Here is a 40,923-nt window from a genome sequence, read left to right on the forward strand (position 1 = left end):
GCCGTCCGCTAGCTTATCGCTCGTTATGCTGTCCGTCGCTAGATGCTCCGCCTTCACGGCTCCTTCCGCCAGCGCCTCACTGCCTACGCTCGCAAAAGCCAGCTTCGACGCTGTTATGCTCGCTTCGCCCAGCTTTTCCGTTGTGACACTGCTATTCACCAGCTTCTCGCTCGTTACGCTCTCCGTCGCCAAATGCTCGGCGGCAACAGCACCATACGTGATTTTGTCGCTCGTTATGCTGTCCGTCGCTAGATGCTCCGCCTTCACGGCTCCTTCCGCCAGTGCCTTACTGCTTACGCTCGCAAAGGCCAGCTTCGATGCCGTTATGCTCGCTTTGCCCAGCTTTTCCGTTGTGACGCAGCCATCCGCTAGCTTATCACTCGTTACGCTCTCTGCCGTCAGATGCTCGGTGATCACGGCCCCTTCCGCCAGCGCTTCACTGCTCACGCTCGCAAAGGCCAGCTTCGATGCCGTTATGCTCGCTTCGCTCAGCTTTTCCGTCGTGACACTGCCATTCGCCAGCTTCTCGCTCGTTACGCTCTCTGCCGACAGATGCTCGGCAATCACGGCTCCTTCCGCCAGTGCCTCAATACCTACGCTCGCAAAGGCCAGCTTCGACGACGTTATGCTCGCTTCGCTCAGCTTTTCCGTCGTGACGCAGCCATCCGCCAGCTTATCGCTCGTTATGCTCTCTGCCGTCAGATGCTCAGCTTTCACGGCTCCTTCCGCCAGCGCCTTACTGCTTACGCTCGCAAAGGCCAGCTTCGATGCCGTTATGCTCGCTTTGCCCAGCTTTTCCGTCGTGACGCTACCATCCGCCAGCTTATCGCTCGTTACGCTCTCTGCCGTCAGATGCTCGGCGATCACGACTCCTTCCGCCAGCGCCTCACTGCTTACGCTCGCAAAGGCCAGCTTCGACGACGTTACGCTCGCTTCGCCCAGCTTTTCCGTCGTGACGCATCCATCCGCTAGCTTATCGCTCGTTACGCTCTCTGCCGTCAGATGCTCGGCGATCACGGCTCCTTCCGCCAGCGCTTCACTGCTTACGCTCGCAAAGGCCAGCTTCGATGCCGTTACACTCGCTTCGCCCAGCTTTTTCGTCGTGACGCTACCATCCGCCAGCTTATCGCTCGTTACGCTCTCTGCTGTCAGATGCTCAGCTTTCACGGCTCCTTCCGCCAACGCTTCACTTTTTACGCTCGCAAAGGCCAGCTTCGACGACGTTATGCTCGCTTTTCCCAGCTTTTCCGTTGTGACGCAGCCATCCGCCAGCTTATCACTCGTTACGCTCTCTGCCGTCAGATGCTCGGCGATCACGGCTCCTTCCGCCAGCGCTTCACTGCTTACGCTCGCAAAGGCCAGCTTCGACGACGTTACACTCGCTTCACCCAGCTTTTCCGTCGTGACGCTACCATCCGCCAGCTTCTCGGCTCGGATTGAACCATTTTTCAGCTTGCTTCCAAAAATGCTCTCATCCTCAGCCCGGTCAACCGTAATAATATCGGCTGCGAGATGCGCTAAAGACAGCGAGTTTTTACGAATATGATAGCCCTGCACCGTTTCGGCACGAAGATGCTTGCCGGCTATCGTCTCCAGCTGCAAATGCTCGCCAGACACGGAATCCTTGCCAAGCTTCACCTCTGTCACACTTCCGTCCTGCAAATTAGCACTAGCAACACTGTTTATAGCCAAATGCTCCTCGCCGATGCAATACAGCTGAATATGCTTTTCTCCTATGGAAAGCGGGGCCAGCTGTTCAGCAGTTACCGCTTGACTTTGCAAATGCTCCGTACTGATAATACGCGGCTGGAGCGCTGCACTGCCGATTGCCGCCTCCTGAATATGCTCGCTTGCAACGCTTGCTTCCGCCAGATTCGTCGCCGTCACAGCACCTTCCGCTAAATGAACATCGCGGATGCTGCCTTCCTGTACATGAATGCCCAGCACCGACCCATTGGATAAATGACGGCTGTGAATCGCTTCTCCCGCAATATGCTTCGGCTGTATAGCATCCAGCGCTAATTTAGCAGAGTGAATCGCCAAGTCAGCAACCTGCTCACTTCCAACCGCTCCAGGCTGCAAATGGGAGACCTCAATAATCCCGCTTTGCAGATGCTCTTTCTTAAGCGAGCCTAGCTGAATGTGCGTGCCTTCAATAGCGGCTGGCGCAATGTGCTCGCCTTGAACAGTTCCTGGGGCAAGCTTAGTTCCCGTCACACTTGCTTCAGCAAGCTTTGCTCCCGTTACACTGTAATCCGCGAGCTTATCCGACGTCACCGCTTCCGGGGAAAGCTTGAGTGAATTGACACTGTGATCTGCCAAATGATGGGAAGATACAACGCCAGGCGCAATATATCTTTCTGTCACAGCTTCATAAGCAAGCTTTGCGCTCGTCACGGCGCCATCTTGGAGCGTTCGAGTTGTAATCGCACCATCCGCCACATGCTTCTCATGAATAATATGCGGCTGCAAATGATTAGCAGTTATCGCTTCAGGCGACACGGCCTCTCCCGTAACAGCTCCATTTGCAAAATGGTACGCCCGCAGCGCTTCCGGCGCAATTTTGTGAAACGTAATCGCTTCATCGCGCAATTGCCTCGTATCTACTGAATTATCTGCAAGATGCGCAGCAGATACGGATCCTGCAGCCAGTTTTGCCGAGGTGACGCTTTGTTCTGCAAGCTGCCTGCTGCCAACAGCCGCATCCGTCAGATGCTGCACCCGAATCGCTCCCGGCGCAATTTTCTCTTCTGTGACAGAGCTGTTGCGCAAATGCTCCGTACCAACCGCCTCTTCCCGCAGCTGGACGCCGGATACGGTATTTACCGCCAAATGACGATTGTGTATTTGTCCGTCCGCAACTTTCTCAGATGTTATGCTGAGACGGCTCAAATGACGGGATTGCACCGCATCATCGGCGAGCTTTGCCGCGGTTACACTTTGCTCCGAAAGCTTGGAAACGGTAACCGCATGATCAACCAGCTTGATTGTCGATACGGACTGATCCATCAGCTTGGAGGCTGTTACCGCTTGATCAACGAGATGTCCGCTTTCGATTTGGCGCGGTGAGATGTTCGGCCCCAGAACGGCCCCCGCCTGCAAATGCGCGGTGGACACCGCTCCGCTTGCTAGACGCTCGGCGTCTACTGCGTTCGGCTGCAATTCCCTTGCTCCGACCGCGCCGGCTTCTAGATGCTGGGCGCTTATTTCGCCTGGGGCCAAATGCTTTCCCGATATTACTCCGACGGCAACATGCTCGGAAAGCAACGCCCCAGGTTTAATATGCACGGAATCGACGGACTCTGGGGCTAGCTTCTCCGTATGCACAGAGCCATCGCGCAGCTTGGAGCGGGTTACAGCTCCATCGGCGAGCTTGGAATTGTTTACTGCATCATTCGAAAGGTGCTCAGGACGGACGGCTCCGCTTTTGATTTTGCTAGCGGTGACGGACTGCTGTCCAAGCAATTCTTCCGTTACTAACATCCGTTTCAAATGCCTCGCTTCAATCGATCCATCGGCAAATTTGTCGGAACCGATCGTACGATCTGCGAGCTTCTCGGAAGTAACGCTGTTATTTTGCAGCTTCTCTCCCGTTACGGAGCCATCTGCCAGCTTCGCTCCTGCGATAGCATTGTTTGCCAGATGTTCCGATATTATCGCTTCTGGTGCGATTTTGGTGCCGGATACAGCTCCCTTAGCAATGTGAATGGCTTCAATCGCATAATCCTGCACAGCTGTTCCATCGACGCTTCCCGCACATAGCTTTGCGGAATCAATAGAAGCTGGCGCAATTTTGTCGCCGGTAACCGAACCATCCACTAAATCGTCGGTATAAATAAACGGATTCGGCCCGCCAAGCTCAGGATTTTGTTTCTCCGCTACCAACGCCAGCTTCTCTTCATGGCTCAGTCCGGCATCCTCTTCATGGCTCAGTTCAGCATTCTCTTCATGGCTCAGTTCGGCCTTCACTTCATTGTCACTGGCAAATGCAAGCTCAAATGGCTGGCCTACGTCCGGCAGCAGTTCCTCCTGCACATTCTGCGATGGCGCCTCTTGCTTAAATGTTTGCGACGATCCTTGCTTCTCATCCAATTGAATACTTTGCGTTTCTGTCTTAGCCTCGTTTGACAGCAGCTGTCCTTCTTCAGCTTGCAGTTGGTCGATGCTGGACGACGCTTCCGGCGCCGCAATCGCATTAATGCTAACCGTCTTCGCCTGCCCTGCATCTGCTTGCTTTGATTCTGCCAGCTTCTGGGCTGCTCGGGCTTGCGCCTTTTTGCTATTTAATTCATCGAGCCATTTCAATTCAGAAGCATTCGGATTATCAACGTAAAAAAGCGGCCTTTTTCTTCTCGAGCTTCCTGTTTTTCTGCTTTTCGCCATTGCCCTCTCCTTCTTCCACCTGATTTGTCTTAGGCAATATATGCACAAACCTATAGGCTCGTTACTTGAACTTGCAGGCTGACAGGCAGAAGCATGACGGACGAACGATCACTGTAAGGTAAAAGACTTGGGCAAGAGCCCAAAAACACAAAAGGACGTTCCCGTCCTCCTGGAATAGTGCCTATTTCACTCCCATATAAATAAAGGCCTTCCGAAAACGCATAGCGCTTTGAAAGGCCTGAAAAAACGATTATAAATGGTGCTGTAACAGCTTATTTGGAACGGGACAGCAAGTAAAGGAAATACGGAGCGCCAATGACGGCGATTACGATACCCGTCGGAATTTCCGAAGGCTGGAACGCCCAGCGAGCCAGCGTATCGGACACAATGACGAGCAATGCTCCCGCCAGCGCGGAAGCCGGAACGAGAATTTGATGCGTCGGTCCGACAAGACGACGAGCCAAATGCGGACCAATCAGCCCGACAAAGGAAATGCCGCCGCCAACGGCCACACATGTTGCAGCCAGACCTACCGCTGCTGCAAGCAGCTTCATCCGATCCTTCTCAACCGGCGACCCCAGTCCCGTTGCCATCTGTTCGCCAAGGTTCAAAATATTCATCGAACGCGACTTGTACATAACGTAAGGAATCAATAATAAAATCCATGGCAGAGCAGCAAGCACAAACTTCCAGTTTGTTCCCCAGATGTTGCCTGCAAGCCAAATTTGAACGAATTGAAAGTCATTCGGATCAAGCGCTAGGCTGAGTACAATAACAAGCGCACTAATCCCGGCTTGCACCGCAACGCCGACCAGAATCATTCGCGTAGGCAGCAGCCCGTGGTAACGTTTATAAGATAACGTATAAATTAGCAAAGCAGTAAGCGCAGCCCCGCCGAATGCCAGCATCGGCATAAAAAATGGCGATGCCATCTGATTGTCACGGAAAAAGGAAATATACAAAATAACCATCAGCCCTGCTCCAGCATTAATGCCGAGCAAGCCTGGATCGGCCAGCGGATTGCGGAACAAACCCTGCATCACACAGCCGGAAACGGCAAATCCTGCGCCAATCAATACGGAAATGACGATACGAGGCAGCCGGAAATCAAATAAAATGAGCTCCTGCTTCGCCGTTCCGTATCCGAATAACGTTTTAAATACATCAAGCGGAGTCAGTTTAATAAAACCTGTATTCATACTAATGACAAAAGCTGTAATAATGAGCGCGCCCATAATGGTCATGACTATTATGGCTCGTCTCGTTCTGCGCTGCTCGCTTTTTGAAATTAAAGTAACGGTGCTCATAACTATAAACTCCCCCTTTGCTTAATCGCAAGATAAAGGAAGAACGGAACACCGATAATAGCAATCAGAGCGCCAACCGGCGTCTCATATGGACTATTAATCGTACGTGCTACAATATCAGCTACGATGAGCAGGAGCGCACCAAGCACGGCGGAACAAGGAATGATCCAGCGGTAGTCCACGCCTACCAAATAGCGAGCTACATGGGGAACGATTAGTCCGATAAAGCCGACCGCTCCGACAACGGATACAGATGCACCAGCCAAAATGAGCGTGACAATGATGCCGATCGTCTTCGTCAGCTTCGTACGCTGACCAAGGGACACCGCAACATCATCGCCTAGGCTGAGCAAGGATATGGAGCGTGAAATCGCAATGGCTGCCAAAATGCCGCCGATAATCCAAGGGGCAACAATGCCAATTTGCGACCATTTTGTACCGGCAATGCCGCCCGCATACCAGAAAGCAATATCTTGTCCAATTTGAAAGTGAATTTGAATCCCTTCAGACAGGCTCATGAACAATGTGCTAATAGCTGCGCCCGCAAGCGTCAGCCGGACAGGCGTCAAGCCGCCCTTGGCGAGCGAGCCGATACCGTAAACGATACCTGCGGCAAGCGCCGCTCCAAAGAAACAAATAATCATAATTTCCAAATGAGACATGCCACGGAAAAAAGCAAAGCAAAGCGCCAGCGCAAAACCTGCGCCCGCATTAAGCCCGAGCAAGCTCGGATCAGCCAGTGGGTTGCGGGTCATTCCCTGCATAACGGAGCCTGATACCGCGAAGGCAGCCCCAATAAGTGCTGCTGCAAGCGCCCTTGGCATTCTCAGCTCTTGAATAATCTGATGCTGGGTAATATCCGGATTAAAATAAAAAACGGCAGTCCAAACCGTGGATAAGCTAATTTTAGCCGCTCCGACTGAAATAGATAACGCAAGGCCAAATAATACAGCAGCTGTGCCAACGATAAGAATGATGCTCGCTACTAGCGGCCTTGAACGCTGCCTCATCTGCTTCAATTCCTGTTTTTGCTCCTGTTTCAACGACATGATGCAGCTACCTTTCCCTTCGCAAACAAATTGGTATCATGATAACGATTCTCGTTTTCAAATATACCAAAGTTTGTTTGTTTATTCAATGAAAGAATCGTGTCCTTCTAAAAATCCATTCCTCCTGCTTTTATTGTCGCTTGCTTTTTAGTTAGTGTTCACTTACAATACGATTATGAATAAAAAATCGCATATCGATAGTAAAAAAAAGGATATTTTGCAGGCGGCGATGCTGCTATTTGCGACGAAGGGTGTTGACGGCGTTTCCGTCAAAGAAATTGGGCAGGCTGCCGGGGTTACTGATGCGGCGATTTACAAGCATTTTAAAAGCAAGGATGCTGTTGCCTTGGAAATCTTTGAGCAGGATTGTGCCAGCTACACCGCTTTAATCGATTATTATGTGCAGCAGGATGGGAGCAGCGCTAGCCGGTTTCGGCAATTAATCGACGAGGTGCTGCACATGCACGATGAGGACCAGTACGGACTGCTGCTGCTTTCCCAGCAGCATGAGCTGTTTTATACAGCGAGAATGGAAGGGCAGCTCAGACAGCCCCTTGATGCATTAATTGATTTTATAGAGCAAGGCATTAAGCGCGGCGAGCTTCCGAAGCAAAATGCTCGCCTATCAGCCGTCATGGTGATTGGCATAATAACTCAGCTTGCCGTATCCAGCATGCATGGCGATCTGCCTGCACAGCTTACGCCGGAAGCCGAGCAAATTAAGCTGCATCTATTAGCTTTAATAGGTCATTCGTGACCTTTTCTTTTTGATTTATTGGTTAGTGTTTATTAACTAAAATTAGAGGAGTGTTTCAAAACGATGAACAAAATTTTAATTATTCAAAGCAATCCCGCTGAAGGAAGCTACAGCGAGGCGCTGGCTGCCGCTTATGCTGAAGGAGCCGCGGACGCTGAGGTCCGTACCATTCATTTGTCCCAGCTCGACTTCAATCCCGTCCTGACCGGAGGCTATAACAACCTAGCTCCGCTGGAGAAAGATTTACAGGACGCGCAAGCGCATATTAAATGGGCCGATCATCTTGTTTTTGTATATCCAACCTGGTGGGGCGGGCCTCCTGCTTTGCTCAAAGGCTTCATTGACCGCGTCTTTCTGCCCGGCTTTGCTTATAAATATGTGAAAGGAAAGGCGCTTCCCGAGCAGCTGCTCAAAGGAAAAACAGCCCGGATCATCGTCACGATGGACGCACCGGGCTGGTACTACCGTTTTTTCCAAGGCATGGCTGGCCACAAAATGATGAAAATCAACATCCTGCAATTTTGCGGCGTCAAATCCGTCCGTTTCACCACGCTGTATGAGGTCAGAAAGTCGTCGCTCGCGAAAAGGCAAGGCTGGCTTTTCAAGGTGAAGCAGCTTGGGGAACGATACGCCTAATCAAAAATCATTTTATGTCCCACTAACATATATTTTGCTTCCCGATTCCTTGAATGCCTCGGACTTCTCCTTCATCCCCGCTTCAATGGCCTCCGTCGTCTCAAGCCCATTCTGCTCGGCGTAATCCCGAATGTCCTGTGTAATGCGCATGCTGCAAAATTTAGGTCCGCACATCGAGCAGAAATGGGCGGACTTGGCTGCCTCCGCAGGCAGCGTCTCATCGTGATACGCCATGGCGCGCTCAGGATCCAGCGACAGATGGAACTGGTCGCGCCAGCGGAACTCGAAGCGCGCCTTCGACAGCGCATCGTCCCGCAGGCGGGCGCGGGGATGTCCCTTGGCCAAGTCGGCAGCGTGGGCAGCTATTTTATACGTAATAACCCCCTCCTTCACATCCTCCTTGTTCGGGAGCCCGAGATGCTCCTTAGGCGTTACATAACAGAGCATCGCGGTACCAAACCAGCCGATCATAGCTGCGCCAATAGCCGATGTAATATGGTCATAGCCCGGTGCAATATCCGTTGTCAGCGGCCCGAGCGTATAGAAAGGCGCTTCATCGCACACCTCAAGCTGGCGGTCCATATTTTCTTTAATCAAATGCATGGGTACATGCCCCGGCCCTTCGATCATCACCTGAACGTCATGCTTCCAGGCGATTTTCGTCAGCTCCCCCAGCGTATCCAGCTCGGCAAACTGCGCTGCATCGTTGGCATCGGCTATTGAGCCCGGACGCAAGCCATCGCCAAGTGAGAACGAAACATCGTAAGCCTTCATAATTTCGCAAATTTCCTCAAAATGCGTATATAAAAAGTTTTCCTGATGGTGGGCCAGGCACCATGCCGCCATAATCGAGCCGCCGCGCGATACGATGCCCGTCACCCGCTTGGCCGTCAGTGGAATATAGCGGAGCAATACGCCTGCATGGATCGTAAAATAATCGACTCCCTGCTCCGCCTGCTCAATGAGCGTATCGCGGAACACCTCCCAGCACAAATCCTCGGCTTTGCCATTCACCTTTTCCAGCGCCTGATAAATCGGCACCGTGCCGACCGGAACCGGGGAGTTGCGAATAATCCATTCGCGCGTCGTATGAATATTTTTGCCTGTGGACAAGTCCATAATCGTATCTGCGCCCCAGCGCGTCGCCCATGTCATCTTCTCCACCTCTTCCTCGATAGAAGAAGCTACTGCTGAATTGCCAATATTGGCATTGATTTTCACATGAAATTGCCGTCCAATAATCATGGGCTCAATCTCGGGATGATTAATATTGGCTGGAATTATCGCACGCCCAAGTGCAATTTCAGAGCGGACAAATTCAGGGTCCATCCCTTCTCTTATCGCAATAAATTCCATTTCATGCGTGATGATTCCCTGGCGCGCATAATGAAGCTGGGTAACATTATGTCCTTTCTTCGCCCGCAGCGGCTGCGTCGTTATTGGAAAAAGCTGCGCTCCGCGCTCACTCGCCTTCTCCGCCGTCATAAAGCCGTTATCCTCCGGCTTTATAGTGCGTCCGTCATACCGCTCCGCATCTCCTCGCCCTTCAATCCACTCTCCCCGTACATGCGGCAGCCCTTTATGAACATCCGCCTCATAAGCGGTATCGGTATATGGTCCACTCGCGTCATACACGCGAATCGGCGCATTCGGTATTTTTTCTCCGTTTCTGCCCGTGCTCGCTTCCAGCTCAATTTCGCGCATTGGTACCCAAATATCCAGTCTTGATCCTGATTCGTACACCTTGCTGCTGCCCGGCAGCGGATTCATAAAGATCGTCATATGCAAAAAAACCTCCCATGGCATTATGAAATTCCACCAGGAGGCCTTTATGCGTATATTCAGCTGGAAAATGCAGCGCTCGGCGCCTGTTCATTTGCTATTGCTGCCATCCCACAGTGCGCACACAGAGCTATGTACCCTCCCCGTTGAACAGGGCATAGGACTTTCATAGCTGCTGTTTCACGCATCCTGCGCAAACGAAACACCGCTAGACACCACTAGAAGCACTTCGCTTGATCGCTCTTTCGCCAGGGCGGCTGGCCGCCACACGCCAAAGCAGCGTAGACGGTCAAAAACAAAAAAACCGCTCCGGCGAAGAAGCGGTTGAATGTGCAAACATACGCGAACGGCAGAGCTTCCCCTTGCTGAAAAAAGCAAAACGATGCTGCTCGCGATGAACTCACTTTCCCACTTTCCTACGCTGGCATAACCCAGATCAGGTTCAAAGGGACCAAAGCTCACTCGCTTTATCTCAGCCATGAAGGCGCCCCTAGTGGATTTCCTTTTTAGACTATACCGCTCCCCTATACGGGTTGTCAATTCAAATCGAGTAGCTTTCGTTCACTCAGGACATTCATCCAGCTGCGGCCCGTATGCTTCCAAGTGAAATTCCGCTCCACCCGCTCGCGGCTCTTCTTCCCCATGCTCACCCTGAGCTCGGAGCTATCGAGTAAAGCAAGCAGCTTGGCTCTCAGCTCCTTCTCCAGATTTTGCTGTGAAATCAAATAGCCGGTGACGCCGTCCCGTACAATTTCCTTCATGCCTCCTGCCCGTGTGGCTACTACTGGAAGGCCCGTCGCCATCGCTTCGACATTAACAAGACCGAAAGCTTCACGCTGTCCTGAAGGGACGATCGCCATATCTGCGGCTAAGAACCAGCCGGGCACTTCGGTATAAGGCACATAAGGAACGAAGCGTACATGATTCGGATAAGCGCGGCCGAGCTGCTGGAGCTTGCGGGAATAAGCGGTGGAGCGATGCGAGCCATAGAAGGGGCTGCCAACGATGACAGCAAGCATATTGGGATGTTTTTTTACCAGCTCAGGCATAATATGCAGAAGATGGTGAGCGCCTTTAAGCGGAATGAGCCTGCCGAGAAAAATAACGACCTTGCGGCCCTCCAGTTTTTTCGCCCGCCGCTCCCGATCCCGCTTCACCTGCCCTTGTTCGGTAAACCGCGACGGAAAAAGCTCCGTCTCCACGCCGGGATAGACGACTCGGATTTTCGCTGCCGCTTCAGGCGCCCTCGTCGCAACAACGCGGCGCAGAAACTCGCTATTTACAATAATGCGATCAGCAGCTTGCAGGCTTTGGTGCAGCCTCGCCGGCGAAATATGTCCGGTACTTAGAAAAGTAGAGGAATGCAGATTCAGCCAAATTCGGGCGGACGGCAGCTTTTTCTTCAGGGCAAGCACATGATGCGGACGGTTCTCCACCTGAATAACATGCGGCTTATAATCAACTAGGGAACGGCCGACAGCAGCGATATAGCTGGCTTTGTTCACCGCTGGGAATCTGACGCAGGCGACGCCATTAACTAGCCCGTTGCGTTTAAGCCCCTTTGTCGTCCGCCCGTAAATGCGGGGATGAATCCGATTTTTTAGAAGAGGGACGAATTTTTCGACTACCCGCTCGACCGAGCTGCTTTTTGTGGATGGGATCGGAAATGACCCTGGCGTAACAAACGCCACTCTGGCAAGCGTCATTTCGTGCAACTGCCTCCTTGCGCTATAAAATGGCAATAAGTTTGCGATAGCATACGCGCCACTCCCGCAAATTGCCACTAGCCAGCTGCTAGCTGGACGGCCGGAGCACATTCATGGCCATTCGCGCAGGCGTATAAATAGCCAAATAAGCCCCTCCTAATATAAAAACAGGATTAAGCAGCACCGCATGAATTTCCGTCATAAACACGGTGCCGCGCAGCATCGTTCTCGTTATAGCCGAAGCGATGGAAATAAACGTTGTAAAAAGCAAAATGGCTGCCAGCGCATCCATAACGAATAGCGCCTTCCGGCTGCGGTAGCCGATCCATCCTGCTGCCAGACAGCAGGCCGCAAGGATAAGTGTGATGGTGATGGTCATTGGGCAAATTACCCCTTCTCTTTTTAGGCTTTCTTACATGAAGCTTGAGCATTTTGTACAAGAAATAAACGGGAAGGAGTGAAAAAAAGCCTGACATGGTGAATAAGACAATATAGAAACACGAGTAGAGGAGAAAATAAGATGAACGCTGCCTATCGCTGGCTATGCCTTCTCCATATGGAGCCTGATTTATTTGCTGCTTGCCGGATTTGTCATTTATTCCTTTCTGCCTTCAGGCAGAGCAAGCAGGCTGCCCGTACAGACTGGCATCCTGTTTTTTGTTAGCTGCCTGTTCAATGCGGCTTGGATTTTTGCTTGGCAATACGAGAAGGTGTACCAGCGTATTTATTATGCTCGCGCTGCTGATCACGCTGATCGCCACCTATACGCGCGTCAGAACGCCCGGCTGGCAAACGGCAACGGGCGAACGATTTTTCGTCCAACTGTCATACCGTTTGCCATCATCGTCAAGCAACAGGAGCAGGAAGCCATCGTATTCAGCACACTCGCTGTCACTATTGTGCTCGCGCTGTTTATTGTATTTTTGCTGGTGTTGAAGCTGCGAAGGCTTCATAGGTAGTGGAGGAATAACTGGAGAAAAGGGAAACTGCTTGTTTCGGAGGAAGAAAATGCTTGCCCGTTTGAGGTGCGAATGTGAAGCTGCCATGGTTTCCTTGGGTCACTCGCACCTCAATCGTTTTGAATCGCGTCGAAAATTTTGGGCTATTGAATATTAGATAATTTAATATTGTTGTAGAAACGAATGAGATCAGCGTTGTTAGGCAGGCCTGATACTTGCCCATCTCCTAATTCAAGAATAACCCAAGAACCATTTTCAACTTTCGCTATATCCATTGTGAAAAAGTGACTGTTTATTTTCTTCGCAATTTCTATAAAGGGAGTTAGTTCTGGTTTATTTTCACCATAAACCCCCTCGTCCCAATACTCCAGTGTTATTAAAGGCTTACCTTCCAAGAAGAAAATTCTAAATTCCTTTGACAATGGTGCTCCACTTTGCGGATGATGGGATAAAAATTCTAAATTTACAAACGCCTTAAACACGAGCCCTTCATTCAACTCGTCACCTTGCAATTCTATAAAACTTTTCACTACTTGTAATAATTTATTTTTATTTGAAGCATCGGGAATGAAACAAGCTTCGTTCCAATCATGTTTACGTGATTTTACATAGTCTTTCAAAATAATCGGCCCCTGTCCAAATACTTCAACAACATCAAAAACCTTGTCCAACGAGTCCTCTATTTCTGATTTGTGCAACCAAACAGTTAGAGGTGTAATCTTCTTAATAACGTCATATGAATTAGGTGTATAATGACAAAAATTATATTCATCTATATTATTTATCAATTCAATATTTTTATTTTTTAAATGATTATAAAGCTGAAAATAAACCTCTCCCGTCATCATCCATCCACGATATAATGCTTTCTCTTTTTGTTCTTGGATTGATATCTGCCTAGTAGCTCTCGTTGTCTGATTAGACTGCAGCTCCTCAAAATTTATTAAACTAACATTAAACCCTATTGTTTTCGCAGCCTCATATTCTTTTTCATAGTACGAATCTACTTTTTTAGGATTCAAAGGGTCTGCACAGTATATAATCCGCATTATTAACCTCCAAATTTCAAAGATATTACACATTTATTATCAATAAATTTTCACAAGAATGTCTTAAAGCATTCTCTTCACTGCTACTCCAGCCTTGGGAAGCAAATCATTTATACCATTCAAGATAGCTAGATTTTTAGGGTACGTATGCAAACCGGAGCCAGCCTGCTGCTTGCTTAACGCTTATTCGAGGCCAATCTCATGTGACGATTCAAGGCTGGTGAACCGCAGCCTGCGGTTGTTGCTGAAACCCCACAGCTCGGGACGCTCACTCCTTTTTGAAGGACTGAGGTTCCGCTATTCTGGCTTTTGATCCGGTTTCAGGCTGCAAGCGGACAGGAGATCCGTTATTGCCCTTATCATCCCAGCAAAATGGCTATTTGCAGCGCATTAGCGGCTCCTGAGTCCGCAGCCCGTGCCTTAACCCGTTATCCTGTTGAAATAGCGGCTGCTGTGTCCACCAAGTCTATCTTTGTACAGGGTTTAAACCCCTGAAACGAAGAGCATGAAGCTTCGAAGCTACCTTTCAATACATATTTCATATTCATGAGGGGTGACATTCCCGTTAGGAGGGGGAATACGTTTGACGCTGGCTTCTATAAGGATCTAGCTTACTTACGTTGGCATACACGCCCTAGTAGCATGCGTTTGCTTTCTAAAGGTTTAAATTATTGGATAGTAAAAATTTATCATATTATTATAATTGCACTCCCTAAGCCTATTTCGCAATAAGTTTCGTGTAAAATGAAAGGAAATTGACTCCATATAAAAATTATGAAGTATACAGCATCTATTTTTACAATCAATACCTGTTAAGTGTCCCTGTTCAACAAAGGTCGCGAATCGAACCTATTGCTTTGTGATGCGGGTTGTGGCACACTGTTTGGGACAAGCACCACTATTCGAAGCAAGAAAGGACGTGACGGTACGAGCATGCTAGATGGATTACTTCGTGCCATGACGGAATTAAGCTCACGCAAGTCGATTTCGAGGTTGACTGGGCGTTTTGCGCAATCCAGAGCGAGCCGCCGTTTTATTCCGCGCTTTGCTTCCATGTATGGGATTAAGGTGGCGGAAGCCGAGAAACCGCTTAATGAATATGCTACGCTAAATGAATTTTTCACCCGTCGATTAAAGCCAGGCATGCGAAAAATAGACCAGAGTGCAGACAGCCTTGTGAGTCCGGTTGACGCTCTTATTACAGGAATTGGCCCGATAGAAGACGGCACAATTGTAAATGTAAAAGGGCAGGATTACACGATTGAAGAGCTGCTGAACCGTTCGCCGAGAGCGGAAAACTATCGGAACGGCCATTATTTTGTCCTTTATTTGAGCCCGACCGATTACCACCGGATTCATGCTCCTGTGGATGGCACAATTGTTGAGAGCGAGCACATTCCCGGCAAGGTGTATCCGGTCAATGAGTTCGGCTTAACCAAAATGCGCCGGGTGCTCAGCCGCAATGAACGGCTCATTACGTATATTAAACATGGCGGCGGCGAAACGGCTGTCGTAAAAGTCGGCGCCATGAATGTCAGCAGCATTCGCTACGTTGATTCGCTGCCGCCGCATACTGTAAAGGGTGGCGATCTTGCTTATTTTGAGTTCGGATCTACAGTCGTGCTGCTGACTGAAAATAAAACCTTCACCCCGCTGCCTAACTTAAAGCTCGGTCAAAAAGTGAAAATGGGTGAAGCGCTCGGCCGCTTGCTGCCGCGTTAACCCATTCACTCTCCATTCGAGCGTATTTGCAAGAAAAACGTATAATACATTTTTATATTTAAAAAAGCTCGCTGCCCATGCGGAGAAATCTCCGCCAGGCAGCGAGCTTTTGTCTACTTCCGCAGCAGCTAGCCACAGCAAAGCTGCTGCTTTCTTCTGCAATCGTTCAGCCGCGCTGCTGCTGAACGTCCTCCCAGCATGCAGCAATTCGCCGCATGCCCTCCTTAATATCGGCTTCGGCCAAATGCGCGAAGCCGAACAGCGCTGCCGGAGCGCGCCGCTCATCCGGCTGCCGCCACAGCCGCTCGCCGCGATTCCAGCTGACGCCTTCCCGCTGGCAGCGCACAATCAGCCGCTCATAATCCGCGGCTGCCCCAAGCCACACGCCGTACTGATGCAAGCCTGCATCCGACGGCGTAAACCGGAACAAGCCCGCCAGCTGCTCCGCGGCTTGTTCCTTAAAGAGCTTGAGGCGCCGCCCGCAGCTGCGCCTCATCCGCCGCAAATGCCGAACATACTGCCCGCTCGCCATAAACACGGCGAGCGCCCGCTGCTCCGCGATGGAGCTTGGGCTTGGCTCAAGCAAAAACTTTGCCCGCCGCAGCGGCTCCCGCAGCGCATCCGGCGTAATGACATAGCCCAGCCTCAGGTCGGCGTACATCGTCTTGGAGAAGGTGCCGACGTACACGACCCGTCCCTCGTGGTCGAGCGTCTTGAGCGGCTCCGCCGGGCGCCCACCCCAGCGGAATTCGCTGTCATAATCGTCCTCGATTATGACAGCGCCGCGCCGGGAAGCCCATTGCAGCAGCTCCAGCTTTCGCTCAGGAGCGAGCTGTGCCCCGGTTGGATACTGGCGCGTCGGCGTCACAAACAGCAGCTTCGCATCCCAGTCCTGCGGAATGATGCCATAATCATCAACCTCCGCATCTATAATGACGCCGCCCGCAGCCGCAATTGCCCGCCTAATGCCGGGGTAGCACGGGTTTTCCACCACGACCTGATCACCTGGGTCAATCAATAGCTGTGCGAGCAGGGCAATGCCGTACATGGAGCCGCTCGTAATAAATAAATGATCTACGCTTGTGAACATGCTTCGCTCGCGGCGCAGCTCGCTAGCTATCGCTTCCCGCAGCGGCAAATGTCCTTCTATCGCCCCGTAATCCTCATACTGGCGCTCCAGCAGTCCCCTGACCTCTGCGAACATCGCCGTCTTCCAATCATCCAGCGGAAACAGATCGACATCCGCATAACCTACATCAAACGCAATGAAATCTGCCCCATCACGCACAGGCAGCTTCGTGTACCCTTTAATCTGCGGCAGCCGCTGCGCCCAAGTTGATAACGCAAGTGCACTGCCCTTGCCTTCTGGTCCATCCTCAGCTTTGGAAGCTGGCGGTTTGCTGTAGGAAACATAGGTGCCGCTTCCCCTTCCCGGCCGGACAAAACCTTCCGCATACAGCATATCGTAAGCTGCATTCACCGAACCGCGCGACATGCCATAGCCTTCGGCCAGCCTTCTGCTGGAGGCGAGCTGCTCCCCATCCTCCAGCATTCCAGCGACAATAACTTCGCGCAGCGCCAGAAAAAGCGCATCCGCCTTGCGCCCGATCTCCTTATAATACCGCTCATAAGCCGCACGGCAGCGATCATCCATTTTTCGACCTCCTATGGTCCGCCTGTTCCCCGCCATTGATAAAGTGGTTCAATAAAATTACTGTAAAGTGGATCTTTTTATATGTCAATATTCCGTTTAAACTTGCTATTAACGAGTTGAATGCTTGGCACATCCCCTACTCAAGTTATCGCTATTGTTACGAAAGGAGCAGTCCGCTATGCGCAGAAAAGAATTTGCAATCGGAAGTGAAGATGAACAAGAGGTTACCGCCTTTTTGGAGGAAATGAGCTATGGCTTTCTAGGAACAGCCAGAGCGGATGGCGCCCCTTCCATTACCCCGCTGAATTACATTTATTTGAACGGAAACGTTTATTTTCACGGCAGTCGCGTAGGAGATAAAATGACGCTGCTCGGGGCGGAGCCGCGCGTCACTTTCTGTGTTGCCAAGGAATATGCGATCATTCCTTCCCATTTTACCGATCCGCTGATGGCCTGTCCGGCAACCGCCTTTTTCAAATCAGTCATTATTGAGGGCACGGCAGCGGTTGTCGAGGATTTGATGGAAAAAGGAGAAGCGCTGCAAGCGCTGATGACCAAGCTCCAGCCAGAAGGCGGACATTTGCCGATTGCCGGAGATGATCCCGCCTACAGGGGCAGGCTCAAGGGAGTTGCCGTCGTAAAAATTGAGCCGCAGCAAATAAACGCGAAGTTCAAATTCGGCCAAAATGCCGATGAGCCAAAGCGCGAAGCCATTGCAACCGGCCTGCTGGCACGCGGACGGGAGCTCGATGCGGAGACGGTCGACCTCATGCGCCGCTACTGCCCGCACCATAAGGAACAAGCTCATCCGGGCGACTAACCATACTCGATCCATTTGCAAGTATGACATTTATAAATTTTCATATTTCAAAAAAAGCCGAGCGCCCCTCTCCCCTTTGTTGTCGGGAATAAAGGCCGCATCGGCTTTTTTTTACAAACTACTTATTCTAACGAATTTCTTATGGCTAACGAATTTCAGACGGACTCCGTCCGGTATATTGCTTGAATTGGCGGCTGAAGAAAAAAATATCGCGGTAGCCAAGCGCGTCCGCCACCTCCGTCACATTCATGCCTGCGTGCATCAGCAGGTGCTGGGCGCGGTCAATGCGGGTGCTGATCATATACGTCTGGACCGACATGCCGATCAGCTCCTTGAATTTCATCGAAAAATAGCGCGGCGACAGCTGGGCGCGCATCGCGAGATCCTCGACCCGGTGGGCAATGCCGGGATTTTGCCGGACATAGTTGGCGACCTCGTGAATCGCTTCGGTCAGTTGATTGCTCGCTTTTTTCTCTACTGGCGTTTGTTTTGTCGCACAGTCCTCCCGCAGCAGATGGATCATCAGCTGCTTCAGCACAAGGCGCGCTTCAATTTCCGCCGCATAGGTTTTGACCAAAAACAGCCGCACGTAACGCGACAGCATATATTCAAAATCTACCGTATCCAAAAGCTGGCGATACCGTTCCGGCACCAGCACCGGCTCTTCCGCCGTATCAAAGTGTATGTAAGTAAGAACTAAGGGCTTCTGCGGATTATGGGTTGCACTCGTGTAGTCGCCTGGACGGAACAGGAAACAGCTTCCTTTACCCACGGGATAATGAACACCGCCCACTTCAACTTCCCCTTCACCGCTCCATACATAAAATAAATCGAAATTAGCCATCGGCTTTTCACGGCGCTGCCATTTCCAGCCCGGCTCGCAAACGATCTTCGCGAAAGGCGGCAGCAATAAATATGCATCGGGCGATAAATGCAGCATAAAACCCTCCTGAAACGTAAGCTTATGCCGTCATCATACACCAGCGTCAAACTTTCGCGCAACCCCGGCAGGCCGTCGTCACATTTTCCAAAAAAATTTGAATTTGAAATGGTTCCGACACGTTAAAAAATGATATAATAGCTCCCGATAAGTATGATCAGAAAATGAATTGATTTTTCGGAAGGATGGAATGAAGTTCATGAACCCACTTGCTCAGCAGTTGAATGAGACGCTCTCCGCAGAAAGTCCAAACGTCCATGCCATGTTGTCAGCTTTAGGCAAAGCCATTTATTTCCCGAAGGAAGGCATACTTAGCCAATCCGCAGAGGCCAAGGCCAAGGCCAAGACGTTTAATGCCACAATCGGCATTGCGCTCGAAGGCGGACAGCCGATGCACCTTAAGGTAATTCAGGATACGCTGACTGCTTACAATCCTAAGGATCTATATGAATATGCGCCCCCTGCGGGCAAACCTGAGCTGCGCACAGCTTGGCTTGAGAAAATGCTGAAAGAAAATCCTTCGCTGGAAGGCAAGCGTCTCAGCAATCCCATCGTCACGAATGCTTTAACGCATGGGCTGAGCATTGTAGCCGACCTGTTCGCAGATGCGGGCGATACCGTTATTATTCCAAATAAAAACTGGGAAAACTACGAGCTGACCTTTGGCATCCGCCGCGGCGCGGAAATCGTTGAATACCCTTTACTTAATGATAGCAATACGTTTAACAGTGCAGGCTTGCGCGAAGCGCTGCTCGCTCAGAAGGACAAAGGCAAAGCCATCGTCCTGCTTAACTTCCCGAACAACCCGACTGGCTATACGCCAGGCCTGCAAGAAAGCGAAGAGATTGTAGCCTCTGTCAAGGAAGCAGCGGAAGCGGGCATTAATGTCGTCGTCGTAACCGATGACGCTTACTTCGGCTTATTTTTTGAGGATTCGGTTCACGAGTCGCTGTTCGGCAAATTTGCCGACCTGCACCCTCGCGTCCTTGCTGTCAAAATCGACGGCGCGACGAAAGAGGATTATGTCTGGGGCTTCCGCGTTGGTTTCATAACGTACGCTTCTTCTTCCGACAAAGTGCTGAATGCGCTTGAGCAGAAGACGCTTGGCATTATTCGGGCTACGATTTCCAGCGGCCCGCACCCTTCGCAGACGTTTGTGCTGAAAGCTCTGCAATCGCCTGATTTTGATGCCCAGAAAGCGGAGAAATACGACATTATGAAGGGCCGTGCCAACCGAGTCAAAGCGCTGCTCGATAGTGGCCGTTATGGCGATACCCTAGCGTATTACCCATTCAACTCCGGCTATTTCATGTGCCTCAAGCTCAGCGGCGTATCCGCCGAGGCTGTTCGTGTGCGCCTGCTTGAAGAATACGGCATCGGTACGATTGCACTTGGCGAGACCGACCTTCGCGTCGCTTTCTCCTGCATCGAGGAAGCCGACTTGGAGACGCTTTACGATACGATTTATAAAGCAGTGACCGAGCTGCTGGCTTAATCATTTCAGCATTTCATTCCTTTCCCCTTGGATAGTAGCCGTGTATAATACGGTTACGGCCAAGGGGTTTATTTTGTTTATGATAAAATGAGAGCAACAGAAATAGAGAGTATGCTGCGTAAGGAGCTGAATAACGATGTATACGATCATGATTGTCGAGGACGATGCGAAGATCGCTGAGCTTCTGCGGGCGCATATTGAGAAATATGGCAACGCAGCAGTTGTGACGACTGATTTTGCCCGCGTCATGGAGCAATTTGAGCAAGTAAAGCCGCATATTGTGCTGATGGATATCAACCTGCCTAGCTTTGACGGGTTTTATTGGTGCCGGCAAATTCGCACCGTTTCCACCTGCCCGATTATTTTCATTTCTGCCCGCAGCGGCGAAATGGATACGGTACGCGCCATTGAAAATGGGGGCGACGACTATTTGACCAAGCCCTTCCATTATGAGGTCGTGATGGCGAAAATCCGCAGCCAGCTAAGGCGCGTATACGGCGACTATGCCCAAGCTGCCGGGGAGCGGATGGTCGAGCATGCCGGGCTGATTTTGTATCCCGAGCGAATGGAGCTTCATCTGCAAGGACAATTTGTAGCTTTGACGAAAAAGGAAACCGTGCTTGTGGAGACGCTGCTCCAGCGCTGCCAAAGGCTTGTGAGCCGTGAAACGATTTTGGAGAAGCTGTGGGACGATTATACATATGTCGATGACAATGCGCTTAGCGTCAATATGTCGCGTGTGCGCAAGAAGCTGGCCGAGCTTGGCATTGAAGGAGCGCTCGAAACGGTGCGCGGAACGGGCTACCGCCTGAATGACAGCTGGGCAAATGGCGAGCAGCAGAGTGAGCGCCGATGAAGCTTTTTTTACGGGATCAGCTTGCTCTGATGTTATTTATGCTCATACAGCTCGTCGTAGTGACCGCCGTGTTCTGGCTCGATGGCTATAAAGATATGGTCATCGCCTCGTATGCGCTGTTGCTCGGCCTCTGCGTATTTATTGCATTTCTGGCTTACCGTTATTTGACTCACCGCCGATTTTATACGCTGCTCAGCAGCAGACAGGCAGGTCTTGAGGAGTCGATCCAGCAGCTTGAGTCCGCTCCCCTCCCTGCGGCGCTCGGGGAACTGCTGCAGCTTCAATACCGCCATTACCAGAAACAGATCATTGAAGGCGAGCGCAAGCAGCAAAATCATCTGACCTTTATGAATCAGTGGGTGCATCAGATGAAAACACCGCTCTCCGTGCTGGAGCTCATGCTGTCGGAGGAAGCGGATGAGCGCAATAACAGCATGCGGGAAGAAACGGATCGCATCCGCAAAGGGCTGGATATGGTGCTGTACGTCGCCCGGCTGGAAACGTTCGAGCAGGATTTTCAGGTTGAGAAAATTCAATTGCGCGAGCTTGCGAACGAGGTGATTTTGGAAAATAGGCGGCTGTTTATTCGCAGCTTCGTATACCCGGATATGCAAATGGAGGAAAATCTAGTCGTGGAGACGGACGGCAAATGGCTGCGGTTTATTATTCAGCAGCTGATTGCCAATGCGATTAATTATTCGGCCGGCAGCGGCGCGAAAATTACGATCAGCGGCTACCGAAGCGAGCGCTCGGTCATCCTTGAGGTCAAGGATTGTGGCGTCGGCATTCCTGCCTCAGATTTGAGCCGCATTTTCAACGCCTTTTTCACCGGAGAAAATGGACGGGCATTCAAGGAATCAACAGGCATGGGCCTCTATATTGTCCGAACCGTCCTCGATAAAATGAATCATGAGATTGAGGTTGAATCTAAAGTAGGGGCAGGCAGCGGCACGACAATACGGATTATTTTCCCCTTTGCTGCAGTTCAGTCCGTTGATCATCATACAAAATAATTGTGCTTTAGAGCTATAATCGAACAAGCAGACTGTCTTATGATGGCAATCTGCTTGTTTTTCGTAATTATAAGCCTTCCACAACGATGGCTTTCCCAGTAGAGTTTGCCCTTCTGATTTTCTTCAACGGTTCGTACATTTCCGAGTTAAAAAAGGCTTCGATGCTCTGTTTGTTAGGAAACTCCAGAATGACGAGTCTTTTCGGCTGCCAATCTCCTTCCATAGTCGTTACGTTGTTATCATGAACGATCGGGCGGCCCCCGAAATGTGCAATGACATCAAAAATCTTATTTTCATATTCCTTGAAGTTTACCGGGTTTGAAATATCAATATCGATAACGAGGTATGCGCTCAAATCCAACAGCTCCTTTAGTTGATGAGGAAAGGCCGTATTCCCCTTCCTTGCTTTCAGTATACGGACTAAAGAGGGGAATTGATCTCGCTTCTCTTGGGGGATGCAAAAGCAAGCAGCGTTATCTTACAAAGCTGTAAGGTAAATGAAAGCTACGTTCATAGGAGCAGGACCCCATGAGGGGTATACTGGGTTTATTGATAAACAAGCAAGGGGAGATCAAATTGGAATTGCTATTTGCACGAAACCTGAACAAAATTTATCCCGGCAAAGTGACCTATAAAGCGCTCACCAACATTGATTTAACGATCCAGAAAGGCGAATTCGTCGGCATCATGGGCCCTTCGGGCAGCGGCAAAACGACGCTCCTGAACATGGTATCGACGATCGACAAGCCCACTTCCGGCGAGCTGCGCATTGCTGGCCAAGACCCGTATGAGCTGCCCAGAGAGAAGCTTGCATATTTCCGCCGGAGGGAGCTTGGCTTCGTCTTTCAATCGTTTAATTTGCTCGATACGCTGACGGTCAGCGAAAATATTATGCTGCCGCTCACGCTCGACGGCACGAATATCGCCCAAATGAAGCTGCGAGCCGCCTCCATTATGGAAAATCTTGGCATTTCCGAGCTGACGGACAAGCGGACGTATGAAATATCCGGCGGCCAGGCACAGCGTACGGCCATTGCCCGGGCACTCATCCATAACCCGAAGCTGCTGCTGGCCGACGAGCCGACAGGCAACCTCGATTCAAAATCAGCACGTGATGTGATGGAGCTGATGAGCAAGCTCAATCGCGAGGATAATACCACTATGATGCTCGTTACACATGACGCTATGGCGGCGAGCTATTGCCACCGGGTTATTTTTATTAAAGATGGCCAGTTCTACAGTGAAGTGAATTGCGGCGACAATCGTGCGGCTTTTTATCAAAAAATTATTAATGTGCTTGCTCTGCTTGGGGGGACTGAAAATGAATTTCCGACAGTTCGCGTTTAATAATGTACTGCGTCGCAAACGGACGTATGCCGCACATTTTATGAGCAGCTCGTTCGCGGTCATGATTTTTTTCATCTATTCGGTGCTGCTGTATCATCCGGATTTGCAGGGACAAATCGCCGCAAGCAGCCCGACTGCCTCTATGCTCGGCACGATGGGGCTGAAAATTTCGCAATATTTAATCGTTATTTTTTCATTTCTGTTTTTGATGTATTCCGCAGGTGCCTTCCTGAAGGCGCGTAAACGTGAATTCGGCATTTTGATGCTGCTCGGCATGTCCGACAAGCAGTACCGCAGGTTGATTTTTGTGGAAAATATGGTCATTGGCCTCATCTCCACTGTTTTTGGAATCGGCTTTGGCATTTTGTTCACCAAGCTGTTTCTGCTCATAGCCGAACGGCTGCTGGTCCTGCAACAAGGACTCGAATTCCTCGTTCCCATCCAAAGCGTGATCATAACGGCAGGCGCTTTTTTCATCGTATTTCTGCTTCTGTCCATACTCGCGTCGCGCCTTGGGCGGAAATCTCAGCTGCTTGAGCTGATTCGTTCAGATGAGAAGCCCAAGAAGGAGCCGAAAGCTTCCGTGCTGTTATCGCTGCTCGCTGCCGTTCTTTTGCTTGCAGGCTACGGAATGGTCTTTTATTTTGTATTGGGTCGCGCCTTCTCACTGGCACTGCTCGCAGCCGCCATTGGCTGTGTCATATTGGGGACTTATTTTTTGTTTACACAGCTCAGCGTGTATGTGATTCGTGCACTGCGCGGACGGGAAAGCCTGCTGCTGCGTAAAATCAATTTGCTAACGCTCTCCGATCTCGCTTACCGAATGAGAGACAATGCCAATATGTTTTTCATGGTGGCAACGGTAACGGCGGTCGCCTTGTGCGGCATGGGTACCTGCCTGGCGATTGGTGATCCGAAGCTGTCGGAAAAAGACAATCCTTACGCCTTTATTTATGAATCCTTCGGTGGTGACAGTGAATCTCTAGCACAGAGTGAAAGGCAAACGAAGCAGCACCTGGCGCTATTGGAGCATAGACTATCAGAGGGCGGCTTTACTTATACGAAAGGCGCTTCACACATAAAATACACGGAAGATTGGCAGTCGGTCATGAGCCTATCCGAATATAATCAGCTTGCCACTGCATTAGGGTTCGCCGCCGAGACGCTAAATGTGCCCGGCGAAGCTTTTATCGCCTCCGGCAAAGTATCCCGTGCCCAGAACGTGACGGCATTTGAGCCCGTTTTGGATTTGGGCAACGTCGCGCCGGACGAAAAGCGGCAGAAGCTTACTGTGGTAAAGAGGCTGCCTTCTTTCGTATTAAACAATTACAATGATGTTTATGTCGTTTCAGATGATTATTTCCAAGCGATGAACCGAATGAAAGACGACACGAACCAGGTCACGTATTATTATGTCATTCCCAATTGGATCGACACGATCGGTGTGGCGCAAAGCGTTATGAAGGAAATACCACAGGATACGGAGGGCCATTATTATATGCGGTCACTCGTGATCGAATGGTATGAATTCAAACAGCTTAACGGGCTACTGCTCATTATTAGCGTGCTTGTGGGCGGGGTCTTTTTCACCTATGCCGTCAGCTTTATCTACTTTAGGCTGTATGCCGATTTGGAGCGGGATGAGAAGCAATACCAGATGATTAGTAAAATCGGCCTCAGCGGCAAGGAGCTGAACCGGCTGGTTACAAGGCAGCTGCTCATTATGTTTTTCCTGCCCTTTGCGATTGCGCTTGTGCATGGCATCGTCGCTTTTATAAATATCGCGCTGCTGCTCGATATCTCGATGCTGAATGCAGCATTAATGATCTATATTAGCTTCTTTCTTCTTCAGCTAGCATATTTCCTCATGATTCGCTGGCGGTATTTGCGCCATATGCATCTCAAGCTGGCATAACGAGGAGAATGCTTTGAAGGTTCGCAGAGCTGGAAGCTGGGAGCTGGGATTGGGCCGAATAAAGCCTTATATAGTCAAAGCTTATGAGTATATAGGAAAAGGGTCTTGGACGCTAACAGACGCTTTGTGCAAAAATAAGGCATATTGATTTAGGCAAAGGACTGATTCGTATGCTGCATTCATTTTTGCTCATCGTATATGGCGTGTTTCTGCCGATTTCGCTGCCCGTGCTTGGAGGAGCAGCCTTGAAGCGCTGGCGGGGACTGGAGACGAAGCCCTTATCAACTATTGCCCTTTATTTGCTCAGCCCAGCTCTTATTCTGGAGACGCTGATCAGCGCCAGGCTGTCGATGGCAGATATCATTCAGACAAGTGCATTCAGCATCATTAATCTGGTCGCGCTCTGGCTCGTCGCCACGCTCGCCTCACGGCTGCTGCGGCTTTCTCCAGCAGATCAAGCAGGCCTCACACTCGTGTCCGTATTCACGAACTGTGTCAACTATGGACTGCCGCTCGTGCTGCTCGCTTTCGGTCAGCTTGGGCTTGCCAAAGCATCGGTCTACGTTATCTCGCAAATGATTCTTGTCAATACAGTAGGTGTTTATTTCGCAGCCCGCTCCCATTTCTCGGTGAAAAAAGCGGTCCAATCGGTGTGCAAGCTTCCTGCTTTATACGCCGTTGTGCTCGCTGTCATTATCCGGTTCACAGGTATTGTTGTGCCTGCGGCCGTGGAGGAAGGCATATCGATGCTGTCCAACGCTTATGCGCCTGTCGTGCTGATTTTGCTAGGGGCACAGATGGCCGGGGCGCGCAGCAGCAAAAGGGCCGCGGATTCGGTCATGAGCAAGCCGCTCTGGACGGCTATCGCGATCCGGCTGCTGCTTTCTCCAGTCATTGCAGCGCTGCTGCTCTGGCTGCTGCAGGTAAAAGGCATGCTGTTCGCCGTCCTGCTTATACTCGCATCCATGCCGACCGCAGTCAACGCCGTTATTATGGCGGAGCAATTCGAAGCATCGCCGAAGCTCGTTTCCCGCTGTATTTTGTGGACGACGCTCGCCTCATTTATTGTGCTGCCTTTGCTGATTGTCCTTGTGCAGCCATCTTGACCTATTAAGCAAACGGATAAATTTTCAGTTAAAAAAACGTCCAAACCCACCTGTTTCAGTGGATCTGGACGTTTTTTGCTTGCTTTTTCACCGCGACAGCGGGGCTTTCATCTATAACCAGTCGCCGTCCGACAGTTGTGGCGACCTAATCTAATCTTCTTCCGCATCAGCAGCAAAAGCGCGGCGCAGTCTCAGCGGGCGAATCGTGAACAAATAGACGAGCGCTGCAATCGGCGCTGCTGTAGCAGCAAGCAGGCAGTTGGCACGCAGCAGCATAATGCACGCAGGAAGCCACATGAGCAGTGCAATAATGAGCATCGTAAAGCGGTCCAGCCGGATGAGGCTTTCCATCCTTTGCGCATCAGGAAGCGGATAAACATGCCGCCATACCGTATAACGATGCGTATGGCGAAGCCCGCCGAGCTGGGCCCCGACAATGAGCATAAATACCGCATAGGCAAAGGCAGCCCCCCAGCCGGACAACCAGACCGCTTCCGCCATCCAATAGGCAATAAGCGCAAACAGGACGAGCAGCCTTAGCAAAATGCCCCCCATTTCCATTCGCAGCATGGATGCCGCATATAAATAATCGTAAGTCAAGCGGCGGCGGTACGGAATAAAGTTCATCACCCATGAAAGATATTTTCGGCTGGCTGTTCGCGATGGCATCGTAGGCACATCGATAAACAAACCGAAAAAGACGTAATACCTTCTTCTCGTCGCTGCCTCTTCTTCAATTAGCCGCTCCCATGGTATGACGAATCGACTCGGAAGTCTATACAGCAGGGCGAATAGCAGGATGAGCAAAATTATAAAGCCTCCCGCATACAGCGGTGCACGGGTCAGCATACCCGCCCAAGCAAGCGCCGTCGCTGCCCAGCGAGCCACTCGAAACAGCACTCTCATGCCGCTCCAGGCCAGCTGCCGTTCCCGCCATGCAGCAGCTGTATTTGCTAAGCGCAGCACAGCCGCAGCCAAAACCAGCAGCCACATATCCGCTGGACCGGTGCCCTGCCTGTAAATAGGCCAATAAGCAAGCAGCATGAAGGCGCATAGAGCGACCAGAGCTATTATGCTTCGCTTAAAGGAAAGCCCCCAATAACGGCGCATCGCTGATTCCTGCGGCATATGGAATACGACATCTGCCGCTTGCAGAAAGGTGCGAAAAGGGCTCCAGCAAAGCACTGGCACTAGTGCCACAATGCCAACCAGCGCAGTCGGAAAATCAGCCGGAACGTCCCGGATCAGCTTAAAATAGCTAAGCACTCCGGTAATGACAAACAACGAAAGAAACAGCGGGAATCCACTTTGTCCCATATAGCGGAAATAAGGCAGCGTTTCCTCCCGGAAACTCCGTGCACGCTTTTTCCATAGCTTTTGCATCGCCTGTTCCTTCAGCTGCCGCTGCTCTTGATTAGCTACTTGCGATTTAGCCGTCATAGCTTGTCTCCAGCAACGAGCTTATAGAATGCATCCTCCAGCGTTCCGCCGCGCATCGCCATGCCCGCCGCTTCGCATACATCCGCAAGCGTTCCGCTGGCAACGATGCGTCCATGATGCATCACAATAAACTTGTCGCAATAAGCTTCGACCGTAGCCAAAATATGCGAGCTCATCAAAATAGCCGAGCCGTTCTGCTTAACTTCTACAAGCCGTTCCAGCAAGGAGCGAATGCCAAGCGGGTCCAGCCCAAGAAACGGCTCATCAATGATGTATAATGGCGGCTCTGACAGCAGCGCGTTCATAATCATGACCTTCTGCTTCATCCCTTTAGATAGATGGGCGGCAAAAGCCCCTTTTTTCGCATTCATCTGGAACTCGTTCAACAAATCCATGCGCTTCTTTTCAAATTCCTGTTCAGCTACACCGTAGGCCATTCCCGTCAGACGCAAATGCTCCTCAACCGTAAGCTCGTCGAACAGCACCGGCGTTTCCGGCACATAGGCAAAAGCGGAGCGGTAGCGATCCGGATCATCCTCCAGCTTGACGCCGCCAACCTTAACCTCACCCTGCTGCGGCTTCATCAAGCCGAGAATATGCTTAATCGTCGTACTTTTGCCTGCGCCATTGAGGCCAATTAAGCCGACCATTTCGCCCGGACGCAGCTGGAACGACACATTATGCAGGACAGGACGGCGCGGACTGTATCCTCCTGTCAAATCGGCAACTTCCAATACAGGCTCTATCATTATCCATTCACCTTCATAACTATAAAATTAATATCGCTTATTCAGCATACCGAATTCCAAGGCAAAATTCAAAATTTCCCATCCGTATCGTTTCGGACCCGTGCTTATGAGCAAAAAAAAGCCCTCGTTCCACAATGGCTGAGGCTAAAGCGGCTAGCGGGGCGCCAAGGAAAAATGGCTGGGCGCCCGCTTGCCTCTTCACTCCATCTTGCTGGAAAAGGGGCTTGTATTCTAAACTCATTCTTGCTTAAAAGCTTACTCCTTCGTATCGCCCGACTCGCGCTTCGCTTTCAGCCATTTCGGCGCGCCTTTATTCTTGCTTTTCTTCTGGCGCTCCTGCTTGGACAGCATCTTCGCCTTCGGTTTCGCTTGAACAGCAGCTTTCTGTGGCTCGTTAGCTGCGGTAGCATCGATTCCCGTTGTTCTTGCCCGCACTGCCCCATCTGCTGTGGCATCATTTCTGCGGCTGCCAGGCTGAACTTCGCCCCGGCGTCTCTCGCCTTGCGGTGCTTGCCCGCCTGCACCTTGTCTGAATTCGACGCGCTGCCTCTCGCCTCGCGCTCCATCTCCTTGCGCGTAGTCGCTGCCCGACGCTAGACCGCTCTTCGGTGCTCCTGTATAATCCGAGCGTTTGAACGAGGCTTTATCGTTCCGCGCTTCCTCTGGTGTAACCAGCCTGCCTCTTAGCATCGCCTTCTCCGGAAGATCAATGCCAAGCTGCTTGCGGAACTTGTCCATAATAAAATGCTCCTGCGGCGTAACAATGGAAATAACCGTTCCCGTGCGGCCCATACGACCCGTCCGGCCCGCCCGGTGCACATAATGATCGGCATCAAGCGCTGGCTCCAGATTGATTACGAGCGGCAAGCCTTCAATATCAAGTCCCCTCGCGGCAACGTCGGTCGCAAGCAATAGCTGGCACGCGCCTTCGCGAAAGCGCGCAAGCGTAGCAGCACGGCGCTGCTTGTCGGCATCGCCATAAAGCGCCTCTACCGTAAAGCCCTCATAGCTGAGCTTCGCTTCCCAGTTTGAAATCGTGTCCGTCTCATTCAAAAACAGCAATGCCGATTTTGGCTTCAGCATTCGAATGATGCGCCTCGCGATATCCGGCTTGTCCCGTTTGTCGCATACGAAATAATAATTCGTAATCGTCTCTGACACGCGATGCTCAGGCGCAACCTGAATTCGGTACGGCTCATTCATCCAGCGTCCTTCAAACCGGGCCATCTGCTCTGGATAAGTCGCCGAGAAAAAAGCGATCTGACGATTTTGTCCCATTGCAAAAAGAATCGTCTCCACTTCGCGCGTCGAGCTTAGCTGGAACACTTGGTCCACTTCATCAATGACGACCTGATTGACCGCATGCAGCTTGATTTTGCGCAGCTTAAGCAACTCGTGAATACGTCCCGGCGTACCGATGACAATTTGTGGATGCAGCTTGAGCTTCTCTACTTGGCGCTTGAGCGCTGCGCCGCCAATTAGCTGCTGCACACGAAGGCCCAGCGGCTTCGCATAAAATTCAGCCACCCGTACGATCTGCATAGCCAGCTCCTGCGTAGGAGCGATAACGACGCCCTGAATTTCTTTGGACGATGCATTCAGCTTCTGAAGCAGCGGCAGCAAATAAGCAAGCGTCTTTCCTGTTCCCGTCTGCGAACGCGCAGAAACGTCCTGCCCTCCGAGCAGCACCGGAATTGCCTCTGCTTGCACCGCAGTAGGCTCCTCGATACCCTCTTCAATCAGCGCTTCCGCCAGCTGTTCATTTAAACCTAAATCCAACCAATTTTGCATACTCATGTTCGAGTCCTCTCTTGTTCAAAACACTATTTTCGATCCAGCATACCGCCGAATACTCGGTCAATTAGACGTGGAAAAAGCTGATACAGCTTAATGCCGAACGCCGCCGATTTCGGCAAATTAATTTCTGCCTTCCTGCGCTCAATGAGCCGCACGATGGCTTTGACTACATAGTCGGGCTTCATCATAAAGAAGCTGACATTTTTCACATAGTTGCCTGACGGATCTGCCAGCGAGAAAAACGGCGTGTCAATCGGTCCGGGATTTACCGCCGATACGACAATCCCTTTGCCTCGCAGCTCCATCCGCAGCGAATTGGTAAAGCCGAGCACCGCATGCTTCGTTGCCGTGTAGGCCGTTGACTTGGCTGAGCCGATCTTGCCTGCGAGTGAGGCAATATTTACGATATGACCGCTGCCTTGGGAAAGCATATATGGCAGCACAGCCTTCGTGCAGCGAACGATACCCATATAATTCGTATCCATCATCTGGTCAAATTCTTCGACCGGCATCGTCTCAAAATATTTAAAATGCCCGTAACCAGCATTATTAATCAGTATATCGAGACGCCCATGCTTTTTCACAACAGCTTGAATGACCTGCTGAACATCTTCCATGCTCGTTACATCCATCTGATAGTAGGAGCTATCGCCGCCGATTTCTGCCACATGCGCCTTCAGCTTCTCCACATTTCGTCCGGTCAGCACCACAATGGCGCCGCGCATCGCAAGCTGCTTTGCAGCAAGTGCTCCAATCCCGCTGGAAGCGCCGGAAATAAGCACAACTTTGCCATTTAACATCCGTCATCACCTAAAGCTAATTCTACTTGATCAGGGCCTTTTAAGCAAAGAAACCTTTGCAAAACATTGCATAGGCTCACGCCATTTTTTGATTTTGGACAATAGGCCTCTACCTCAGTACAATAATAGGGAAAGGGAGGTTAAACAAAATGAAATCCTACAAGGAATTAATGGTGCCGGAGGACGCATGGGGAGAAATTCAAAGCCTTGTATCCGAAGCCGCCAATCCCGTTACAATTGTCGGCTGTTCGATTGAGGATGGCAGAAAAACGCTGGAGCATCTGCAAGTTACGAATCGCTCCTATTTGGGAGCTATTGCCTTGGAATGCGGAGGACTGCTTGTCGATTATGGCTGGTTAAAAATATTAGGGGCAGGAAATGAGCGGCTTTCAGGCTCTTTAGCAACTTGGAACAGTCCCATCCAAAATATTTTAGTCGTAGCCTATGATTTAGTTGGCGGCTTCTTCGCTATTCATTCCAATTATAAAACCGTATTTTATTTGGCACCTGACACGCTTGAATGGGAAGATACCGAATGTACCTATTCCGAGTTTATAGGCTGGGCGCTGAATGGTGATCTGCAATTATTTTATAAGGCAATGCGCTGGGACAGCTGGATTGCGGACTCCCAAACGCTAAAAGGCGATCAAGCCTTCTCCATCTTCCCCTACCTGTGGACTGCTGAAGGACAAAATATCGAGCAAGCATCCAAAAAGCCCGTAAGCGTAATCGAGCTTTATGAGCTGCATAAGGAAATGGGCAAAACATTACATACTCTTTCCGAGCCGTAAAATGCTATTGACTCCAACAGACGCCAAATATAAGTTCGGCTCTTAGAAATGCAAAATAAAAAAACTCCCGAAGGAGTTTTTGGCTATTACGATGCTACTAGTACCTGAATATCCAGTTCACCAATTCCCTCCATAATGAGCGGAACGGTTAATGCTTGCTGTGCTTTAAAGCCAGCAGCTGCAGCAGACTGAATGACCTTCGGCGGTGTAATATCTACATGGACGCCTTGATTCGATAACATCGTGCTCGCATTGCCGCTAATCATGTTGCCAAGCTCAGAAATTGCGCTTCTGCCCATTTCGTCAATTTCAGAAATGGAGAAGCCACCCATCATAGCCGAAATCATCTTCATCGCTACCGATTCGCTTAGTCCAAAAACGATATCAGCGTTCATTTGTCCGTTCAGGCCGATTTGTATCCAAATGTAATTTTCAACAAATTTAACATCTTTCAAGCCCAATTGCCCTGCCGATGGCTTTATCTGGATGACCTGCTCAATTACACTTTTTGCCGCTTCAAGAAACGGGTTAATATACTCAGCCTTCATAACGGGAATACGCTCCTTTTCGACAAAGATCGCGATTTTTTATATTCCTCATTATACTTTTAAAAATAGGACAAGTATACTATTTTTATCATTTTTGAACCTTAAGACCTATGAGTTTATATTCATTTTCAAACCCATTTCAATCCAATTCGGAGGTTTTTTCGTATCAAACGTATAGACCTATTTTATTTTCAGACACAAAGAACTAGATGAACAAGGTGAACATCAGCTCATTGCCTCCACAGGCTCACGTTCCCCCATCCCACAAAGAGCAGCGCCTCGCACCTGTACAACTATACAGTATTCTTGCCCAGGTTCAGGCATGGCATCTTGCTTCAAATGACGACAATTCAAATATGGTGGTGATACATAAATGACAAAAGACGTCTGGACAAACATTTTACAGCAGGTCCGAACGATTTCCAACCCGATTTTTGCAACGGTTAACCCACCTGCTGCAGAGGAAGAAATTCACCGCTTGGAACGCACATTGCAGGTCGCCTTGCCGACTGCTTTTCGCGATTATTTGTCTACCATGAACGGGCAGCACGATCAGGTGCCTTTTATCGGCTACAACTACTTTTTATCGATACCAGACATCATCGGGACATGGTCCATGATGAATCAATTGTTTGAGGATGAAGAACAGGTGGACTGGGTAAACGAAGACCGAATCAAGCCGGTGATTTGGAGCAACAAATGGATTCCGTTTACTGATTTTGAGGCATCCTCAAGGCTGATTCTGGATTTGGATCCCGGGAAAAACGGCATTCCCGGACAAATCTTTAAATATATGCCCGGTATGAGTTATCAAGACGTGATTGCGAACTCATTTGAAGAGTTTTCCAATGAAATGTTAAAGCGATTCCAAGCCAACCAATTTTCGTTTGTTGACGATGTCATTGCGTTTGATGATCTGTACTTTGTTTAAACGGCGGAAACATGCGGGTTTTATTGCGCTATGATTTTTCATTTGTCGCAGCGCAGCTACTCACCGTTATCTCTTCTCGTTCGGTGCAGCGAACGAGAAGAGATGACGCCAGGTCGACCAATGGAACGGAGTAGCACGCCGAGCAGCCGAATAACCAATTAAGCCTGCAAGCCGCTCCGGTATCCTCCCTTGTGTAAAGCACTTAGAAAGTTTTCGGATGCTTACTATCGAAATTCAGGTTTATATAGCTTGCGCCTGATTTGCATGGGCTTTGCGATAACGGATTCTAAGCAGCCGCAGCCGTTCATACAGCATATCCACCTGTTCATGCTTCATGCCCTCCGCTCCATATACTTGCTGAAGGACGGGCTTCAAATAGCGGTCGCCCGACTGCTCGAATGTTTCCCAAACAAGCTGCTGCTCGGATTCCGGCATATGCAGCAGCTCGCGTGCAATAAGCGGCTCAACATCATATCCTTCACCCTCAAGCTGCTCGATTCTGTCCATCACTTCACGGCGAGACAGCTCGAGGTCGGCGCCTATCTGCTCTAACGTCTCTTCGCTGTTCAAACAGCTGAGAATCCGCTTTTTCTGCAGCTGCTTGTCCATCTCGTTTTTGAATTTCACCTCCTTCTGCTTATACAGCCACCGCGTAAAATCAGACTTGTCCAGCTGCTGCTCTACCCAGTCAAGCGGAAAGCTCGTTTCACGGGCATGCTTTTCTGTAATCGCCAAAATTTCAGCCCCATATCGATTTTGCTTGTTCTCTCCCCAGCCCGGAATTTGCATCAGCTCCTCGGCCGTATAGGGTACAAACGTGCTGAACATCCATAGCATCCGGTTCGTTGCCACGAGGTAGGCCGACTTCTTCTCTCCTCCTGCTTTCGCCCTGCGCCAATCTCTTAATTGTTCAAACAAGGCTTGATCCGCATTCAGCTCGCCATAACACTGCACCATAGCCTGCAAGCTGCCCAATCCCGAATTGCGCCGGCCTTCCAGCATAGATTCAATGACAGGCGTAAAGCCCTCTCCCATTCTTACCGCGACTCCATGGCGAAAGGCGAGCAGCATGTCCTCCCAGGAGACGCCTTCATACCAGACATCAGGCGCATTCGCCGTATGTTCGCCATCGACCCATAGCACCGACCAAATGCCCTCCCGTTCACAAATCGACAATTGCGCGGTTTGTACGCCCTCCTCCATCGAGGATTTTTCAAATGTGTTCAAAAAGAAAATTTGCATCTTCTCATCTCTCCCTGGCTGCTCCAATTTCAAATAAAAGGACATAAAAAAAGCACCTCCCCATAGCTCATCCAGAGCCATAGAGAGGTGCTTCCTCACGTTCAAATATTCGATTAGCAGTATAGTACCATATGCTTTTCAATCTGACAAGCTTTTATATACCGCTGCTGCATCATGCATTGCATGATGCAGCAGCGAACAGGGAACAATGAAAGTGCAGGGATTGCAATTGCCAGATGGAATGGGAAAGGATGATCCACATGGACGGTTTTACCGTAGAAGACCGCAAGCGCTCCACCGACATCTCTACCGTAGAATCACAGCGGAATGACCTAGTGCCGGAGGAGTTCCCGGAAGGGCCATACGCAGCGGAGCGGCCAGGACTGCCGCTTGGCAAAAGCTCGCCATGGCGCAAAGACCAGCGCCCTAACAACCCTTTCACCTATGAAAACCGCTCGCTGCATGCCGATTTGAAACGCGACTATCCCGGAGCAGATGATGAATTTGTGCTCTCCTCCGAGACACAAGAAGAGGAACAGAGCTAGAGACGGCAAATTTGTGATCAAGCCTGTCCAACGATTTCGCCGCTCAACCGGCAACCAACCAACAACGAAAAAAAGCATTCAGCGGGGCCTCCCCCACTGAACGCTTTTTTGGCTATTGCCGCTTCAAGGCACGCTGTTGCTTTTTCGCGCCATGCTGCCATGGTTGTGCTCACTATCTGTCAAATTAACAGCTTGCCAGCAGCCCTTACCATTTCGGCAAGGAGCTGAATACAAGCGCATTGCTGAGCTCGCGTCCGGCTGGCGTAATTTGCTTGCCGTTCGCATACAGGCCGGAAGATGCGCCGCCGTCCAAATTCATCGCCTGCTTAGCCCCTAAGCTGACCATAATTTGTCCCCATTGCTTCATAGTCGCAGCCGGAACCGTAACTAGCAAAATCGAACCGTCATTCATAATCGCAATGCCGCTGCGGGCACCGGAATCGGTCAAAATTTTCGGGCTGACGAAACCTTCCTTCGCCGGATCAACGGCAAGCTTGCCGTCTTTCACAAGGCGAGGGCCTGCACCAATGGCAGTATGCACCTCGCTCCAGTCGATTTCCTTGCCAGCAACATCGGTATAGCTGACCGTGTAATCAACATAGCTTCCTTTCTGGAAACGGCTCGCCAAATGCTCCTCTGTCCCTGTAAAGAAAAGGACATACCCGTCCTTCGGAATATCGACATTCGTATTTTTGCTAACCTTCGTTACGATACCCTTGCTCACCGTTACGGCGGAGCCTGTGGTCATGCCGATTTTGCTGCCGCGTTTCGGCGTATACATAATGGCAGCCGTTCTGCCTGGGGTAGGCGTCCGATTAACGAAATACACATACCAGCTTTGTGAGGATTTCCCGGCGCTGCTTACTTTGCCGCTCATCTTCACCTGCAGCGTATCCATCAGAGCCGAGCCGTCCCATTGAAAGCCAATGCTCGTTCCCGTATTGCCAATATGCTCGACAACGCCATCGCTAATGATGTTGCCATAAGGCTCAGGAATTCCGCCATACGATTCAAAATACGTGCCATTAATGGCGGCCGCTGCATTGTATAATGAAGCAATTCCAGATAAGCCCTGCGTCAAACCAACTGTCCTGCTAGGCAAGCCTGCAGTTACGGGCATCCCTTTCGGAATCGCCACGGTTTGAACGGTGAAGGAACGTCCCCCTGCGGACACGCGCTTCGAAGCCGCTACAGCCTTGTAAGAAGTCGATGCCCCGCGGATCGTTACTGGCAGCTCAAGCTTGCCCTTATAGGAAGCAGAAGTCACATGAACGCGAATTTTAGTCTTCCCTGCCGCGACAGGGATAATAACGCCATCGCTATTCACGCGCGCTACCGCGCCATTGCCTGATTCATACCGCAGCGTCACCGGCTCTGACAGCTTCAGCTTCGCGAGCAGCGGCAGCCTTTCATTAAGCGCAACCGTTACGGCTGATGCCGGATATGTGATTGTAACATTTTTCACTGTCGATTGTGCTTCAGCAGCATAAGCCGCTCCGCCCAAATTGTAGGCCGTCTCACCGCCCGCCGAATTTAGCAGCAGAAGTGCCGCTCCGCCGACTAAGGCTGTGCGCTGCATGCTTTTTTTCCATGATGACTGATTTAATAATTTCATTGTTGTTTCTAGTCCTCCCTAGCTATGTCCAAAATTAGGCTCTTATACCTATATCGGCAGAACTAGGGAAGAATTGAACCATTTGATCCAACTTTGTCTATTCCTTAAGCAAACAGCTTCGTCAAACCGCCAAATTCAAGTTCCTCGAACTTGCGGTGAACGACGTCGCGATCATAGCACCACGGACATATATCCAGCTCAACAGCAATCGGAACATCGCAGCGTATGCGGGCAAGATCACGTGAAAGATGCAGCATTTCAAGGTCGGCCTCGATTTTGGCGCGCACCGTCTTCGTCAGCGATTCCAGATTGAGGAGCAGTGTATCGATCGAGCCATGCTCCTGTATGAGCTTATGGGCCGTTTTTTCGCCAATGCCGCGAACGCCAGGATAGTTATCACCGTGGAACTTGAAATAAATAAGGAATTTTGCTGTTATCTACTTTCAAATTTTTGGTTATCTTTATAATTATCAATGGGTACCAAAGCATTTTCCCAATTTTTCTGTAGCTATCATTGTTTTTATTGGGAAAATACAGCGATCGATGTTTAACAGTTTTACAAGCTTCTTGTTTAGACAACGGAAACGAGTCCGTGGTTTATTCCAATGTCTATTCCAAGGGTTGCACTTCACTCTCCATATAGGAAGTCTAAACGTGTTTTCATAAGGTTTTCTATAGTTAATCTATACCTTTCTCCATTGCCCTCCCATTCATGCTTTTTATCTTTAAGCTTTTGTAAGAGGGGCTCTTCCAGCACGCGCGATACTCATTCAGCTTGCTTTTCGAACCGACTTTACCAATGCCTCGCAATGCCCGTTACCATATGTACAGTCCCATTTGACAGACTATTATCTGGCGCACAGGATGACCACGCCTCCGAAACCAAATATCACATTGACACCGTTTTTATAGCAATATCCTCAAGTTATCTTTTCACTCTCTTGAAAGAATTACTGCAAAATAGCCTCTACAATTAGCAGAGGTTATTTACTCCTGCTCAGAATGTTAGAAACTGAGCAGGACCTTTATATATTGTAGGCATTTTAAAAATTTCTATTATGCTGAAAGCAGTCGCCGTTTTTACTCAAATTAAAGAGCAAGCTACATCAAAGATTATAGAATATAAAATCTTATTTTTATCTAGCTCTCTTAGGTATGGAATCAACTGAATGTAGTATTCATCAGAGGAAGTATAAGTGTCATTTACGTGTAAGCCGATAAGTTGACCATGCAAGATAAGCAAAAATGGCAAGCAATGTACTAAAGAACCATCCAAGCAAAACCCATTTGGTTAACATGTCATTATATACTCCTTGGGGATATGGTAGTAACGTAACCGGCCAAATTACCCCAACAATACAAGCGTAGACAATTACTAATAATCCTAACCATAGTCCATCAGGTTTCCCGTATGTTGCAAGGCTTTTTTTCTGAATATCAATTTGATATTCTATATTCTGTATTTCTCCGTCTAAACGATCCCTTTCTAGTCTTTTCGCTCTATATTCCTTACCGTTAGTTATATTTTTTATAGAATTATTCATTGTAGAGAAGCTTCTACTCGTATCGTTATCAAATAAATTAAATATTGTTTCATAATAATATCTTCGGTCTAAGTAAGCAGGCTTTATAATTTTGTAGAAATCATCAAAATCTTCAGGATACTCCTCGTCATGTAATAATTGCTCCGCGAATTTAAAAAAGTCAGTCTTTACCTCAACTAATTTTTGAACAAAAGGTCGATATTCATCAGCTGATCTGTAAGGGGAAACTTGCGGATTAATAATTTCCTCTACAATGGCATCGTTAAAAATAATCTCTTTACCATTTTCTCTAATGAAGACCTTAGCATCCTCCCATAAGAGCCAATCAGAAATATCCTCAGACTGTTTATTTCTAAATAGTAAATCAGCTTCAAGTTCTTTTATCCGACGGACAAAGCCGCTTTTTTCGCTCGAAAGTGTTAGCAATCTGCTGAATAAAAAACCTCCAACAATTGCGGCAATCGCAGTCGCTATAGTACTTATAAGGCCATTTAAATCAATATTAAACACCTCTCTTAAAGATGCTACATTAGAGTAATTACATCATTGTTACTGCGTTTTGCAATCTTATCAAACTTCGGAAAATAAGTATTAGACTGCTAAAGGTCAGCGGGACCCCGATTTCAAAGCTAAGCATCTAGAAGAGTCATTCACCATTGCTTGTAACGGAAGCCGCTGTTGGCGCATCTGTTAGGAACGGAAGACATGAGTACTTCAGTCGACACACCCTGTATAATAGAAAAATCCACTATTCTGGTTTTATGTCGTTTAAGAAGTCAATAATATCAGTGATCGGGTTAGCTCAAGCACTTTTGACCAAAAAGTAAGAACCAATTCCTCAACCGACTCCCCATCCAATGTTGGATCAAAAATTCTCGATTCGAAGTAGTTCTCAGGAATTGTCATATCCATGCTCATGCCTTCATGCATAATTTCATTTCGAATATTAAGGAGCTTTTTCGACCATTTTGCGTGTGTTTCGTACGCTTGTAGAATTGCTTGATGTTCTTCTCGTTTTCCTCCAGTTCCATTTCTTAGATAATTTTGAATTCTGTTATGAGATCCATGATTTTTAACAGATATCTTAAGCATTTTGGCGATATAGCGTCCCATAGCATCCAAATAGGCTGCCATGCGCGAAATAAAAGCCTCAAATTCACAGCGGAGCGGGACATCCTCGCATTGGATTAATTCAATTAAAGGGTCACTTGCTGTACGGCGAGCCAATTTTGTTATCTCCCTCTGGATATACCTCAAGCGGTGCATGAATTGCTTTAGATGATATCTTATTGCATGGAGTGGAAATATTATAGTATTACGTTCAGTTGCGTTATCTAAATGTATTTTTTTCAAATCAAAGCCGAGTGCATCTGCTATTAGAGGGTCGACTTGGGCAAGTATAGCCGGTCCTTTTTCCACTCCATATCTGATTTGTACTTGGTTGACGATCTTTGGATAGCCTACTCTATGAAGCTTTGAAGACCTAATAAATGGAGGGATTTCCATATGGATTGGGGGATTAGTTGGTATACAGCATTGATTTGGTGGTTTTCGGCTTCCACACAAGCATACTTCCATGGCGTTGATCCTTCCTGTTTTAGAGATTGCGAAACCGACCCTAAAGACTGAATATGCGCATTACAAGTAATAGAACAAGTAAATCTGCGGGGTACGGCACCGATCGAGCTCGAGACCTTGGAGCAAGTTCCAAGCGGTTATTATGGAGAGCAGTCGCATTGACGAAAGCGATCACCGTAGCAGCAACCTGCAACGAAGGAAGCTTGGATGAGCACATTCTTTTATCCTTATTAAAGAATTCAATTATTGAGATGTAACATTATTGCTAAAGTTAGAGCTGAAAATCTATAATCATCTTGTTAGCTCTCGCCAAGAAATTCTTTTTTAGCTGGGTATCGTTATAAATATCATCAAGACATTCATTTGTAGCCTCATTGAATGCAGATATTAAATCATCTATCCATAAAATAATTATATCCCTATTTGCGATTTTCTTTAATATTTTAGAATGCATTTCATTTAGCTCTAAATCCATTTTTTTCCTACCAGAGCGATAAACAATCAAATTTGCTCCTCGGTTTGACATATCTGATTCTATCCAAAGAGTGTGTAATATTGCACATCTTGCATTATAGAGATCCTCACCAGAAACTGAGTAATCTAACTTAGGAGTAACGTATTTATTTGCCCATTTAATAAAGCATTGTCTACCAGTATTCCCCAATCCTTTCACCTGTAATGAGGATACAATATCCATCCCACTATATATTAGAATTAAGGCCGATTTTTCTTGACCCTCATTATATAATAACATTATTGAATAAAATATATCATTAATCACTAGCGTTGCATTAATGTTCTCTGAATCTTCCTAATTTTCTATCACGGCTACTTTTGTGCATAAAAA

The 40,923-nt window shown here is 49.3% G+C and carries 34 protein-coding genes, 2 pseudogenes and 1 riboswitch; of the genes and pseudogenes, 14 read left to right on the plus strand and 22 right to left on the minus strand.

Annotated features, from left to right (window positions below; translation table 11 throughout):
- The 3 genes and pseudogenes from WH37_RS34070 to WH37_RS31360 all read right to left on the minus strand — a co-directional run.
- Nucleotides 1-4,383 (minus strand): annotated as a pseudogene (locus tag WH37_RS34070) (hypothetical protein); the annotation flags it as partial.
- A gap of 272 nt (nt 4,384-4,655) precedes the next feature.
- Nucleotides 4,656-5,690: a FecCD family ABC transporter permease gene (locus tag WH37_RS31355; RefSeq protein ID WP_046234596.1), complete on the minus strand. Its 1,035-nt coding sequence runs from the start codon at nt 5,688-5,690 to the stop codon at nt 4,656-4,658.
- 2 nt (nt 5,691-5,692) lie between these two features.
- Nucleotides 5,693-6,739: a FecCD family ABC transporter permease gene (locus WH37_RS31360; protein ID WP_046234597.1), complete on the minus strand. Its 1,047-nt coding sequence runs from the start codon at nt 6,737-6,739 to the stop codon at nt 5,693-5,695.
- 175 nt (nt 6,740-6,914) lie between these two features.
- On the opposite strand from WH37_RS31360, the gene WH37_RS31365 reads away from it, so the two are divergent.
- Together WH37_RS31365 and WH37_RS31370 are read left to right on the plus strand one after the other, a co-directional pair.
- Nucleotides 6,915-7,496, plus strand: a complete 582-nt coding sequence (locus tag WH37_RS31365; protein ID WP_046234598.1) for a TetR/AcrR family transcriptional regulator — start codon at nt 6,915-6,917, stop codon at nt 7,494-7,496.
- Between the two features lie 63 nt (nt 7,497-7,559).
- A complete protein-coding gene (locus WH37_RS31370; RefSeq protein ID WP_046234599.1) occupies nt 7,560-8,132 on the plus strand; it encodes an NAD(P)H-dependent oxidoreductase in 573 nt (190 codons plus the stop codon).
- A gap of 12 nt (nt 8,133-8,144) precedes the next feature.
- Here the strand turns inward: WH37_RS31370 and thiC are convergent, their stop codons facing one another.
- The 3 genes from thiC to WH37_RS31390 all read right to left on the minus strand — a co-directional run bounded on the left by thiC (nt 8,145) and on the right by WH37_RS31390 (nt 11,999).
- Entirely contained in the window at nt 8,145-9,914 is a 1,770-nt protein-coding gene (thiC, locus tag WH37_RS31375) for a phosphomethylpyrimidine synthase ThiC (RefSeq protein WP_082111099.1), read from the minus strand.
- A gap of 396 nt (nt 9,915-10,310) precedes the next feature.
- A riboswitch (TPP riboswitch) is annotated at nt 10,311-10,416 on the minus strand.
- A gap of 34 nt (nt 10,417-10,450) precedes the next feature.
- Nucleotides 10,451-11,620, minus strand: coding sequence for a glycosyltransferase family 4 protein (locus WH37_RS31385; RefSeq protein WP_046234602.1), 1,170 nt, complete (start codon nt 11,618-11,620; stop codon nt 10,451-10,453).
- 88 nt (nt 11,621-11,708) lie between these two features.
- Complete coding sequence (locus WH37_RS31390) at nt 11,709-11,999, minus strand: hypothetical protein (protein WP_046234603.1); 291 nt, start codon at nt 11,997-11,999, stop codon at nt 11,709-11,711.
- Nucleotides 12,000-12,192: 193 nt separating this feature from the next.
- Between WH37_RS31390 and WH37_RS31395 the strand changes: the two genes are divergently transcribed.
- Nucleotides 12,193-12,579: a hypothetical protein gene (locus WH37_RS31395; RefSeq protein ID WP_052737367.1), complete on the plus strand. Its 387-nt coding sequence runs from the start codon at nt 12,193-12,195 to the stop codon at nt 12,577-12,579.
- A 143-nt stretch (nt 12,580-12,722) separates the two neighbouring features.
- On the opposite strand, the gene WH37_RS31400 is transcribed toward WH37_RS31395, so the two are convergent.
- Entirely contained in the window at nt 12,723-13,628 is a 906-nt protein-coding gene (locus WH37_RS31400; RefSeq protein ID WP_046234604.1) for an ATP-grasp domain-containing protein, read from the minus strand.
- A gap of 933 nt (nt 13,629-14,561) precedes the next feature.
- On the opposite strand from WH37_RS31400, the gene asd reads away from it, so the two are divergent.
- Entirely contained in the window at nt 14,562-15,350 is a 789-nt protein-coding gene (gene asd / locus WH37_RS31405; RefSeq protein ID WP_046234605.1) for an archaetidylserine decarboxylase, read from the plus strand.
- Here the strand turns inward: asd and WH37_RS31410 are convergent.
- Nucleotides 15,291-15,557: a hypothetical protein gene (locus WH37_RS31410; RefSeq protein ID WP_046234606.1), complete on the minus strand. Its 267-nt coding sequence runs from the start codon at nt 15,555-15,557 to the stop codon at nt 15,291-15,293. The genes asd and WH37_RS31410 overlap by 60 nt on opposite strands.
- Complete coding sequence (gene pdxR, locus WH37_RS31415) at nt 15,517-17,004, minus strand: MocR-like pyridoxine biosynthesis transcription factor PdxR (RefSeq protein ID WP_046234607.1); 1,488 nt, start codon at nt 17,002-17,004, stop codon at nt 15,517-15,519. The genes WH37_RS31410 and pdxR overlap by 41 nt, the downstream gene beginning before the upstream one ends.
- A gap of 178 nt (nt 17,005-17,182) precedes the next feature.
- Here pdxR and WH37_RS31420 point away from each other — a divergent pair, with 178 nt between their 5' ends.
- Nucleotides 17,183-17,824 (plus strand): pyridoxamine 5'-phosphate oxidase family protein, encoded by a 642-nt coding sequence (locus WH37_RS31420; RefSeq protein ID WP_046234608.1) that lies wholly within the window; start codon nt 17,183-17,185, stop codon nt 17,822-17,824.
- 145 nt (nt 17,825-17,969) lie between these two features.
- On the opposite strand, the gene WH37_RS31425 is transcribed toward WH37_RS31420, so the two are convergent.
- Nucleotides 17,970-18,764: a helix-turn-helix domain-containing protein gene (locus tag WH37_RS31425; protein WP_046234609.1), complete on the minus strand. Its 795-nt coding sequence runs from the start codon at nt 18,762-18,764 to the stop codon at nt 17,970-17,972.
- A 199-nt stretch (nt 18,765-18,963) separates the two neighbouring features.
- On the opposite strand from WH37_RS31425, the gene WH37_RS31430 reads away from it, so the two are divergent.
- From WH37_RS31430 to WH37_RS31440, 3 genes are all read left to right on the plus strand, one after another.
- Nucleotides 18,964-20,259 carry an aminotransferase class I/II-fold pyridoxal phosphate-dependent enzyme gene (locus WH37_RS31430; RefSeq protein ID WP_046234629.1) on the plus strand — a complete coding sequence of 432 codons (1,296 nt, stop codon included), beginning with the start codon at nt 18,964-18,966 and terminating at the stop codon, nt 20,257-20,259.
- A gap of 136 nt (nt 20,260-20,395) precedes the next feature.
- The gene (locus WH37_RS31435; protein ID WP_046234610.1) at nt 20,396-21,115 is read left to right on the plus strand and encodes a response regulator transcription factor; all 720 of its coding nucleotides are present in this window, start codon (nt 20,396-20,398) and stop codon (nt 21,113-21,115) included.
- Nucleotides 21,112-22,128: a sensor histidine kinase gene (locus WH37_RS31440; RefSeq protein ID WP_046234611.1), complete on the plus strand. Its 1,017-nt coding sequence runs from the start codon at nt 21,112-21,114 to the stop codon at nt 22,126-22,128. Before WH37_RS31435 ends, WH37_RS31440 begins: the two co-directional genes overlap by 4 nt.
- Nucleotides 22,129-22,195: 67 nt before the next feature.
- Here WH37_RS31440 and WH37_RS31445 read toward each other — a convergent pair whose 3' ends face one another.
- Nucleotides 22,196-22,483, minus strand: a complete 288-nt coding sequence (locus tag WH37_RS31445; protein WP_046234612.1) for a DUF1330 domain-containing protein — start codon at nt 22,481-22,483, stop codon at nt 22,196-22,198.
- 221 nt (nt 22,484-22,704) lie between these two features.
- Between WH37_RS31445 and WH37_RS31450 the strand changes: the two genes are divergently transcribed.
- The 3 genes from WH37_RS31450 (at nt 22,705) to WH37_RS31460 (ending at nt 26,496) form a co-directional block, all read left to right on the plus strand.
- Nucleotides 22,705-23,475 carry an ABC transporter ATP-binding protein gene (locus WH37_RS31450; RefSeq protein WP_046234630.1) on the plus strand — a complete coding sequence of 257 codons (771 nt, stop codon included), beginning with the start codon at nt 22,705-22,707 and terminating at the stop codon, nt 23,473-23,475.
- The gene (locus WH37_RS31455) at nt 23,450-25,390 is read left to right on the plus strand and encodes an ABC transporter permease (protein WP_046234613.1); all 1,941 of its coding nucleotides are present in this window, start codon (nt 23,450-23,452) and stop codon (nt 25,388-25,390) included. Before WH37_RS31450 ends, WH37_RS31455 begins: the two co-directional genes overlap by 26 nt.
- Before the next feature lie 170 nt (nt 25,391-25,560).
- Entirely contained in the window at nt 25,561-26,496 is a 936-nt protein-coding gene (locus WH37_RS31460) for an AEC family transporter (RefSeq protein WP_046234614.1), read from the plus strand.
- A gap of 150 nt (nt 26,497-26,646) precedes the next feature.
- On the opposite strand, the gene WH37_RS31465 is transcribed toward WH37_RS31460, so the two are convergent.
- The 4 genes from WH37_RS31465 to WH37_RS31485 all read right to left on the minus strand — a co-directional run bounded on the left by WH37_RS31465 (nt 26,647) and on the right by WH37_RS31485 (nt 31,282).
- Entirely contained in the window at nt 26,647-27,936 is a 1,290-nt protein-coding gene (locus tag WH37_RS31465; protein WP_046234615.1) for an ABC transporter permease, read from the minus strand.
- A complete protein-coding gene (locus WH37_RS31470) occupies nt 27,933-28,685 on the minus strand; it encodes an ABC transporter ATP-binding protein (RefSeq protein ID WP_046234616.1) in 753 nt (250 codons plus the stop codon). The genes WH37_RS31465 and WH37_RS31470 overlap by 4 nt, the downstream gene beginning before the upstream one ends.
- A gap of 255 nt (nt 28,686-28,940) precedes the next feature.
- Entirely contained in the window at nt 28,941-30,482 is a 1,542-nt protein-coding gene (locus tag WH37_RS31480; RefSeq protein ID WP_046234618.1) for a DEAD/DEAH box helicase, read from the minus strand.
- A 26-nt stretch (nt 30,483-30,508) separates the two neighbouring features.
- A complete protein-coding gene (locus tag WH37_RS31485) occupies nt 30,509-31,282 on the minus strand; it encodes an SDR family NAD(P)-dependent oxidoreductase (protein ID WP_046234619.1) in 774 nt (257 codons plus the stop codon).
- 149 nt (nt 31,283-31,431) lie between these two features.
- Between WH37_RS31485 and WH37_RS31490 the strand changes: the two genes are divergently transcribed.
- Nucleotides 31,432-32,073, plus strand: coding sequence for a DUF2625 family protein (locus tag WH37_RS31490; RefSeq protein ID WP_046234620.1), 642 nt, complete (start codon nt 31,432-31,434; stop codon nt 32,071-32,073).
- An 86-nt stretch (nt 32,074-32,159) separates the two neighbouring features.
- Here WH37_RS31490 and WH37_RS31495 read toward each other — a convergent pair whose 3' ends face one another.
- Nucleotides 32,160-32,621: a chemotaxis protein CheX gene (locus WH37_RS31495; protein WP_046234621.1), complete on the minus strand. Its 462-nt coding sequence runs from the start codon at nt 32,619-32,621 to the stop codon at nt 32,160-32,162.
- Between the two features lie 373 nt (nt 32,622-32,994).
- On the opposite strand from WH37_RS31495, the gene WH37_RS31500 reads away from it, so the two are divergent.
- Nucleotides 32,995-33,552, plus strand: coding sequence for an SMI1/KNR4 family protein (locus WH37_RS31500; protein WP_046234622.1), 558 nt, complete (start codon nt 32,995-32,997; stop codon nt 33,550-33,552).
- A 240-nt stretch (nt 33,553-33,792) separates the two neighbouring features.
- Here WH37_RS31500 and WH37_RS31505 read toward each other — a convergent pair whose 3' ends face one another.
- The gene (locus tag WH37_RS31505) at nt 33,793-34,839 is read right to left on the minus strand and encodes an HRDC domain-containing protein (RefSeq protein WP_231594448.1); all 1,047 of its coding nucleotides are present in this window, start codon (nt 34,837-34,839) and stop codon (nt 33,793-33,795) included.
- Between the two features lie 215 nt (nt 34,840-35,054).
- Between WH37_RS31505 and WH37_RS31510 the strand changes: the two genes are divergently transcribed.
- A complete protein-coding gene (locus WH37_RS31510; RefSeq protein WP_046234623.1) occupies nt 35,055-35,339 on the plus strand; it encodes a hypothetical protein in 285 nt (94 codons plus the stop codon).
- Between the two features lie 205 nt (nt 35,340-35,544).
- On the opposite strand, the gene WH37_RS31515 is transcribed toward WH37_RS31510, so the two are convergent.
- The 5 genes and pseudogenes from WH37_RS31515 to WH37_RS31530 all read right to left on the minus strand — a co-directional run bounded on the left by WH37_RS31515 (nt 35,545) and on the right by WH37_RS31530 (nt 40,773).
- Nucleotides 35,545-36,954, minus strand: a complete 1,410-nt coding sequence (locus WH37_RS31515) for a phosphodiester glycosidase family protein (RefSeq protein WP_143088732.1) — start codon at nt 36,952-36,954, stop codon at nt 35,545-35,547.
- Nucleotides 36,955-37,058: 104 nt separating this feature from the next.
- A pseudogene (locus tag WH37_RS35145) lies at nt 37,059-37,352 on the minus strand (5'-3' exonuclease H3TH domain-containing protein); the annotation flags it as partial.
- Between the two features lie 801 nt (nt 37,353-38,153).
- On the minus strand, nt 38,154-39,008 hold the full coding sequence (locus WH37_RS31520; RefSeq protein WP_046234624.1) for a hypothetical protein: 855 nt from the start codon (nt 39,006-39,008) through the stop codon (nt 38,154-38,156).
- A gap of 258 nt (nt 39,009-39,266) precedes the next feature.
- Nucleotides 39,267-40,076, minus strand: coding sequence for a hypothetical protein (locus WH37_RS31525; protein ID WP_046234625.1), 810 nt, complete (start codon nt 40,074-40,076; stop codon nt 39,267-39,269).
- A 271-nt stretch (nt 40,077-40,347) separates the two neighbouring features.
- Nucleotides 40,348-40,773 carry a hypothetical protein gene (locus WH37_RS31530; protein ID WP_231594449.1) on the minus strand — a complete coding sequence of 142 codons (426 nt, stop codon included), beginning with the start codon at nt 40,771-40,773 and terminating at the stop codon, nt 40,348-40,350.
- Between the last annotated feature and the right edge of the window lie 150 nt (nt 40,774-40,923).

Origin of the sequence: Paenibacillus algorifonticola (assembly GCF_000971975.1) — a bacterium.
Taxonomy (GTDB): Bacteria; Bacillota; Bacilli; order Paenibacillales; family Paenibacillaceae; genus Pristimantibacillus; species Pristimantibacillus algorifonticola.

Excerpts from the sequence above, each read along its gene's own strand:
- WH37_RS31485 (WP_046234619.1), bottom strand. The coding sequence starts at position 31,282 with ATGTTAAATGGCAAAGTTGTGCTTATTTCCGGCGCTTCCAGCGGGATT.
- WH37_RS31390 (WP_046234603.1), bottom strand. The coding sequence starts at position 11,999 with ATGACCATCACCATCACACTTATCCTTGCGGCCTGCTGTCTGGCAGCA.
- asd (WP_046234605.1), top strand. The coding sequence starts at position 14,562 with ATGCTAGATGGATTACTTCGTGCCATGACGGAATTAAGCTCACGCAAG.
- WH37_RS31420 (WP_046234608.1), top strand. The coding sequence starts at position 17,183 with ATGCGCAGAAAAGAATTTGCAATCGGAAGTGAAGATGAACAAGAGGTT.
- WH37_RS31355 (WP_046234596.1), bottom strand. The coding sequence starts at position 5,690 with ATGAGCACCGTTACTTTAATTTCAAAAAGCGAGCAGCGCAGAACGAGA.
- WH37_RS31510 (WP_046234623.1), top strand. The coding sequence starts at position 35,055 with ATGGACGGTTTTACCGTAGAAGACCGCAAGCGCTCCACCGACATCTCT.
- WH37_RS31525 (WP_046234625.1), bottom strand. The coding sequence starts at position 40,076 with ATGGAAGTATGCTTGTGTGGAAGCCGAAAACCACCAAATCAATGCTGT.
- WH37_RS31430 (WP_046234629.1), top strand. The coding sequence starts at position 18,964 with ATGAACCCACTTGCTCAGCAGTTGAATGAGACGCTCTCCGCAGAAAGT.
- WH37_RS31365 (WP_046234598.1), top strand. The coding sequence starts at position 6,915 with ATGAATAAAAAATCGCATATCGATAGTAAAAAAAAGGATATTTTGCAG.
- WH37_RS31495 (WP_046234621.1), bottom strand. The coding sequence starts at position 32,621 with ATGAAGGCTGAGTATATTAACCCGTTTCTTGAAGCGGCAAAAAGTGTA.
- WH37_RS31360 (WP_046234597.1), bottom strand. The coding sequence starts at position 6,739 with ATGTCGTTGAAACAGGAGCAAAAACAGGAATTGAAGCAGATGAGGCAG.
- WH37_RS31400 (WP_046234604.1), bottom strand. The coding sequence starts at position 13,628 with ATGCGGATTATATACTGTGCAGACCCTTTGAATCCTAAAAAAGTAGAT.
- WH37_RS31425 (WP_046234609.1), bottom strand. The coding sequence starts at position 18,764 with ATGCTGCATTTATCGCCCGATGCATATTTATTGCTGCCGCCTTTCGCG.
- WH37_RS31480 (WP_046234618.1), bottom strand. The coding sequence starts at position 30,482 with ATGAGTATGCAAAATTGGTTGGATTTAGGTTTAAATGAACAGCTGGCG.
- WH37_RS31470 (WP_046234616.1), bottom strand. The coding sequence starts at position 28,685 with ATGATAGAGCCTGTATTGGAAGTTGCCGATTTGACAGGAGGATACAGT.
- WH37_RS31505 (WP_231594448.1), bottom strand. The coding sequence starts at position 34,839 with ATGTCCTTTTATTTGAAATTGGAGCAGCCAGGGAGAGATGAGAAGATG.
- WH37_RS31460 (WP_046234614.1), top strand. The coding sequence starts at position 25,561 with ATGCTGCATTCATTTTTGCTCATCGTATATGGCGTGTTTCTGCCGATT.
- WH37_RS31530 (WP_231594449.1), bottom strand. The coding sequence starts at position 40,773 with ATGGATATTGTATCCTCATTACAGGTGAAAGGATTGGGGAATACTGGT.
- WH37_RS31500 (WP_046234622.1), top strand. The coding sequence starts at position 32,995 with ATGACAAAAGACGTCTGGACAAACATTTTACAGCAGGTCCGAACGATT.
- WH37_RS31465 (WP_046234615.1), bottom strand. The coding sequence starts at position 27,936 with ATGACGGCTAAATCGCAAGTAGCTAATCAAGAGCAGCGGCAGCTGAAG.
- WH37_RS31385 (WP_046234602.1), bottom strand. The coding sequence starts at position 11,620 with ATGACGCTTGCCAGAGTGGCGTTTGTTACGCCAGGGTCATTTCCGATC.
- WH37_RS31515 (WP_143088732.1), bottom strand. The coding sequence starts at position 36,954 with ATGAAATTATTAAATCAGTCATCATGGAAAAAAAGCATGCAGCGCACA.
- thiC (WP_082111099.1), bottom strand. The coding sequence starts at position 9,914 with ATGACGATCTTTATGAATCCGCTGCCGGGCAGCAGCAAGGTGTACGAA.
- WH37_RS31455 (WP_046234613.1), top strand. The coding sequence starts at position 23,450 with ATGAATTTCCGACAGTTCGCGTTTAATAATGTACTGCGTCGCAAACGG.
- pdxR (WP_046234607.1), bottom strand. The coding sequence starts at position 17,004 with ATGGATGATCGCTGCCGTGCGGCTTATGAGCGGTATTATAAGGAGATC.
- WH37_RS31435 (WP_046234610.1), top strand. The coding sequence starts at position 20,396 with ATGTATACGATCATGATTGTCGAGGACGATGCGAAGATCGCTGAGCTT.
- WH37_RS31440 (WP_046234611.1), top strand. The coding sequence starts at position 21,112 with ATGAAGCTTTTTTTACGGGATCAGCTTGCTCTGATGTTATTTATGCTC.
- WH37_RS31490 (WP_046234620.1), top strand. The coding sequence starts at position 31,432 with ATGAAATCCTACAAGGAATTAATGGTGCCGGAGGACGCATGGGGAGAA.
- WH37_RS31370 (WP_046234599.1), top strand. The coding sequence starts at position 7,560 with ATGAACAAAATTTTAATTATTCAAAGCAATCCCGCTGAAGGAAGCTAC.